This is a genomic window from Streptomyces uncialis (genome assembly GCF_036250755.1).
GTDB lineage: Bacteria > Actinomycetota > Actinomycetes > Streptomycetales > Streptomycetaceae > Streptomyces > Streptomyces uncialis.
In genome coordinates, this window is record NZ_CP109583.1 from 6,096,136 (window position 1) to 6,153,032 (window position 56,897).

Genomic DNA, 56,897 nt, shown 5'->3' on the forward strand with positions numbered 1-56,897 from the left:
TCCGGGAGTGCCGCAGCCGGGCCTGCAACTCGCGGTGCGCGCTGACGTCGGACACCGACAGCAGGACGGCCCCGGGCCCGCTCCGGTCGGCCAGCGGGGTCACGGTGATCTGCGCCCACATCGTGCGGCCGTCGGGCCGCGCCAGCCTGCGCCCGCACCGCAGCCGCGCCTGCCGTCCGCGCAGCACCTCCTGGTACGTGTGCCAGGTCCGGTCGTCCGCCACCAGGTCCACCAGCTCGGCCGCGACCCGTCCGACGGGCCCGGGCCCGGGCCCGTCGGACGGCCGGGTGAAGAGCGCGTGGAAGGCGTCGTTCGCGGCGATCACGACCCCGTCCCGGCCGACCGCGGCCATCGCGAGCGGCGCGACGGCGAACACGGCGCGATACAGCTCGGCCTGGTCCGGGTCCGTGGTGCGGGGGTCCGGCGTCGCGTGGCGGTCCGGCGGTCGTGGGTCCGTCGCCCGGGTCCCGGCGGGTACGGGCGCGGGGACCGGTGGGGGAGTGGGCGCCTGGGTAGGTGGCGGTGCGGGTGCCCGGGCCGGGCCGGCCGCCTGCGCGGGGGGCTGTGCGGCCGACGGCGGACAGGCGGTCCGGACGGTGCGATCACCGGGGTCGGCGCGACTCTCCGTGACGGCCGGGGGGACGAGGTCCGCCGTGGGGGCGGGCCCTTCGGACGTTCCGCTCACCGCTCACTCCCGCAGTGCGTCGTTGCGTTCGTGCTCTGGTCGTGCTCCGCACAAGTCCCGGACGGTGACCGGCCGGACGCACGAACGGGCCGCTCCGGCCGCAGATACGCGGGAAATCAGGCCGATCATAGAGCCTGCTCCGGCGGGTGAGCCAGCCACACACCGGTGTCACCCCGTTGTGCGCCCCCTTTGGCGGACCGTTTCCGCTTGGTCGGGCGCCGAGGTCGGCCAGAAGCGATCACACCCGACCGCGAGTGACTTTCTGTGATCATCCGCCCGGTTGGGCCGACCGGGTGCGGCCGGATGTCCGGAACCGGCGCATGACAGCGGGATCTCCCCTGGAAGATCCCGCCAAACCCGGGTGCTCCGGCGGATTCCCCTCACCCGGCCGGTCCACTCAAACAAGGCAAAGCGGGGCGATCCACAGCAGGGTGGGTGCGGTGTGTACCGCTGTCCGTCCCCGGAGGTCGCCGTGCCCGGTCGGTTCCGCCCCGGCGTGCCGGGGCTGCGGCGCGAGCGCTCCTGGCTGCGCGGGACCGCCGCGCTGACCTCGCTGGCCGCCCTGGTGGCGACCTCCCTGGTCGCGGGACCCGCCATCGCCGAGCCGTTCACCGGTCCCTGCGCGCTGGAACGCACCACCGCCCACCACTCGGAGGGCCTGGACACCTGGAACGGCGCGTATCCGCGTCCGGTGCGCGCCCTCGACGCGGTGATGGTCTTCCTCGCCTTCCCGGACGCCCGCCCGCTGACCACCCCCGGTGAGCTGGCCGCCGACTACTTCCCGGCCACGGACCGGTTCTACGAGCGTGCCTCGTACGGCCGGTTCGCCCTGCGCCCCCATCCGCGGGACGACTGGATCAGGATGCCCAAGCCGTCGACCGCGTACGCGATAGAGCGGGACTGGGACGCCGAGCACCGCTCCGCCTATCTGCGGGACGCGGTCGCGGCGGCCGATCCGCATGTCGACTTCGCCGACTTCGACGTCGTGTACTTCGTGGCCGACCCGGACGCGCCGGGTGTCGACTCCGACGCCACGAAGGTCGTCAACTTCGAGCGTCCCGTGGAGGCGGACGGCACGGCCATCCGCCGGATCGTCACCGTCTTCGAACGGCACCCCCCGGACCGCAACGTCCTCGCACACGAGACCGGACATGTGTTCGACCTGCCCGACCTCTATCACCGCCCCGCCGACGGCAAGGGCGACTGGGACACGCATGTCGGCGACTGGGACGTCATGGGCAGCCAGTTCGGGCTGGCCCCGGACCTCTTCGGCTGGCACAAGTGGAAGCTGGGCTGGCTGGACCCCGGGCAGGTGGTGTGCGTCCAGGGCCGGGGTGACACCCGGCTCACCCTGGAGACGCTGTCGGCGACCCGGGGGCGGGACACGGCGACCGGCGACGGTCCTCGGGTGCCGGGGGGCCCGCGGCCCGGCGCGTCCACGGTGGCCGAGGCGCGGGACGCGGCGAAGGAGTCGGCCCGTGCTATGGCGGGCGCGGTGGCGCAGCTGGTCGGCCCCTTCAGGCCGGCGCGGCACTCCGGCACCGACGGCGGTACGAAGCTCGCGGTGGTCCGTACGGGCCGGACCACCGCCGTCGCCATCGAGGCCCGCGGCGCCGTCGGCAACGACACCTCGACCTGTACGGAGGGGGTGCTGGTCTACCGGATCCGCAGCGAGGCCGCCTCGGGCGCCGGTCCGGTCGAGGTGGTCGACGCGCATCCGGCGACGGACGCGTGCGGGGACCGTTCGGTGTACCCGCCGCTCGCGGACGCCCCGGTACTCCCGGGCGAGACCTTCACGGTCCCCGGCGAGCGCCTCAAGGTCCACATCACGGTGGAACCCCGAACCCCCACAGGCACCTGGCCCCTGACCATCTCCACAAGCTGACCCCCCCGCCGAGGTCGACCGGCCGGCCGGTCGACCGAAGGGGCGCGAGAATCTGCGCACCCACGGACGACCCGCACCCGGCGAAGGTGCGCTCACCTGGTGCGACCTGAGGGGCGCGGGGAACTGCGCAACCCACGGGCGACCCGCACCGGACGAAGGTGCGTCCACCTGGAGCGGCCGAAGGGGCGCGGGGAACCGCGCAGAACGCGAGGGCGCACCCGCACCCGAGAACCGGCCGAGTGGGGCAGCACCCAGGGGCGCGAGGAACCGCGCACCCACGTACGACCCGCACCGGACGAAGGTGCGTCCACCTGGAGCGGCCGAAGGGGCGCGGGGAACCGCGCAGAACGCGAGGGCGCACCCGCACCCGAGAACCGGCCGAGTGGGGCAGCACCCAGGGGCGCGAGGAACCGCGCAACCCACGAACGACCCGCACAGGAACAAGTGCGCCCGCAAGGGCAGACCCAGCGGCGCAAGCGAAGGCGACCCAGCGGAACCCGGACCCCGGACCCCCAGGGCCGTACGCGACACGCGAAAGGCCCCCCGTTCTCACGAGGGGCCTTCGCCGTCTGTGCGCCGCCAGGGACTCGAACCCCGGACCCGCTGATTAAGAGTCAGCTGCTCTAACCAACTGAGCTAGCGGCGCCTGCTGACGTCGTAGACCTTAGCACCCTGATCCGGGCCAGGAAAAATCGATACCTTGACGGCCGCCCCGGCCACCGCGCGGGCGGCCCGGACGCTCGCCCACAGCAGGATCTCCGGCCCCGGCAGCCAGGGACGGCGGGTGTCGGGCGCGACGACCCAGCGCGAACAGCTCCCCTCCGGGCCGCCCGGGTCGGGCGTGCTCCCGGCGAGCGGCGGTACGGTCACCGCGTCCCCCGTGCCGTGGCACAGCAGCGGGGGCACCCCGGCCCGCCCAGGACCCCACTCCTCCCACCGCAGCAACGCGGGCAACCGGTGCGCGGTGCCGGGCGCGGCGAACAGCAGCATCCGGCCCCGGTGGCTCGCCACGGGACCGGAGCCGGGGCCCTCGCCCCACAGCCGGTCGAGCATCGCGCGGCCGAACAGCGCGGGGGTGTTCACCACGTCGAACGCCGTGCCGCAGGGCAGCACGTGGGGGGTGGCGGGGCGGGCGGCCCACTGGTCGAGGGTGTCCTGCGGATACGTTCCTGCGGAGGCGAGCCAAGCGGCTCCCTCGGCGGAGACCTCATGGACCTCGGGCCGGTCGTCCTGCTCGTGCCGGTCACCGGAACCAGGGCGTTCCCGGTCCCGGCGGGGATGCGGATCGTTGCTCATGACACCTAGGTTTACCCGGGGTAAGGGGGCCGTTTCGGTGAGTTGCCGAAATTCGGGACACGAGGGGGCGGGGTGGAGTATCTTGCCCGCCCGGCATATGCCAAGAAATCTTGTGCCGCCGCCCCCGGACGACGCGAACCTTCTTCCGGTGGCCCGTGACTCGTGCCCGTGGCCCCTGACCCGTGACCGGGTGACGGACGTGGGCCGGCCCGTTTCCTGGCCGGGTCAGCCCTCGTCGGGGTGGGCCGCGCTCAGCAGGTCACGGCCGAACTCGACCATCTTCCGGGCGTAGTCCTCCGTCCACTCCGCGCGTTCGGCGATGTCCGCCGTGGTCAGCCGGTCGAAGCGGCGCGGGTCCGCGAGCCGGGCGGCGGCGATCGCCTGGAACTCGACCGAGCGGTCGGTGGCCGCGCGGAACGCGTGGGTCAGCTCGGTGGCGCGGCTCAGCAGATCACGGGGGTCGTCGATCGACTCCAGGTCGAAGAAGTGCTCCGCGTCCGCCGTGATCTCGGTGGGCTCGAAGAGGAGCGCGGCGGGGCGCCGCGGGGGCCGTGAAGGGGTGACCCGCTCGGGCTCCGACATGTGGTGTGTCCTCCTCGGTGTCTGCGGCCAGGGCCGTGTTCCATTGTCGCCCGCGAGGGGCCGCCTCCGCTCGCGCCCGTATGTCCCTACCCTCCGGGTGCACACGTACCCGCGGACGGTCGCCCAGAGGCGCGCGGGACCCGTCACGGGTGCGGAATCCGGTGGTGGGAGAGGTGGTCCCAGGTGGTCATCATGGCGTCCCAGCCGTCGGGGAACTTCAGGGTGACGCCGAGCTGGACCGGCTCGGTCGACGGATGGTCGTCCAGGAGCTCGGTGACGCCACCGCGGCAGACCACGATGCACGCGTGCCGGTGCCGGGACGCGAGCACGCACAGCCGGCCCGTCTCCAGATGGAACGCCGTCGCGTCGGGACGCCCGGACAGCGGGTGCAGCACCACCGTGACGTCGTACTCACGCCCCTGGAGCCGGTTCGCCGTGTCGACGGTGACCCCGCCCACGCCCAGCTCCGTGAGCGCCGCCCGGACCGCCGCCGCCTGGTCGCGGTGCGCCGTCCCCACCGCGATCCGCCCGGCGGTCAGCGGCGCCGGATCGGGACCCCGCTCCGAGACGGTCGACCCGCCCCGGTCCAGCAGTCTGCGCACCACGAGCGCCACGGCCTGTACCGCCTCGGGGTCCGTACGGGGGGTGTGCCGGGGCGGCAGCTCCAGCAGGCCCCAGCCCGACGCGGCGGCCTCGTCGATCACCCGGTCCGGCGCGGAGCCGTCCGACGCCACCCCGAACCGCAGCGCGCGTACGCCGTGGTCCGTGCCGCTGCGGAACGGCGTGTACGGGTAGAACGCGGCCGACACCAGCGGCGCCGCCGACGCGGGCAGCCGCCAGGACACCGGCAGCCGGTGCTGCGGCAGTTCGGGGTTGTGCGCGAGCAGCGTGCTCACCGCGCTCGCCGACGGGTCGTAACTCAGCCCCGCCCACTGCTCCGCGCCGACGATCGAGAACGGGTCGAGCTGCCCGGGGTCGCCCACGAACAGCGCGCGCTCGAAGAGGTTCGCCACCGCGAGCAGCCCGTCCGAGCGCATCTGGTACGCCTCGTCGACGATCGCGTGCCCCCACGGCTCCACGTCCTTCACATGCGCCCACTTCGCGGCGGTGGAGATCACCACGTCCAGACCCGCGAGGTCCCCCGCCTTGGTCGACTTGCGCACCTGGGGCAGTCCGTCCAGCGCCTTGTCGTAGGCGTCCGGGTCGCTGCTGTGCAGCCGTCCGACGGGGACGTCCGGGGCCTTCTCCGCGAGCCGCAGCACCAGATCGTCCACCTGGGCGTTGGTCTGCGCGACGACCATCAGCGGGCGTCCGGCGGCGACCAGTTCGAGTGCGGCGTTGACCACGAGGGTCGACTTCCCGGCGCCGGGCGGGGAATCCACGACGACGCCCCGGTGGGTGCCGTGCAGGGTGTCGCGGAGGATCGCCTCGGTGGCGCGGGCGGCGGCGGCGCCCGGGTCGGCGGGGGCGCCGGTCCGGCCGGGGCCGGTCGTCGGGGTCACAGGATGTCCTCTCCGGTCACCTGGTCGGGCTGCTCGGGCCGGTCGGCGGCGTCACCGGGCGGACCCCCGTGGGTCCACGGGGTGTTCTCCGGGTCCGGCAGTTTCGGCCCGCCGCGCTGATCGTGCTCGAAGAGCGTCCAGCAGAGCATGTCCCCCTTCTCGGGCACCGAACCGGCCTCCGGCTCCTTGCCCCGGCCCATCCGGTCGGTGATCCGCAGCACCAGCGCCGGAGTACCGTCCCCGCCGCCGTCCGGGCGGGTGTCCATGAGGGCGTCCGCGCGGGTGTCCGGGTCGCGCGGATCCGGGACACCGGGGGAGACCTCCTCCGGGAGCTCCGCGTACCCCACGAACTGGGCGGTCTGCGGTTTGCCGCCCAGCGAGCGGTACACCTTCGTGCCCACCGCGAGATGCGGCCGGTCCTCGGTACGCACCGTGACCAGCGGCCGGGGGCTCGGCCGCTTGCCCTCGCTGTACGCCATCACCGACTCGGTCACCTCACCCGCGAACGCCTCACCGGCCAGCCGCCGCCCCGCCATCACCAGCGGATCGTCCAGCGCCTCCTGGGCGTCCAGCCGGGCCTGCTCGCGCTCCCGCGCGGCGAGCTTGTTCGCCGCGGTCACCGCGTCGTCCCGGCGCGGCTGCGGGGGCTCGCCCGACAGCACCCGGTCCCGGTGCCCGGTGAACGACCAGCGGTCCCGGGTCCACCGCTCCTCGACCCGCGCGCCCACGGGCAGCTTGCACAGCAGGTCCAGACCCCGCCACACCGCGTCCCAGGTCGGCCGGGTCCGGCTCACCACCAGCGCGCGGATCGCGTGCTCCGCCTCCGTGAGCGCCCCCAGCCGGTCGTCGGCCTCGATCCCGTCCTCCGCCGCCGCCAGCTCGACCCGGGCCCGGTCGTAACGCTCGATCGCCGGGGCCAGCAGCTTGTTGTCGAACGCCGGGTCCGTCGCCGGACCCGCCGGAGGGCACAGCAACTGGCCGTCCGCGTCCCGCGCCCGCTCGGCCCGCAGCGCCGCGTCCGCCCCGGAGGTCCCCTCGGGCGCCTCCAGCCACGCCAGCAGCGCGCCCAGATGCTGGTCCTCCAGCGAGGACTGACCGGTCGCCCAGTGCCGCGCCAGCAGATCCGTCATCGCGGGCAGCAGCGACGAACCGGGCACCCGGGCCCGCTCCCCGTAGTGGGTGAGCCAGCGGCCCAGCAGCGGGACCCGCGGCGGAGCCGGGTACGGCGCCTCGGGGTCCTGCTCGGCCGTCCGGCGAAAGCGCATCGAGCGGCCCAGCAGCCGCACGAAGTCGACACCGCCCCGGCTCGGGACGACGATCTGCGGCGCGTCCGCGCACAGCTCGACCTCGACCTTCACCCGCTTACCGGTCTCCGGGTCCGTCTCGGTGCGCTCGGCGGCCTCGACCGTGCCCGCGTGGTCGTCGATGTACGGCAGGATCTCGTCCGCCAGCGCGGCGAGGAACGCGAACCGCAGCTCCCGGTCCCTCGGCTGCGCCACGAACAGCACCCGGGGGGCCGTCCGCTCCGTCCCCACCAGCGCGCCCAGCGGGGCGCCCGCCTCACCGGCGGTCGTCAGCGGTACGAGGACCAGCGGCCGCTGCGACAGATGCCGGTGCCGCACCGTCGCCACCGGCCGCGCCCGTCCACCGGCCACGGCCTCCAGCCGCGCCAGATGCCCGATCAGCGACATCCCGCACCTCCCGCGCGCGTGGCGGACCCGGGCGACGGCGTCAGCACAGGACCGACCCGCGCGCCGGGCCGGGCACCGCGCCCAGCGCCTCGTCCCGCAGGGCCGCCGCGCGGCGCAGCGCCGCGACGGTCGGGTCCGCCGGGTCACCGGCCTGGCCCGCCGCCGCTGCGAGCACCGCGTCCACCGTGGTCAGCCCGCCCAGCTCACCGCGGACCGACCGGCCGATGGCGGTCACCGCGCCCTGCTCCCGGGCCCGTGCCCGGCAGTGGAACGCCAGCTCGCACGCCGACAGGCACTCGGGCGCGTACGCCGCGGGCACCGCCTCCACGGCCGCGCCCAGCGAGCCGGGGGACTGCTCCGCGTCGAAGGTCGCGCCCTCGGGCAGCACGGCGGCGATCTCCTCGACCCGGGTGAGCCGGGCCAGCTGACGCCGGGTCACCGACAACTGCTTGCGCAGATCGACGGGCGCCGCCGCCGGGAGGTTGGAGAAGTCCTTCGGACACACCAGCAGCGCCCGGTGGTCCACCTCGGGTGCCGGGTCCAGCCGGGCGGCCACCCGCTCCAGCGCCAGGACGTACACGGCGGCCTGCCGGGCGGCGGCGCCCACCTTCGCGGGCTCGGCCGAACCGTCGATCATCGGGAACGACTTGATCTCCACCACGCTCCACCGCCCGTCGGGGTGGACGACCACCGCGTCGGGCTCCAGGAACGCGGGGGTCCCCGCCACGTCCAGCGACAGCATCGGATGGTCCAGCAGCGTCCACACACCCGGGGACGCGGCGGCCTCCCGCAGCGCCAGCGCCGTCCGCGCGACCCGGGCCTCCTGGCCGCCGGCCGCCGACAGCGGGGGCATCCGGGCCGTGTCCGGCCCCGGGGCCGGGGCCGACGGGTCGAGCCGCTCATGGGCCAGCCGCAGCAGCTCCGCGCCGCCGTCACGCTTCACCCGGGCCTCGAACGCGTGTCCCCGCACGATCGCGAACTGCGACTGCCCCGACACCGCGGGCGCCCCGAGCCGCTCCGCCACCGCGCCCTTGTCGACCCCCGCGCCGTCCAGCAGGGCCCGGCGCCCGCACCCCGGGTTCACCGCGAGCGCCGCCAGCGAGCGGGCGTCCATGGCCTTCGCCGGTACGGGGCCGCGCAGCTCAGCGAGCCGGTGCCGGAGAGCCGTCCCCCGCTTCGGAGGAACGGGGACCGTGCTCGGCGGACTGCTTGCGCTGTCGGGGAATTCGCTCACCCGCCGCAGTCTGGCACCCACCACCGACAACCGGGGAACTTCCGCCCGTCCCGGCCCGTACCGCGACACCCGCCGGCGCCCTCACCGGGTCCGCCCCGGCCGCGCGGCCGTGCCCCGCCACGGCACCCGCGCCGGCACCCGCCGTGGCACCCGGCACGACGCCGGTCATGGCCTCGGCGCGGGCCGTCGCGTAGCGCGCCCGCAGCCGGTCCACGAACCGCAGCCCCGGTGCCGTCAGCAGCAGTCCCGCGCCCATCACGGCCGCGCCCGCGACCGCGTCGAGGAAGTAGTGGTTCGCCGTCCCCATCACCACGACGGTGGTGATCAGCGGGTACGCCACGGCCGCCGTCCGCATGAGCGGCCCCCGGCCGCCGTGCCGCCACAGGACGACCCCGCACCACAGGGCCCAGCCCACATGCAGGCTCGGCATCGCCGCGTACTGGTTGGTCATCCCGCCGAGCCCGCGCGGGGCGCTGGCCTCGGTGCCCCACCAGCCGTACGCGCTGTACTGCGCCATGGTGTCGACGAAGCCGTGCGTCGCGTCCAGCAGCCTGGGCGGGCACGTCGGGACCAGGGTGAATCCGATGAGTCCGATGAACGTGGAGAGCAGCAGCCAGGTGCGGGCCGCGCGGTAGTGGACCCGGCGCGAGCGGAACATCCAGATCAGCACGGCCGGTGTCACCAGGTAGTGCAGCGAGGCGTACCAGAAGTCCGCCGGGACGCCTATCCACGCGTGCTCGGTGAACAGGCGGTTCAGCGGGTGCTCGGCGTTCAGCCACAGTGCCTTCTCGGCCCGGAGTATCGCCAGTCCGTGGTCGACGGCGGTGCTCACGTCACCCCGGGCGAGGAGCCGTCCGGCGGAGTACGCGAGGTACACGAGCAGGAGCAACGGGAGTTCGGTCCACCAGCGGAGCCGGTGCCTGTGCCCTGTCCCTGGTACCGGCTCGGCTCCCGCCCCGGTGTCGGACGGTCCGCGATTCGGCATCCAAGGTCTCCTCACTCCGTGCGGCAGCCGTGGCCGCGCGCCCACTTTACGGTGTATGTGAACGCCGTGAAGGCGGGCGCCCCCGTTTCCGCAAGACGCCACTGTTCCCCTGGGGGGTTGCCTCCCGTCAACCTCACGGGGCGCCTTCGCTGTGCGCTTCCGAGGTCTGTCCGGGTGTGCGTACTTCGTTCCTGTGCCGTCGTTCGTGGGGTGCGCAGTTCCCCGCGCCCCTGGATGCTGCCTCCTGCGGTCGCTCTTCGGGTGCGGGCCGGTTCTCGTCTTCGCGCAGTTCCCCGCGCCCCTTTGGGGCGCATCCGGCTTGTTCTTCGGGTCGGTGCCGGTCGGGATTCTCCGTCCTCGATCCGACACGCTCGGTAACACGTCCAGTTGCTCCACTGAAGAGCATCGGAGTCTGCGAGCAGAGATTCCCGCCCACCCCCTCCCGTAGACGTGCGAGTCCGCGAGGAGGGGGGTTTGAACCCCGACCCCGCTCGCTCAGAGTCCGCAGCCGGACGACAGCCCCAGCCGGGCGCCCCCAAAGGGGCGCGGGGAACTGCGCAAACGCACCGAGCGACGGCACAGGAACGAAGTACGCCCAGCACAGGTAACCCAGGGGCGCGAGGAACTGCGCACCCACGAACGACCCGCACAGGGACAGGTGCGTCCAGCCGGACGGACCTCGGAGGCGCAAGCGAAGGCGGAAGGCGTTACGCCGGGCGGGGCAGCGCCGCATAGCGGTCGAGGAAGCCGCCGACACCTCCCGCCCGCCGGTGAGGCAACAGCACCCGTACCGTCTCCGCCAGCATCGACCGCACCCGCGAGGACTGCACCTCGTCCAGCAGCGACACGACCCGCTCCCCGGCCGCCGCCGCCTCGTCCGGCCGCCCCGCCCGCGCGAGATCGTCCGCCAGCTCGGCGGTGTACAGCGCGGTGTTCCGCACGAAGTGCGGTTCCTGGAGCTCCGCGGCCCGCCGCGCGAACCGCGCGGCCCGCGCCCACTCCCCGAGCGCGGACCAGCACTGCGCCTCCAGCCCCGCCAGCTCCGCCTCCCCGTAGAAGGACATCCACTCGGGGTCCGCGTCCGTCACCCCCCGGTCGAAGAGGTCCCGCGCCCGCGCCAGCGCCCGCTCGCACCCCGGGCGGTCCCCGAGCCCGGCCCAGCCCCCGGCCTCCCGCAGCGCCAGCAGCGACAGCAGCCGGGGCGAGCCGAGCTCCAGGGCCGCCCGCTGGGCCGCCTGCGCGGCCCGTACGGCCTCCCGGGGGCGTCCCGCGTCCCGGGCGAGGAACGCCGTGTTGCAGAACGCGTGCGCCTCCACCCCCGCGTTCCCGCACATCCGGGCCGTCGCCAGCGCCTCGGCGTAGTGCGAACGGGCGTCCGCGAAGCGGCCCGAGTCATGGGCGAGCCAGCCCACCGAGATGGCGAGCTCCCCGGCCCCCGCGTGCAGCCGGTCGGCGGTCGCCCGGCGCCCGGTCGCCGCGTCGAGCAGCTCGAAGGCGGTCCGCAGCGGGACCGCGGCCCGCCGGTAGAGCCCGTCCGCGCCGTGCCGGTCGTCCAGCACCCGGATACGGCGTACCGCGTCCTCGACGGCGAGCGCCTCGGCCTCACCGGCCCGCCGGGCCCCGCCGGGGTCCGCCGCGCGGGGGGCCGGGACCGGCAGGGCCGCGGCCGTGGCGGGCGTCAGCGAGACGGCCACCGTGGCCGGACCGCCGGTCATGAATGCGCGACGCCGCACGTCGCTCTCCTCGTGGTTCTGGATCTCGTACTGCTCGATCGGATGGACGGGGCCGTGGACGGCGGCCGGTTCGGGCGGTACGGACGCCCCCGCACGCGCCCCCCGGCCCCGTACCGCCGACCGCGGCGCGAAGCCCAGGTCCGCGAGGGTGCGGCCGGGGAACATATGCAGGAACACCCGCTCGTACGCGTAGTTGGGGCAGCGGATCTCACCCGCCTCCACCCGTCCGATGTAGCGGGCGTCACAGCTCACCCGCTCCCCGATGTCCCGGGCCGCCCGCCGCACCACCGCCGCGAACTCCCCGGGCGACCTCGCCCCGCGCAGTTCCCGGAAGACGGTGTTCGTCCGGGGTGCCGGGGGCAGCGGACCGCGGCCCGGCGGTGGTGCCGGAGCCGGGCCGCCCGCCGGGGCGGGCGTTCTGGAGGGCCTCGCTGACGACGCCATGGCCGGAACCTCTCGTGCGCGTCCTGCCGGACCCCAGCGGGGCGTCACGGCCCGGACCGACATGTCCGGTGCGCCCGTGGTCCCCGCTCCGGTCCGGCGGGGCACGAACGTACCGGCTGTGATCGGACCGCCACACAGGGTTTGCCAATAAAACGGATATCTCACCCACGATCTGCCATGAAGTGCCATCCTTTGCGGCGGCGTGGCGCCGTAGCCGTTGACGCCCTCCGGCGTTGAACCACGAGGACGGGGAGCCATCAGTCACATCCACCCGCTCGACCGAGGAGCGGGTTCCGTGTTGGAGGCCGGGATGAAACCCAGCACACCTGCTACGCCGGGCGCGCCGACGGGCGTGCCCCTGCCATCCACCGCGAGCGGCGGGGCCCCGCCGTCCCCGCCGGGGAGCGTGTCCGCCGGGGAGTGCGACCTGGTGACCGTGTCCGCCCGGCAGGGCCTGGAGGCGGTGGACATCCTGCGCCGGGGCGACGCCGCGGGCCCCGTCCTGCACGACAACCGCTGCCGCACCCTCGGCTTCCTGGTGCCGCCCGGCACCGCCGACGGCTGGGACGTACCGGGCAGCGCCTGCACCCGCACCTTCGGCCGGGGCGTGCCCCTCGCCGCGCTCGCGGGCGCGGTGCCCGAACCGCCCGTCGCGGGCACCGGCTGGCTGCTGCCCCCGGGCCAGGACGACCGGGTCACCGACCCGGCGGTGCTGCGGGAGGCGCTGGGGCAGGCGGCCCGGCTCATCGAGGCGGCCGACAACTGCTGCTGAGCCCGCCGCCGCCCGGGGAGGGGGCGGCGGCGCTGCCGGGCCGCCGGGACGCGCCGATAATGGCCCGATGGCACGGGAACGGGCTCCGCGGGCGAAGCAGCAGAAGCAAGCCAAGCAGAAGCAGCAGAAGCAGGCCGAGCAGCAGCGGAGCAAGCGGGGGAAGGGGTCGCTCCCCGGCGGTACGGGCACGGGCACGGGTACGGGTGCCGGTGCGGGTACGGACGGCGGGGGCGGGCCGGAGGACGGTGCCGTCGGGCGGGGGCGGTCCCGGCGGCGGGGCGACCGGGAGTCCGTCGTCGCGGACGTCGGCGGCGGACGTGCCGAACTGGTGCCCGACCCCGACCGGCCCCGCGCCTGGACGCTGCTCATCGACGGCGCCCCCCAGTCGCACGTCGACCTCGACGACCCGGAGCACCTCGGCTTCGAGTACCAGCGCCGGATCGGGCACGCCATCGATCTGCTGGCCCCGCCCGGCCGGCCGCTGCGGGTGCTGCACCTCGGCGGCGGCGCCTTCACCCTCGCCCGCTACGTCGCCGCCACCCGCCCCCGCTCCACCCAGCAGATCGCGGAACGGGACGAGGCCCTCGTCCGTCTCGTCCGCGCGGAACTTCCCCTGGCGTCCGGGGTACGGGTCCGGGTGCGGTCGATGGACGCGCGCGAGGCGCTCGGCGCGGTGCCCGACGGATGGGCCGACCTCGTCATCGCGGATGTGTTCAGCGGGGCCCGCACCCCGGCCCATCTCACCAGCGTCGAGTACGTCGCCGAGGTCCGCCGGGTACTGACCCCCGGGGGCTGGTACACGGCGAACATCGCGGACGGACCGCCGCTCACCTATCTGCGCGGGCAGATCGCCACGGTGCGGAACGTGTTCCCCGAGACGGCGCTGATCGCGGAGCCCGGGGTGCTGCGCGGGCGCCGGTTCGGCAACGCGGTGCTGATCGCCGCGGCACTCCCGCTGCCCGTCCCGGAACTCGGCCGCCGGGCCGCCACCGACCCGCAGGGCGCCCGGATCGAACACGGCACGGCCCTGCGTGACTTCACCGCGGGGGCGCTCCCCGTCCGGGACGCCACGGCCAGGGACTCGCCCCGGCCCCCGGTCAACGCGTTCCCCGGCTGACCGCCCGGCCCGCCGCCGGGTCCCCCGGATCTACCCGCGTCCGGCCGGTCAAGGCCGGGTCAGTACGTGTTGACGCTCACCTTGGGCTCGACCTCGTGCCAGGTGGCGATCACGGACACCCGTTTCTCACCCGATTGGAAGTCCACCCGGATCCAACCCAGCCCCGCCTGCTTCCACACCTGCATCGACCAGCCCGCCGCGGGTGTCGCCGACACCAGCTCCACGGAGTCCGCCCCGATGTCGAAGACGGCCCGGCCCCCGTCCGTCGCGTAGCTCTTGACGGAACCCGGCGCGGAACCGGTCGCCCCCATCGGCTCATCTGCGCCCGGGGTGCCCGAGGACGGGGCCGACGAGGGCTTGGGCGAGGGCGGGGGAGCGGTCACCGGCGCGGTCGACGGCACCCGGGCCGGCGTCCGGGCCACGCCCTGCGAACCCCCGTCGCCCGTACGGGTCCTGGGCGTCGGGTCGGCGGACTTCCGGGGCTCCGGACGGTCGGTCGAGGACAGCTCCGGTGTGGCGTCCTGCCCGGTGATCGGCAGCGCCCGCGGGGGATCGTAGGCCGTACCGGACATCACCGAATGAACGCCCCACCACGACAGCGTGACCGCCGCGCCCGTGGAGAGCGTCCAAGCCGAGAAATGAAGAAGTCCCCTGCGCATCGTCGGTCATCCTGCCGCACCCCACCCCGCTCTGTCGCCCCCTGGGACAGCACCGTCCCCCGGCGACCGGCCTGACCCGCATGGCGTACGGTGCCGCTCATGGCACGTGTGCTCGTCGTCGAGGACGACCAGTTCGTACGCTCGGCCCTCATCCGGCATCTGACCGACGCGTCCCACACCGTACGCAGCGTCGGGACCGCCCTGGAGGCTCTCCGTGAGGTGGCTCATTTCCCGTTCGACCTGGTCATCCTGGACCTCGGACTGCCCGATCTCGACGGGGCGGAGGCGCTGAAGATGCTGCGCGGCCTCACCGACGTACCCGTGATCGTGGCGACCGCGCGCGATGACGAGAACGAGATCGTCCGGCTGCTCAACGACGGGGCCGACGACTATCTGACGAAACCATTCTCCGTGGAGCACCTCTCCGCGCGGATGGCGGCGGTATTGCGCCGCTCGCGCGGCAACACGGCAGAGGCGCCGCCGAGTCGGGTCATCCAGGTCGGCGGACTGTCGATCGATCCGCTGCGCCGCCAGGCCGAACTGGACGGCGCGACGCTCGACCTGACCCGGCGTGAGTTCGATCTCCTGGCGTTCCTCGCCGGACGGCCCGGGGTGGTCGTCGCCCGCAAGGAACTCCTCGCCGAGGTGTGGCAGCAGTCCTACGGGGACGACCAGACCATCGACGTCCATCTGTCCTGGCTGCGCCGGAAACTGGGGGAGACCGCGGCCCGCCCGCGCTACCTCCACACCCTGCGCGGGGTCGGTGTGAAGCTGGAGCCGCCGCGGTGAGATGGGCACTCGTCAAGGTATGCCTGGCGGTGACCACCATGGTCGTGGTGGCCTTCGCCGTCCCCCTCGGGCTGGTGATCAAGGAGATGGCCCGGGACCGCGCCATGTCCGACGCGGAACGGCAGGCCGCGTCGATCGTGCCTGCCCTCACCATCACCACCGACCGGGACAAGCTCGAACGCGCCATCATGACCGCCGGGTCGGAGCAGCGGACCACCGTGCATCTCCCGCCCATCGGGCAGGACGCGGCGACCGGGATCGGACAGCAGCGGGTCGCCGACCGGGCCCTCGACGCGGCGCGGATGCACGGCAGGGCCTCCATCACGGAGGTGCCCGGCGGTTTCGCGCTGCTCCAGCCCAGCGCGCTCCCCACCGGGAAGAACGCCGTGGTGGAGATCTTCGTGCCCGACTCGGAGGTCGGCAAGGGCGTCAGCACCGCGTGGCTGGTGCTCGCCGGGGTCGGGGTCGGTCTCGTCATCGGCTCCGTCGCGGTGGCCGACCGGCTCGGCGGGCGGATGGTGCAGCCCGCGCAGCGGCTCGTCGGGGCGGCCGGGGAACTCGGTGAGGGCAAACTGGGGGCCCGGGTGCCCGAGGAGGGCCCCAAGGAACTGCGGCTCGCCGCGGTCGCGTTCAACTCGATGGCCGACCAGGTCGTCCAGCTCCTCGCCAACGAACGCGAGCTGGCCGCGGATCTGTCGCACCGGCTGCGGACCCCGCTGACCGTGCTGCGGCTGAACGCCGCGTCCCTCGGTGACGGGCCCGCCGCCGACCAGACCCGCGCCGCGGTGCACCAGCTCGAACGCGAGGTCGACACCATCATCCGCACCGCCCGCGAGGCCAAGCCGCAGACCGCGGCGGTCGGGCCCGGGGCCGGCAGCGATGTGGCGGAGGTCGTCCGGGAGCGGATGGACTTCTGGTCGGCGCTCGCGGAGGACGAGGGACGCAAGGTGCGGGTCGCGGGGGTGGAGCGGCCGGTACGGATACCCGTGGCGCGCGCCGATCTCGTGGCCGCGCTCGACGCGTTGCTCGGGAACGTGTTCCGGCACACCCCGGAGGGGACCGCGTTCGCGGTGGACGTCCACAACGGGGACGACGCGGTGATCGTGCTGGTGTCCGACGCGGGGCCCGGCATCGGGGACCCCGCCGCCGCGATGGCCCGGGGCGGCGGGTCCGGGAAGGCGGGCTCCACCGGACTGGGGCTGGACATCGTGCGGCGGATGGCCGAGGCGACCGGGGGCGATGTGCGGATCGGGCACTCGGTGCTCGGGGGCGCGGAGATACGGGTGTGGATACAGGTGGGCGCGGCGCGGGTCGCGGGACGGGGCCACCGGGGCGGCGTCCGCAAGCGGCGCAGGTTCGCTCTCCGCTGAGTCGCCTTCGCTCGCGCTTTTGAGGTCTGTCCGGCGGGACGTACTTGCCCCTGCGCGGGTCGCCTTCGCTTGCGCTTGCGAGGTCTGTCCGGCGGGACGTACTCCGTTCCTGTGCCGTCGCTCGGTGGCTTCGCGCAGTTCCCCGCGCCCCTGGATGCTGCCCCCTTGCGGTCGCTCTTCGGGTGCGGGGCCGTCCTCGTCTTCGCGCAGTTCCCCGCGCCCCTTTGGGGCGCGTTCTGTTTGTTCTTCGGGTCGGTGCCGGTCGGGATTCTCCGTCCTCGCTCCAACGCGCTCGGTACACCGTCCAGTGACCCGACTGAAGAGCATCGGAGTCTGCGGGCAGAGATTCCCGCCCACCCCCTCCCGTAGCCGGGCGAGTCCGCGAGGAGGGGTGTGAACCCCGGCCCGGTTGATGCCAGCCCTCAGCCGGACGACAGCCCCAGGTGGCACCCCCAAAGGGGCGCGGGGAACTGCGCGAGCAACCAAGGCCCATCCGCAGCCGAATGGGCGACCGCAAGGGGCGCCCCCAAAGGGGCGCGGGGAACTGCGCACCCGACGAGCGACGGCACAGGAACAAGCGCGCCCAGCACAGGAAACCCAGGGGCGCGGGGAACTGCGCGAGCAACCAAGCCCCATCCGCAGCCGAACGGCAACCGCAAGGGGCGCAACCTCAGGGGCGCGGGGAACTGCGCACCCGACGAGCGACGGCACAGGAACAAGCGCGCCCAGCACAGGAAACCCAGGGGCGCGGGGAACTGCGCACCCCCGGACGTACCCGCACGGGAAGAGGTACGCGCAGGTGTGGAACCCCAGAGGCGCAAGCGAAGGCGACCCGCGGGGAACTGCGCACCCCCGGACGTACCCGCACGGGAAGAGGTGCGCCCAGGTGGGGAACCGCAGGGGCACGGGGAACCGCGTGAGTACTACTGGGACCCGCCAGGGATACCGGAAACCACCCCCGCGACCTTTCCGTTCCCCGATGTGGTCCTTAAGGGCGGCATAAGAAGCCCCCCAACCCCCCGAGCGGGAGCGATTTGTCGCGATGCAACCCGCTAACGTGCTGCTCCGCGGCCCACCCCCAGAACGGGGCCGCCCCCACCCCCGTACAAGGAGACGAAGGCACCCCCATGACCAGGACGCACCGACGTGAAGTCCGTGCCCGGCACAGGACGGCGGACGCGACCGTAGCCGCGCCCGCCGTCGCCGGGGGTGCGTCCGCCTTCGCCCCGTACCTACGGGACACCCCCACCGCGAGCGGCTCCCCCAGGCCCTCGCACACCCCCGCGAGTGCTACCCCCCACCACTCGCGGCTCTCGCCGAGGACGTCGTACCCGCCCCCCACGGGCGGCGTCCCCTCCGAGGGCACGGAACGGCCCCGGGGCAAGCCATGTCCCGGTGGTCCGGCCGTCCACCGACCTCGCGTCGTCACCCAGGTGTTCACCGCCTACGGGTAGCCGACCGCCGGTCCCGGGCGCTTCCCCCACGGCGCCCCGCCTCATGGACCGGGCCGGCCCGGGTCCCCTTCCTCCACGCCCCGGCCGGCCCGCCCCCCACACCACGAACCCCCACACCCGAAGAACGCGACCCGGCCGAGGCTTCCCCCATGCGGCCGGGGCGCGACGGGCCCGGTCCCCGGGTCCGGGTCCGGACCTGGCCCCCGGACCCGGGCCCGGTACCGGACGGACACCCCCGGCAGGCCGTCCCGCGGAACGCGGTGACCCGCGACCGGGGACAGCGGCATCACCGCCGACCCCTCGGCAGGTCCGGGCGTCGATCGACCACCGGACCGCCGCCAGGAGCGCGTCCCGCGAGTGACCGCCCACGTCCCGGCCCGGCCATGTCCGCCGGGCGTCGTCCGTGCTGGACGAGCACGCCAACACGGCTGCGGCACGGCCCTGTTCAGGGCTCGCGGTGATCAGGGAGGTGGATTCCGGGTGGGAGGCTGTTACATTCCTCGCCCGGCGCGGGACGTACGGGTTCCCCCGGCGTCCGACGGCGGGTCAGGGACCGCGGGCCCGGGGCAGGTGCCCGGCGGGACGGGCGGAGCGGCCGGGAACACACAAGGACCGGCTGAGCACACACACGGGCCGGCCGGGAAGACATACGGACCGCTCGGGAACGCGTACGGGCCGTCGGGGTCGTGCGCTCGCGGGTGGCGGGGCGGAAGCCGGGCCGGGCCATCAGAGGCCGGGTGACCGGCGTACTACGGAGGTGGCGGGCGATGACGGGTCAGGCGACACGCGGTCGTGGCGGAGGACGGCCGACCCTGGAGGAGGTGGCCGCCCGCGCGGGGGTGGGCCGGGGCACGGTGTCGAGGGTGATCAACGGCTCGCCCCGGGTCAGCGACCGCACCCGCGCCGCCGTGGAGGCGGCCGTGGCCGACCTGGGGTACGTCCCCAACACCGCGGCCCGCGCCCTCGCGGCGAACCGGACGGACGCGATCGCGCTGGTCGTCCCCGAGCCGGAGGCGCGGTTCTTCGCGGAGCCGTACTTCTCCGACATCCTGCGCGGGGTGGGGGCGGAACTGGCCGATCTGGAGATGCAGTTGCTGCTGATCTTCGCGGGCAGCGACCGGGAACGGCACCGGCTCTCCCGCTATCTGGCGGCGCACCGGGTGGACGGCGTCCTGCTGGTCTCCGTCCACGCGGACGACCCGCTGCCGGATCTGCTGACCCAGCTCGCGATCCCCACGGTGATCAGCGGCCGCCGCAGCGGCGACGAGCAGGTCCCGGCGGTCGACTCCGACAACTTCGGCGGTGGCCGGGCGGCGGTGGAGCATCTGATTTCCCGGGGCCGCCGCACGATCGCGACGATCACCGGTCTGCTGGACGTGTACGGGGCGCGGCGCCGGGTCGACGGCTACCGGGCGGCCCTGGAGGACGCGGGCCTGACGGTGGACGAGGAACTGATCGCCCCCGGTGACTTCACCGAGGAGGGCGGACGGCGCGCGATGGCCGAACTGCTGGACCGCCGCCCCGATGTGGACGCGGTCTTCGCCGGGTCCGACGTGATGGCGGCGGGCGCCCGCAGGACACTGCGGGACCGGGGCCGCCGGGTGCCCGACGACGTGGCGCTGGTCGGTTTCGACGACTCCGCGATGGCCCGCCACATGGACCCGCCCCTGACGAGCGTCCGGCAGCCCGTCGAGGACATGGGCCGGGCGATGATCGGTGTCCTCCTGGCGGAGATCGCCCGGACCCCAGGAGGCCCCCGCCCCGCCCGCGGCCAACACCGCCCACCGGCCCGCCCGGTGGTACTCCCGACAGAACTGGTCCCCCGCGCGTCGACCTGACCGGCCACCGGTACCGGAACATCAGCCGTCCCCGCCTGCGCACGCACGGCACGACGCTCCACAACTCGCTCCACCGGGCTGACGATCAGACGCTCGTCAACGCGTATACCTGGGGGGGCGACGCCTACGGAGCCCCGCTGTGGCATCTCCTAGGGCCCGCCCGGCATATCCGCGGCCCTGCGGTGGCACGCCCGCGGGTCACCGGGAGCGGAACCTCTCCAGCGGTGTGCGGGCGCCGGCGCGGAAGTCGGTCAGGGCCGTTCCGATGTCGTGGGCCGAGCCGGAGAAGAGGACAGAGCGGTCGGCCGCGACGAGGATCGTGCCGCCGCCCCGGACGCGGTGCACGACGGCCACCGCGTCGTCCTCGGGCAGCAGGACGTGACCGAGGTCGGCGTCCGGGGTGATGCCGCGGTACAGGGACTCGCCGAAGTCGATGAGGCGCCGCTGTTCCGGGGTGGGGAGCGCCGGTTCCTTCCCGCTCATCCCGGCGTCCCGTCCGCCGCGAGTTCAGCACTCAGGTCCGCGTCGCGCATCCCCGGCAACGCGTAGCCCTCCGTCTCGTCCCAGGGGACGTCGAGGTCGTCCATGTGTACGCGCCACTCGGCGTCCGGGACGGTCCTGCGCAACTCCGTCACGGAGTCCAGCACATGGACGATCACCGGCATCAGACGGGCGGGGTCGAACGGCATCTTGGTGGAGCCGTCGACGATCTCCCGCAGGTCCGCCGGGTCCTGGTCGTACAGGTACAGGCCCTCCTCGTCCTCGTAGGGGAACGACGCGGTGCGCGCGGCGACCACGCGGGCCATCGCGGCCGACTCGGGCCCGGTCAGCGGTGTGGCGCGGTGCGCGCTGTAGTAGAGGGAGACGCTCATGGCGGAAGCGTACGAGGGGGGTGCGACAGCGCGGGGCGGACGGGCGCGGGAGAGAGCCGGGTGCCGGGTGCCGGCGGGCTGTTGCCGCCTTGGCGGCTGTTGTCGCCGTTGTGGGGTGCCGCCTGTGGTGTGCGCGGCGGGAGGCGACGGGGAGGGCGGCGGGAAGCCGGCGGTCCCGGGACGGGCGCCCGCCCCTCGCGTTCCCGGGGGCGGGAACGATCAAGGGGCTGACCTGTTCTACCAGGTCAGCCCCTTGATCTATCAGGGTGAGTGACGGGACTTGAACCCGCGGCATCCTGGACCACAACCAGGTGCTCTACCAGCTGAGCTACACCCACCACGATCGGAAGGTTCCCCGTGAGGTTCACCGACCGGCCGAGAAAAAGTGTACAGGGTCCGGGAGGGTGCTCGCGCACACGTTTCACGGAGCTGTGGGCGCCGTGGGGTCGGAGGCGGGCAGGACGTGCTTGGCGGCGATCTTGCGGGCGGTGTCGGAGTCCGGTCCGGGCTGCGGGACGAAGATCGCCTCGCGGTAGTAGCGCAGCTCGGCGATGGACTCGCGGATGTCCGCCAGCGCTCGGTGGTTGCCGTTCTTGTCGGGGCTGTTGAAGTAGGCCCGGGGGTACCAGCGGCGGGCCAGTTCCTTGACGGAGGACACGTCCACGATCCGGTAGTGGAGGTAGGACTCCAGGTCCGGCATGTCCCGGGAGAGGAAACCGCGGTCGGTGCCGACGGAGTTCCCGCACAGGGGAGCCTTGCCCGGTTCCTTGACGTGTTCGCGGAGGTACGCGAGGACGCGTTCCTCCGCGTCGGCCAGGGTGGTGCCGCCCGCCAGCTCGGCGAGGAGACCCGAGGTGGTGTGCATCTGCCGCACCACCTCGGGCATGGTCTCCAGCGCCTCGTCCGGCGGGCGGATCACGATGTCCACCCCGTCACCGAGGATGTTCAGCTCGGAGTCGGTGACCAGTGCGGCCACCTCGATGAGTGCGTCGTTCGCCAGCGAGAGTCCGGTCATCTCGCAGTCGATCCACACCATGCGATCGTTCATGCGCCTTACCCTACGGCGCGCTCCGCTGCCCCGGCAGGCTCGGGCGCCCCATTAGCCCTGACGCGTACACGTCCGAGCCATGTCCGTGCCGCCCCGGGTCGGGGGACAGGGACGGGTGCGGACCGTGCGAGCCGGCCACAGGAGTGCGCCTGGTCTGCGCCGGGACCGGGGAGTCCGGCCCCGTGAGCGGCCCGGCGTCGACCAGTTTCTCCCCCTGCGGACGGCGGGCCCGGTAGGCGGCCCGGTACGCGGCGGGAGAGGAGCCGAGCTGGCGCCGGAAGTGGCCGCGCAGCGCGACAGGGGAGCGGAAGCCGCAACGGCCCGCCACCTCGTCGACCGAGTAGTCGGAGGTCTCCAGGAGACGCTGCGCCTGGAGGACCCGCTGGGTGATCAGCCACTGGAGCGGCGCGCTGCCCGTGAGCGAACGGAACCTGCGGTCGAAGGTCCGGCGGCTCATATAGGCACGGGCCGCGAGCGTCTCCACGTCGAACTGCTCGTGCAGATGCTCCAGCGCCCAGGCGACGACCTCCGCGAGGGGGTCGGCGCCGATCTCCTCCGGTAAAGACCTGTCGAGGTAGCGCTCCTGGCCGCCGCTGCGCCGGGGTGGCACCACGAGCCTGCGGGCGAGCGCGCCCGCCGCCTCGTTGCCATGGTCGGTGCGCACGATGTGCAGGCACAGATCGATGCCCGCGGCCGTGCCCGCGCTGGTGAGTACGTCCCCGTCGTCGACGAAGAGTTCCCTGGGGTCCACATGGACCGACGGGTACCGCTTCGCCAGGGTCGGCGCGTACATCCAGTGGGTGGTGGCCGGCCGGCCGTCGAGCAGTCCGGCGGCGGCGAGCACGAAGGCTCCCGTGCACAGCCCGACGATCCGCGCGCCCTCCTCATGGGCGCGGCGCAGCGCGTCGAGCGCGTCCTCCGGCGGCGGCGCGGTGATCGAGCGCCAGGCCGGGACGACGACGGTGCCCGCGCGGGCGATCGCCTCCAGGCCGTGCGGCGCGGTGAGTTCGAGTCCGCCGGTCGTCCTGAGCGGTCCGTCCTCGCCGGCGCTCACCAGCAAGCGGTAGCGCGGCACTCCGGCGTCCTGGCGGTCGATACCGAACACCGAGAGCGGGATCGAACTCTCGAAGATGGGGCCGCCGCTGAACAGCAGCACCGCGACTATTTCCCGTCGGCGTCGCCCGGATAGCTTCCGGGCGACCGCCTCGGGTGCGGCAGTGGAGTCGTGGCTCATGGCGCTAAGCCCCCCTCGGTGGTCGCGGCGCCCCTAACGTCTCGGGCTTGTCGCTCCAGCACATTTCCCCTCGGTCCTGCACGAGTCCCCCGCCGTAAGACAGTCATGATCGAATCTACTGTGTTCCGTGGTGCCCGCGTGACCACTTTTGCACCCCAGCACATTGTCGACATGGCAACTTGGCGTAAAGCATTCGATCACGAAGCGTGGCACTCCGGGAGCGCTTCGGGAAGTACGCATTCGGTGCGTGGCCGGTCCGCGTAGGGTGCGAATCCGGCCGTCGACCCTTTCTTCCCTGGTGGGAACGGGGATGGACGGGGTCTGGACCAAAGGAAGCCGCCCTTGGCCAAGTTGGCTGAAATCTTACGGGGGCGTGCGACGAAACCGGTCAGCTCTCCGGCGTGCGCCTGTAAGAGGCGCGTATAGGGGACGGACGGCGGGCGGGGCCGGCTCCCGCCGGGCGGCGGGTGGTCCGCCGCAGGAGTATCCGGCACCCGGCCGCCACCGCCATCAGACCGAGCGCCGCACCGGTTGCTCCTGCGAGTGCGGCCGTGCCCGTGAGGAGCGCGATCGGGACGGCGAGGGTGGTGAAGACGGCCCAGCGCATGCCCGCTGCGGCGGGACCGGGGGCGGGTACGGGGGGAGGGGGTCCTGGCATGTTTGCACTTCCATGGGAGAGGGTTCGCAATGCCCAACGCGCCGGTGCTCCCACGGTCACCTCGCGGCTCGCCCGCCGGGCCCCGCCGACGGCTCCCCGCTCCACGGCGCACGCCGGTCCGCACCGCCCCCGCGGGCTCCCGCACACCCGTCTCCAGAGGTCGCCGCCGGACGGCCGACGGACTCCCTTACGGCGTATACCACCCGTAAAGGACCCGGCCAGGTCGTCTCAGATTGAACGAACTGTTGTCCGAGAGATGTGGTCATCCGGCCCCCGAAGCGGCTGTAAGTGGCAGCCACCATTGCCAGCGGGCCCGGCGCTCATGCATGCTCCCGGGGTACGCCCCCGGGGTGTGCCGCGCCCCGGCGCGGCACTGAGCGGTACGCGCCGGGACAGTGGGCATGAGGGGAGTGTCGCCGTACCCTTGGGGGTAGGGGGTTGGGAAGATGATTCCCGGACACAGCTCCGGGGTACCGACCCAGCAGCCCCGACGCAGCTCCCGACCCGGACCTCCTTGACAGCCGCATCCTCCGACAGCTCCGCAGCCCGCAGCCCCGCTCGGGCCCTCCAGCCGCCCCTCCTCAGAGGATCTTCTTCGCCGAGACACCCATGGCCGGTCACGAATCCTTCGAACCCGCGGACCGCAAGCGTCAGGTCGCCGATCCGACGGCCGACCCGCTGGCGGCCGAAGAAGCACGCCACCCCTGCGATCCCGCCTTCAAGCACGGAGTCGTCGTCGGTTTCGACGGGTCCATGTCCAGCGAGCGGGCCCTCGCCTACGCCATCGGCATGGCCCACCGCTCCAGCGCCGGTCTGATCATCGTGCATGTCGCCAACCGGCTGCCCACGACCGTCTGGGCGGGCTGCGAACCCCCCGTCTTCGTCGACGTCCCCGACCACCGCACCGAGGTCCTCGGGCTCGAACTCGCCTGCGCGGAATACCTCGCCGAGGTCCCCTGGGTCCTGGTCGAACGCGGCGGCGACATCTGCCATGAGCTGGAGGAGGTCGGCCGGGAGTACGAGGCCGACGCCATCGTCGTGGGCTCGACGCACGGGATCGTCGGCCGCATCTTCGGCTCCGTCGCCGGACGGCTCGCCCGCCGCGCCCAGCGCCCCGTCGTCGTCATCCCCTGACGACCCGCCCCGGGCCGCCCTGTCCCACCGGCTGACGTCCGCCCCCCCCGGCCCGGTCCTGCCCCTTGGTGAGGCCCCGTCCCCCGGCCCGGCGCCCGCCCCGTCGGCCGGTATCCGACCTCCGGCCCGGCGCCCACCCGTCGGCCGGTACCTCTGAGCCCGGCCCGACCCGACCCCGCCCCCGCTCCGCGCCCCGCGCGCGCCCCACCACCCCACCCCGCACGACCGTGCGGGCAACAGCCCCCGGGCCGGGGCCCGATGGGCGGGCCGACGGCGTCAACGGGTCGACAAATCTACTCATGCGTAGGGGTGAATCCGGCCCGCGCGCCGGGTACATAGCGGTCGCGGGCCGCAATCCAGCGGCCGACACCACGCGGCACGACCGCATTTGAAGGGAGCCCGCCGTGGACAGCGAAGTCTCTGCGGGAAGCAGCACCTCCACCCTCGGCCATCTCGCCCTCGGCCTCACCCTGCTGGCCTTCGGTATCGGCCATACCCAGGTCATCGACGGGGTGACGGCGGCCGACGCCGTCTCCGTGGCCACCTATCTCGGCGGGATAGCGCTGTTCCTCGCCGGGCTGCTGGCACTGCGCGACCATGACGCCCTCAACGGCACGGCGTTCGCCGGACTGGGAGCCCTCTGGTTCATCTGGGGCGCCGGCGCCGGCAGTCAGGTCTCGGCCAACGCGGCAGGGCTGTTCCTGCTGCTGTTCGCGCTGCTCGCGCTCAGTCTGACCCTGGCCTCCGCGGGAACGGTGCCGCTCGTCCGGGTCTCCTACGGTCTGCTGTCCCTCTCCCTGCTGCTGCTCGCCCTGGGGCAGTTCGGGGAATCGGGCGGGCTCGCCAAGGCCGGTGGCTGGTTCGCCGCCGCCGGAGGTCTCGCCGCGTGGTACGCGGCCACCGCGGCCCTCGCCCACTGGCCGACCGCCCTCCCCAAGCGCGCTGCCGGCCGTGGAGTGACGGCCACCGGCTGAGGCAGCCCGCGCCGGGGCTCGGGCGGCCCCGGCGCACCCAAGGAGTGATCCCTGTGCGCCGTCGTGGCTCGCACAGGGATCACTCGTGTCCGGGGTCGGGCGGGACCGGGGTGAGGCGGGTCCGTCCGAGGCCCGGCCGGGTGACTACTCCACGGTCACGGACTTCGCGAGGTTGCGGGGCTTGTCGATGTCCCGGCCCAGCGCCAACGCCGTGTGGTAGGCGAGCAGTTGCAGCGGGATGCCCATGAGGATCGGGTCCAGCTCGTCCTCGTTCTTCGGGACGACGATCGTCCGGTCGGCCTTCTCCTGCTCCTGGTGGGCCACCGCGAGGATGCGTCCGCTGCGGGCCTTGATCTCCTCCAGCGCCGCCCGGTTCTTCTCCAGCAGATCGTCGTCGGGCACGATCGCGACCGTCGGCAGCGCGGGCTCGATCAGCGCGAGCGGACCGTGCTTCAGCTCCGAGGCGGGATACGCCTCGGCGTGGATGTACGAGACCTCCTTGAGCTTCAGCGACGCCTCACGGGCCACCGGGTAGCCGCGCACCCGGCCGATGAACATCATCGAGCGGGCGTCCGCGTACTCACGGGCCAGCGCCTTGATGTCGTCCTCCTGCTTGAGGATCTCGTCGATCTGGCCGGGCAGCTTGCGCAGGCCCTCGATCATCCGCTTGCCGTCGGCCACCGACAGATCGCGGGTGCGGCCCAGGTGCAGGGCGAGCAGCGCGAAGGCGACGGTGGTGTTGGTGAAGCACTTGGTGGAGACGACGCACACCTCGGGACCGGCGTGCACGTACACCCCGCCGTCGGCCTCCCGGGCGATCGCCGAGCCGACGACGTTGACCACACCGAGCACCCGGGCGCCCTTGCGCTTCAGCTCCTGCACGGCGGCCAGCACGTCGTACGTCTCACCGGACTGCGAGACCGCGATGTAGAGGGTGTCCGGGTCCACCACCGGGTTGCGGTAGCGGAACTCGGAAGCGGGCTCGGCGTCGGCGGGGACCCGGGCCAGCTCCTCGATCATCTGGGCGCCGATCATGCCCGCGTGGTACGAGGTGCCGCAGCCGAGGATCTTCACCCGGCGTACCGCGCGCGCCTCCCGGGCGTCGAGGTTCAGCCCGCCGAGGCGGACCGTGGAGAACCGGTCGTCGATCCGGCCGCGCAGCACCCGGTCCACGGCCTCGGCCTGCTCGTGGATCTCCTTGTGCATGTACGTGTCGTGGCCGCCCATGTCGTACGACTCGGCCGCCCACTCCACGGTGGTCGGGGAGGCCGTCGTACGGGTGCCCTCGGTGGTGTAGGTGCGGAAGTCGTCGGCCTTCAGGGTCGCCATCTCGCCGTCGTCGAGGGTGACGACCTGACGGGTGTGGGTGACCAGCGCGGCGACGTCGGAGGCGACGAACATCTCCTTCTCACCGATGCCGAGGACGACGGGGGAGCCGTTGCGGGCGACGACGATCCGGTCCGCGAAGTCGGCGTGCAGCACGGCGATGCCGTAGGTGCCCTCGACCATCCGCAGGACCGCGCGGACCTTCTCCTCCAGGGTCGGGGCGTCCGAGCGGGCGATGAGGTGGGTCAGTACCTCGGTGTCCGTCTCGGAGCGGAACTCGATGCCCTCGGCGGTGAGCTTGGTCCGCAGGTCGGAGGCGTTGTCGATGATGCCGTTGTGGACGACGGCGACCCGGCCGGAGCCGTCCAGGTGCGGGTGGGCGTTCTCGTCGGAGGGGGCGCCGTGGGTGGCCCAGCGGGTGTGGGCGATCCCGGTGGTGCCGGTGAAGCGGGCGGGGACCTTGGCCTCCAGGTCACGGACCCGGCCCTTGGCCTTGACCATCTTCAGTCCGGTGGCCTTGGGGCCCGTGATCACCACACCGGCCGAGTCGTAGCCGCGGTACTCCAGCCGCTGGAGCCCTTCCAGGAGCAGCGGGGCCACATCGCGCCTGCCGATGTATCCGACGATTCCGCACATGGAACGTGTCCTCTGTTTCTGTGTTCTCGGACGGCCGTGACGGCTCCCCGGGTCGCCCCCGGGGCCCGGGGGTCTCCCGGATGCCGTCGCTAGCCGTAGACGATGCGGCGCAGCTGCCTCAGTGAGAGGGTCGGCGGCGCGACCGCGCGGTAGCTCAGTTCCGCCTCGATCCGTTCGAAGATCTCCGCGTTCACCAGGCCCTGACCCTGGAGTTCGCGGTGGCGGCGACGGACGAAGTCCTCCGTCGTCTCGTCGAAGTACGCGAGGACGTCCTGGACCACCCGCAGGGCCTCGCCGCGGCTCAGCGGCGTACTGCGCGTCAGATGATCGACAAGGTCGTCGTGCACCCGTTGATCCTGGGACAACCGAGGCGCTTACGCAAGAATCCTGCCCGATTTCGGGCAGAGCGGCCCCCGATTGCGGGTCGGGGGCCGCCCAGGGCGAAGTGAGGGACGTTCAGAAAAGCCGTGTGAGATTACATAAGGCGCGAATAGTGTGCCAATGGTGTGCGAAGGGGAAGAATGCGCCCAAACCGCACCTCCCGGGTCACATCCGGCTGAGGACCGCCTGCTTGGCCGCGGTGAACTCCTCCTGGGTGAGCACCCCCGCCTCCCGCAGCTCGCCCAGCTCCCGCAGCCTCCGCAGCAGCGCGTCGTGATCGTCCGCGAGAGGCGCGGGCGCGGGGGCCGGGGGCGCGGCGGGGGCCGCGGTGAGCGCCTTCGGCGGGGTGTCCCGGGTGAGCGCGGCCGGGTGCGGCAGCCGGGCCTGCACGGCCGCGGCGATCAACGCCATCAGCGGGTCCTTGCGGAACCCCCACAGGACCACCGCGTGCGGATCGTACTTCGGCGGTGCCTTCGTCGGCGGGACATTGCGCACGGTGAAACGGATGAAGCCGTTCTCCAGCCCCGCCGACGGCTGCCACTCGACGCCCTGGAGGGAGTCGACGGCCAGCGACCGGGTCCCGGCGGCGGCCTTCGCCTCCTCCGTCTTCCAGTTCCACTCCAGCCGTACATGCTCCCCGTCGAAGCTCGCCGTCCCGTCGCCCGCCTGCACCGACAGCGGCACCGAGGGGCCCGCCATCAGATAGCGGTCGGCCGGGCCGGACGGCACCTCGTCCAGCAGCAGGGCGTTGCGGACCTCGTCCACGAAGTACTCCGCGACCCCGCCCCGGTCCGGCTCCACCGACAGCTGGTACGGGTCCGTGCCGTCCGTCAGATGCCCGCCCGCGGCCTGGAGCAGCGGATCGGCCCCCTCCCGCAGCCGCAGCCGCAGCCGCCCGGCCTTGCGGCCCTGCTCGAAGGAGACACCCGCGACCGCCGTGAGCGGCACGGTCAGTTCACCCAGGGTCCTGCGGAGCAGACTCACCGCCTTGTCCCGGCCCGGTACGAGCCGCAGGGTCCCACCGTCGAAGGTCCAGGTTCCGTCGCGCTGGATGATTTCCGCCATACGGGGATTCTCCCATCCCCGGCCAGGGTGGATGCTGGGTCCATGGACCGCGGGGGCGCGTACGAGGCACGCCCGCGGACCGCCGGCGCCAGGGGTCCCCGGCTCCCGTCCGCCGCCCACGACGAACCCCCTGCTGGATCCTGTGCTGGACCCCCAACGAACCCCGGAAGGAACGCCGGTGAACCCGCGTCACAGAACACCCCGGCTGGTCGGCTCGCTGCTGCTCCTCGCCACCACCGCCATCTCCTGCGCGGGCACCGCCGAGGACGGGGGCAAGAGCGGCTCACCGGCCGCCGCCGTGCCCGCGCTCGGCCGGGTGATCCCCGCGCCCGCCTCCGTCGAGCCCGGCGGGTCCGCGTTCCGGCTCACGGCCGCGACCCCGCTGCGGGTCGACGGCTCCCGCGCGGCCCAGGACGTCGCCGGATACCTCGCCGGGGTGCTGCGGCCCTCGACCGGCTACCGGCTGCCCGTCACCGGGGACGCCGGGGACGACGGCATCCGGCTGCTGCTCAGCGACGGGGAGCGGGAGCTCGGCGCCGAGGGATACCGGCTGGAGAGCACGGAACGGGCGGTGACGATCACCGCCCGGAAGGCCGCCGGACTCTTCCACGGGGTGCAGACGCTGCGCCAGCTGCTGCCCGCCGCCGTCGAGCGCGACAGCGAGCAGCGCGGGCCCTGGACGGTGCCGGGCGGCACGGTCGAGGACACCCCCCGGTACGCCTACCGGGGCGCGATGCTGGACGTGGCGCGGCACTTCTTCACCGTCGAGGAGGTGAAGCGGTACATCGACCAGCTGGCCCTGTACAAGCTGAACAAGCTGCATCTGCATCTCACCGACGACCAGGGCTGGCGGCTCGCCGTCGACTCCTGGCCGAGGCTCACCGGCGTCGGCGGCGCCATCGAGGTCGGCGGCGGCGAAGGCGGCTTCTGGACCAAGGCGCAGTACCGGGAGCTGGTGGAGTACGCGGCCTCGCGGCATCTGGAGGTGGTGCCCGAGATCGACATGCCGGGCCACACCGGTGCCGCCCTCAGCGCATACGCGAAGCTGAACTGCGACGGCAAGGCGCTCGACCCGTACACCGGCATCGAGGTCGGGCTGACCTCGCTGTGCGTGCCGAAGGAGGTCACGTACGACTTCGTGGACGATGTGATCCGGGAGCTGGCGGAGCTGACGCCCGGCCCGGTCATCCACATCGGCGGCGACGAGGCGCATGTGACGCCGCACGACGAGTACGCCGCCTTCATGGACCGGGCGCAGGCCGTCGTCGGCAAGTACGGCAAGCGGGTCATGGCCTGGCACCAGCTCGCCGGGGCCCGTCCGGTGGACGGCGCGATCATCCAGTACTGGGGGTACGACAAGACGAAGGACGCCGAACGCGAGGGCGTGGCCGACGCGGCCCGCGCGGGCGCGAAGGTGGTGCTGTCCCCGGCCGACCGGTCGTACCTGGACATGAAGTACACCGAGGAGACCGAGCTGGGTCTCAAGTGGGCGGGCCTGGTGGAGGTACGGCGCTCCTACGACTGGGACCCGGCCGCGTATCTGGAGGGGCTGCCCGAGGACGCGGTGCTCGGGGTCGAGGCGCCGCTGTGGACGGAGACGCTCGGGACGACGGAGGAACTGGACGTCATGGCGTTCCCCCGGCTGCCCGGGATCGCGGAGCTGGGCTGGTCGCCGCGGGCCACCCATGACTGGGACACCTACAAGCACCGGCTGGTGGCACAGGCGCCCCGCTGGGACGCGCTGGGCATCCGCTACCACCGCTCCCCGCAGGTGCCCTGGCCGAAGGACTGACCCGGCGGGCCGGAGCCGGGGAAGCGGACGGCCCCGGCCCGCCCCGTCCCCGGGGCCGGCCGGACAGCGGTCGACCGCCCCCCTGTGACGGGTGGTCAGCCGATGGGGCCGAGGCGCTCCGCGAGATACCGCTCGGCGTGCCGGGAGATCAGGTCCAGCACGGCGCCGAGGTCGGCGGGTGTCGTCGCGGGGTCGAGCAGGGTCAGCTTGAGGTAGCGGCGGGCGCCCACCTTGGTGTCCGCGAGCACGGCGTCGCCCGAGTCGAACAGGGCTTTCCTGGCGTGGAGGTTGGCGCGGTCGATGTCCGCGGGGCCGGTCACGACCGGCGGCAGGTAGCGGAACACCAGGGTGGACAGCGCCGGTTCCATCAGGACCTCGAAGCGGGGGTCGGCGTCGAGGAGCCGCCAGCCCTCGGTGGCCAGGTCGCACACCTCGTCGAAGAGGTCCCCGACCGCGTCGGCGCCCATCACCCGCAGGGTCATCCACAGGGTGAGCGCGTCGAAACGGCGGGCCGTCCGCGCCTCCCGTCCCGCGCCGCGCGGTGCGGGGCGCAGGACCGAGCCGTCCCGGACCAGGACCGCCCTCGAACCCACCGGCTGGAAGAAGGACTTGTGGTAGTCGACGGTGACGGAGTCGGCGTGCTCGATGCCCGCGAGGCGGTGGCGGTTGCGGCGGGAGGCGAGCAGTCCGCAGCTGTACGAGGCGTCGACGTGCAGCCACACGCCGTACCGCGCGCACAGTGCGGCGATCTCCGGCAGCGGGTCGATGGAGCCGAAGTCGGTACTTCCGGCGGTGGCGACGACCGCCATGGGGAGCAGTCCGGCGCGCTCGCAGCGGGCGAGTTCACGGGCGAGGGCGAGCACCCGCATCCGCCCGTCCGGGTCGCCGGGCACGGTGATGACGGCGTCCGGTCCGAGTCCTAGCTGTCCGGCGGCCGTCCGGACGCCGAAGTGACCGGCTTCCGAGGTGAGGACGCGCAGCCGCGCCGGGTCGCTGTCCCCGGTCCTGGCCAGCGCGAGCGTCAGCGCCTGGACGGTGGAGCGGGTGCCGCCGCCGGTGAAGACACCGTCGGCGGCGGGGCCGAGGCCGAGGCGGCCGGCGGTCCAGTCGATGAGCCGGCGCTCGATCAGGGCGCCGCCGGCCGACGGATCACGCGTGGCGAGCGGGGAGTCGACGGCGGCGAGCACGGCTTCGCCGACGGCCGCGGGGATGACGACGGGGCAGTGCAGATGCGCGAGGTAGCGGGGGCGGCGGAAGGAGAGGGTGTCGCGCAGGTAGATCCCGTCCAGCTCGTCGAGGGCGAGACCCGTGTCGCCCAACGGGCGGTCGAGGTCGATCGCGGCGAGGCGCGGGGCGGGGGGTTCGGGGGTCCGGGCGGGGGACTGCCGTCCGGTGGTGGCGGCTCTTGTCGCCACCCGCTCGATTCCCTCGGTCACGGAGCGGCGGTACCGCTCCGTGGTCGTGTCATGGAGCAGGTGCGAACGCATGGGTCCTCCCGGACGGGGCGGTGGCGTGGGGGATGCCGGCGTTGAATTTAGGTAAGCCTAACCTAATGTCTCCGTCGGTGTCCGGGCGGGCCGCCTCCGCGGGTCGCCTTCGCTTGCGCTTCCCAGGTCTGTCCGGCGGGACGTATTTGTCCCTGCGCGGGTCGCCTTCGCTTGCGCCTCCAGGGTTCCCCACCTGGCCGTACTTGTCCCTGCGCGGGCCGTCCGTGGGTGCGCAGTTCCCCGCGCCCCTTCGGTCGCGCCCCTGCGGTTCCCGTTCGGGTGCGGATGGCTCTTGGTTGCTCGCGCAGTTCCCCGCGCCCCCGGATGCTGCCCCTTCGGGCTGTTCGTCGGGTGCGGGTCGGCCCTCGTTTTTGCGCAGTTCCCCGCGCCCCTTTGGGGGCGCCCCATCATGTTGTCCGTCGTCTGCGGAACCACCCTCCTCGCGGACTCGCACGTCTACGGGAGGGGGTGGGCGGGAATCTCTGCTCGCAGACTCCGATGCTCTTCAGTCGGGTCAGGGGCGTCGTACCGAGCGTGTCGGATCGAGGACGGAGAATCCCGACCGGCACCGACCCGAAGAACAAGCCGGACGCGCCCCAAAGGGGCGCGGGGAACTGCGCAAAAGACGAGAACCGCCCCGCACCCGAAGAGCGACGAACAGGGGCAGCACCCAGGGGCGCGGGGAACTGCGCGAAACCACCGAGCGACGGCACAGGAACGAAGTGCGTCCCGCCGGACAGACCTCACAAGCGCAAGCGAAGGCGACCCGCGGGGAACTGCGCACCCACCGAGCGACGGCACAGGAACGAAGTGCGTCCCGCCGGACAGACCTGGGAAGCGCAAGCGAAGGCGACCCGCGGGGAACTGCGCACCCACCGAGCGACGGCACAGGAACGGAGTACGTCCCGCCGGACAGACCTCACAAGCGCAAGCGAAGGCGACCCGCAGGGGAAACCCCGTTACCCCGTAAGGCCAAGCTCGCGAGCGATCAGCATGCGCTGGACCTCGCTCGTCCCCTCCCCGATCTCCAGGATCTTGGAGTCCCGCCACATCCGCGCCACGGGGTACTCGTTCATGAACCCGTACCCCCCATGCACCTGCGTGGCCTCCCGCGCGTTGTCCACCGCGATCGTCGAGGAGTACAGCTTCGCCAGCGCGGCCTCCTTCTTGAAGGGCTCACCGGCGACCAGCCGGCTCGCCGCGTCCCGCCACGCCAACCGCGAGGTGTACGCCTTCATCTCCATGTCCGCGATCTTGAACTGGATCGCCTGGTACGACCCGATGTTCCGCCCGAACGCGTGCCGTTCCTTCGCGTACTTCACCGACTCGTCGACACACCCCTGCGCGAGCCCCGTGGCCAGCGCCGCGATGGCGATCCGGCCCTCGTCCAGGATGCGCAGGAACTGCGCGTACCCGCGTCCCAGCTCCCCGAGCAGGTTCGCCGCCGGGACCCGTACGTCCACGAAGGACAGCTCCCGGGTGTCGGAGGCGTTCCAGCCGACCTTGGAGTAGGGGGCGGCGACGGTGAACCCGGGCGTGCCCGACGGGACGATGATCGAGGAGATCAGCGGACCGCCGTCCGGCTTGCGGCCCGTGACCGCGGTGACGGTGACCAGCCCGGTGATGTCCGTACCGGAGTTGGTGATGAAGCACTTCGTGCCGTTGATGACCCACTCGCCGGTCGCCTCGTCCAGCCGGGCGGTCGTCCGGGTGGCACCCGCGTCGGAACCGCCGTCCGGCTCGGTCAGCCCGAACGCGCCGAGGGTCTCGCCCGCGCACAGCGCGGGCAGCCACGTCCGCTTCTGCTCCTCCGTGCCGAACAGATGCAGCGGCATCGCGCCCAGCGACACCCCCGCCTCCAGGGTGATCGCCACCGACGAGTCGACCCGCGCCAGTTCCTCCAGCGCGATCCCGAGCGCGAGGTAGTCGCCGCCCATCCCGCCGTACTCCTCCGGGAACGGCAGCCCGAACAGGCCCATCCGGCCCATCTCCCGGACGATCTCGTACGGGAACTCATGACGCTCGTAGAGCTCGCCGATCTTCGGCGCGACCACGTCGTGGGCGAACGCCTCGACGGTGCGCCGCAGTTCTTCGTGCTCGGGGGAGAGGCGGTGGTCGAGCGTCATGACTGCTGCTCCTCGGGGGACTGGTCCGCGGTGGCCCCGGTCAGGGCGCGGACGGTACGGGACGGGCTGGGGCGGCCCAGCCGGCCGGCCATCCACCCGCTCGTGGCGGTGAGACGGCCGAGGTCGACACCGGTCTCGACACCGAGACCGGTCAGCATCCAGACGAGGTCCTCGGTGGCGAGGTTGCCGGTGGCGGACTTCGCGAACGGGCAGCCGCCCAGTCCGCCCGCGGACGCGTCGACCGTGGTGACACCGTGCTGGAGGGCCGCGAGGGTGTTCGCGAGCGCCTGCCCGTAGGTGTCGTGGAAGTGCACCCCGATCCGGTCGGTGGGGACACCCTCCGCGTTCAGCGCGGTGAGCAGCGCGAGGACATGGCCGGGGGTGGCGACGCCGATGGTGTCGCCGAGGCTCAGTTCGTCGCAGCCCATGTCCAGCAGGGCCCGGGCGACCCGGACGACCTGGGCGAGGGGCACGGGCCCCTCCCACGGGTCGCCGAAGCACATCGACAGATAGCCGCGGACCCGGACCCCGCCGTGCTCACCGCCCTTGGCGCGGGTGACGACCGGCTCGAACATCGCGAGGGACTCGTCGACCGTGCGGTTCAGATTGGCCTTGGCGAACGACTCCGTGGCGCTGGCGAAGACGGCGACGCTCCGGGCGCCCAGCGCGAGGGCGCGGTCCAGACCGCGGGCGTTGGGCACCAGTACGGGCAGGGCCACGCCCCGCTCGCCCAGCTCGCGCACCAGCGGGTACAGCCGCTCCGCGTCGGCGAGCTGCGGCACCCACTTGGGGTGGACGAAGCTGGTGGCCTCGACGGTGGTGAGGCCCGCGTCGGCCAGCCGGTGGACGAACTCGGCCTTCACCTCGGTGGGGACGACCGCCTTCTCGTTCTGGAGTCCGTCGCGGGCGCCCACCTCGTGGATACGGACCCGGGGCGGGAGTCCGGGCACGGGCACGGGCATCGGCAGTCCGGCGGCGGTCATGAGACACCCTCCGCGCCGGTGCCGTCCCCGCTGCCGTCCTTGTCGCCGCCGCCGTTCCCGCCGCCGGTGTCCGGGGCGGTCGCGGGTTCGACGACCGCGAGGACCTGGTCCATCGCGACGGTGGTCCCGGGGCGTACGTCCAGCTCGGTGACCGTACCGGCGTGCGGGGCGGACACCATGTGCTCCATCTTCATCGCCTCGACCACCAGCAGGCTCTGCCCGGCGGTGACCTGGTCACCGACGGCGACCTTGACGACCGTGACCGTCCCGGGCATCGGGGCGGTGAGGGACCCGGCACCCGCGCCCGCGCCGCCGGTGAGGGACGCGGCCACCGGGTCGTGGTCCCGGACCTGCCAGGAGTCGCCGTCCCGCCCGAGCCAGTCGGCGGCCCGGTCGAAGGTGTGCCGGACGCCGTCGAGGGTGACGGTGACCCGGTCGGCGGTGACCGCCGCCGTGCCGCGCGGGACATGGGTGACGGGGTCCAGTCCCGGGACGCGCAGCGGGAACGCGACGGGGGCCGGGGTCCCGCCGAGGCGCCAGCCGGTCGGCGCGTCGAACGGGTCGCTCCAGCCGTCCGCCCGGGGGGCGGGGTGGAGCGCCGCGAGCCGGACCGCGGCGGCGGCCTCGTACACCTCCTCCGGCACCTCGCGGGGGACCAGTCCGTCGGCCTCCCGCTCGACCAGCCCGGTGTCCAGCCCGCCCGCGACCACCGCCGGGTGGGCGAGGAGGCGGCGCAGGAAGCCCGCGTTGGTGGGGACGCCGAGGGTGACCGTGTCCGCGAGCGCGGCCCGCAGCCGGCGCAGGGCGGTCGGCCGGTCGGGCCCGTACGCGATGACCTTGGACAGCATCGGGTCGTAGAGGCTGCCGACCTCCGTCCCGGCGCTGAGCCCCGAGTCGGTGCGGACCCCGTCACCGTCCGGTTCGCGCAGCAGGAGGACCGTGCCGCCGGAGGGCAGAAAGCCCCGGGCGCCCTCCTTGACGGAGACGGTCTCGGCGCAGATCCGGGCCTCCACGGCGTGCCCGGTCAGCGCGATGTCGTCCTGGCCGAACGGCAGCGGTTCACCGGCGGCGATCCGCAGCTGCCATTCGACGAGGTCGATCCCGGGGCGTCCGGCGACGGACACGGCCAGTTCGGTGACGGGGTGCTCGACCTGGAGGCGGGTGTTCATCTCCATGAACGAGAACCGGGACGGGTCCGCGCCGGGGACGATGAACTCGACGGTGCCCGCGCCCCGGTAGCCGCAGGAGCGGGCCGCCTGCACGGCCGCCTCGCCCATCGCGGCCCGGGTAGCCGGGTCCAGCAGGACGCTCGGCGCCTCCTCGATGACCTTCTGGTGGCGGCGCTGGAGCGAGCACTCGCGCTCCCCGAGATGGACGACCCCGCCATGGGCGTCCGCGAGGACCTGGATCTCGATATGGCGGGGCCGCTCGATCCAGCGCTCCACCAGAAGGGTGTCGTCACCGAAGGAGGCACGGGCCTCGCGCCGGGCGGCGGCGATCTCGTCACCGAGCGTGTCCGCGTCCCGGACCAGCCGCATGCCCTTGCCGCCGCCGCCCGCCGAGGGCTTCAGCAGTACGGGCATACCGATCGCGTGGGCGGCGGCGGTGAGCGCGGAGTCGTCCAGGGCCGATCCCGACGAGCCGGGGACCACCGGGACCCCGGCCGCGCGGACCGTCTCCTTGGCGCGGATCTTGTCGCCCATGAGGGCGATGGCCTCGGCGGACGGGCCGATGAAGGCGAGTCCGGCGTCGGCGCAGGCACGGGCGAATCCGGCGTTCTCCGCGAGGAAGCCGTACCCGGGGTGGACCGCCTGGGCGCCCGAACGGCGGGCCGCGTCCAGGATGCGGTCCACGGCGAGATAGCTCTCGGCGGACGGCGCCGGGCCGAGACGTACGGCGGTGTCCGCCTCCCGTACATGGCGGGCGTCGGCGTCCGCGTCGCTGAACACGGCGACCGAGCGGACGCCGAGGGCGCGCAGGGTACGGATCACCCGGACGGCGATCTCGCCGCGGTTGGCGACGAGGACGGTGTCGAACATCCGGGGGGCGGCGGCCGGGACGGCCCCGGCCGGGCCGGTGCCGATCGTGCCGGTGCCGGCGTCGGCGTGGGTCGTGGTGTCTGTCATGGCGTGGCCCTCACATCCGGAAGACGCCGAAGCCGTCGCCCCGGGGCGGCAGCGGGGCGTTGGCACAGGCGGTCAGGGCGAGGCCGAGGACCTGGCGGGTCTCCAGCGGGTCGATGACCCCGTCGTCCCAGAGCCGGGCGGTGGCGTAGTACGCGCTGCCCTGGGTGTCGTACTGGGCGCGGATCGGGTCCTTGAACGCCTCCTCGTCCCCGGCGGGCCACTCCTCGCCGCGCGCCGCGAGCTGGTCGCGCTTGACGGTGGCGAGCACGGACGCGGCCTGCTCGCCGCCCATCACGGAGATCTTCGCGCCGGGCCACATCCACAGGAAACGCGGCGAGTAGGCCCGGCCGCACATCGAGTAGTTGCCCGCGCCGTACGACCCGCCGATCACGACGGTCAGCTTCGGGACCCGGGCGCAGGCGACGGCCGTCACCATCTTCGCGCCGTGCTTGGCGATACCGCCCGCCTCGTACGCGCGGCCGACCATGAAACCGGAGATGTTCTGGAGGAACAGCAGCGGGATGCCGCGCTGGTCGCACAGCTCGATGAAGTGGGCGCCCTTCTGCGCCGACTCCGAGAAGAGGATGCCGTTGTTCGCGACGATGCCCACCGGGTGGCCGTGGACCCGGGCGAAGCCCGTCACCAGGGTCTGCCCGAACTCCGCCTTGAACTCCGCGAACCGGGAGCCGTCCACCACCCGCGCGATGACCTCACGCACGTCGTACGGGGTGCGGGAGTCGACCGGGACCGCGCCGTACAGCCCGTACGGGTCGGCCTTCGGCTCCTCGACCGGGGTCACCGTCCAGGGCGGGGCGCCGCGCGCGGGGAGCGTCGAGACGATGGTGCGGACGATCCGCAGGGCGTGCGCGTCGTCCTCCGCGAGATGGTCGGTGACGCCCGAGGTCCGGGAGTGGACCTCGCCGCCGCCCAGCTCCTCGGCGGTGACGACCTCGCCCGTCGCCGCCTTCACCAGCGGCGGGCCGCCCAGGAAGATCGTGCCCTGGCCCCGGACGATCACCGCTTCGTCGCTCATCGCCGGGACGTACGCGCCGCCCGCCGTGCAGGAACCGAGCACCGCCGCGATCTGCGGGATGCCCGCGCCGGACATCCGGGCCTGGTTGAAGAAGATCCGCCCGAAGTGGTCCCGGTCGGGGAAGACCTCGTCCTGCATCGGCAGGAACGCGCCGCCCGAGTCCACCAGGTACAGACACGGCAGCCGGTTCTCCAGGGCCACCTCCTGCGCCCGGAGGTGCTTCTTCACCGTCATCGGGTAGTAGGTGCCGCCCTTGACCGTGGCGTCGTTGGCGACGATCACGCACTCACGGCCCGAGACCCGGCCCACCCCCGCGATCACCCCGGCCGCCGGGGCGTCCCCGCCGTACAGGCCCTCGGCCGCGAGCGGGGCCAGCTCCAGGAACGGGGAGCCCGGGTCCAGCAGGGTGTCCACCCGGTCCCGGGGCAGCAGCTTGCCGCGCGCGGTGTGCCGGGCACGGGCGCGTTCGCCGCCGCCGAGGCGGACCCGGGCGAGCCGGGTACGCAGCTCCTCGCCGAGGGCCTGGTGCGCCGCCTCGTTGGTCCGGAACGCGGTGGAGGCGGGATCGGCCGCGCTCTCCAGCACCGGTGCCTCTTGCATCGTGTCGAGCCCCCTCGGCCGTACGGCGCCCTGTCCGGCCGTCCAGCGTTGTTAGTGAGCGTTAACGTCCGCTCTTCAGGTTAACGACCGCTAACGCCCCTGTCTAGAATTGACGGCATGGTCACCAGAACCGATGCCCTGACCCGCCGCGAGCAGATCCTCAAGGAAGCCGCGCGGCTCTTCGCCGAGCGCGGGTTCCACGGGGTGGGGGTGGACGAGATAGGGGCCGCCGTCGGCATCAGCGGCCCCGGGCTCTACCGCCACTTCGCGGGCAAGGACGCGATGCTGGCCGAGCTGCTCGTCGGGATCAGCGGACAGCTGCTCACCGGCGGCAGGCGGCGCGTCGAGGAGTCCGCCGCCGCCGACGACCCGGCCGCCCTCCTCGACTCCCTCATCGAGGGCCATATCGACTTCGCCCTCGACGACCGGCCGCTGATCACCCTCCACGACCGGGAACTGGACCGGCTCCGGGAGAGCGACCGCAAGCTGGTACGCCAGCTCCAGCGGCAGTACGTCGAACTGTGGGTCGACGCCGTACGCGCGCAGTACACGGCGCTGACCGAGACGGAGGCACGGGCCACCGTCCACGCCGTGTTCGGGCTGCTCAACTCCACCCCGCGGCTGAGCCGGCCCGGGGCGTTGCCCTCGCGGGCGGCCACGGCGGATCTGCTGCACCGGCTCGCGCGGGGGGCGTTCGCCGCGGCCTCGGGGTGACGGGACGCGGTGCGGTGCGGTGGTCCGGGGTGCGGGTCCGCCCGCTGCGCGGCCGTCCGGTGGGCCCGCTGCGCGGCCGTTCGGTGGGCTCGCTGCGCGGTCCCCTCCCGTGACCGTCAAGTCAAAGTCACCGTCACCACCGCCGCGGTCCCCGTACCCTCGTGCGTCAGGATGCCGGACACCACGGTGTCCACGGCGAGAGGAGGCGCTGGTGGCCGGACCGGTGGCCGGAAGGGGCACCCGGTCGCTCGCGGGCGCCGGGATCGGAGCCCCGGCATGACCGTGGAGATCATCTACGAGGCGCACTCCACCACGACGGACAACGAGGCCGGCATCTCCACCGGCGGGCTCCCGGGCCTTCTCTCGGCGCAGGGCCGCCGCGAGGCCCGTGAACTCGGCGAACGGCGCCGCGGTCAGGACATCGCGGCCGTGTTCAGCTCCGATCTGCGCCGCTCCGTCGACACCGCCCGGATCGCCTTCCCCGACGGCCGGCCCCCGATCCACGAGGACGCCCGGCTGCGGGAGTGCGACTACGGCGAGTTCAACGGCCGCCCGTCCCGGCTCGTCGCCGCCCGGCGCACCCGGCACCTCGACATCCCCTTCCCCGGGGGCCGGAGCTACCGCCAGGTCCTGGCCGCCACCGACTCCCTCCTCCAGGACCTGGCCCGGGACTGGGACGGCCGGCGCGTCCTCCTGATCGCCCATACGGCCAACCAGTGGGCGCTGGACTGTCTGCTCACCGGGGCTTCGCCCGAGGACGCGCTCGAAGTCCCGTTCACCTGGCAGCCGGGCTGGACCTACACACTGCCCTCAGGCTGGAACGGCCACCCCGGCGGGACCTCCCGCCCGCCGCACTGATGGACCGCGATCGACCGCGGCAAGCCCGTCCCGCTCACCCTGCGGACCCTGGACCCCGCCGACGCGGAACGGCTCGCGGAGATGACCGAAGCACTGCTGGACGCGACGCGGCACGGCTGAACATCGCACGGGGCGCGCCCGCCTGCCGCACGGCCCGATGCCGGAGTGCCCACAGGGAAACGGGGGAACGGTGCCGGTGGCGAGGGGGCCGATCCTGTTTGAGTCACACCGGTCCACACCGGCCATTGTCCGTCCGCCGCGCATACCGGGGGAGACAATCGGATAACTTTCCCTCCTGTTCCACGGAAATTGCCACGACAGCTGTCCGTCGTGGCCGTCAGTCATGTTCGGGGAAGTGCCGGATGGCGGTTCTCCGAAAGGCAATGGGATGCGGGAGGGATTTTCCATGCGCGCGCAGATTTCCATGGACCTGGAGAACGATCTTCTGGAGAAATTCCGTACCGACGGATACGTCGTACTCCCGGGCTTCCTTCCCCCGGATCTCCTCGCCCGGCTCCGGCCGGAGGTCGACCACTGGGTGGACAGCGGACTCCGCCGCCGCTCCATCGACGCCTGCCGGTACCCCGTTCCGGTCCCTGGCGGCCTCCCGCCCTTCGTGGAGATAGAGCTCCCCGCCCACGGCGAACTGGCCGCCCACCCCCCGCTGCTGCGGGTCCTGTGCCATCTGATCGGCCCGGACTTCGTCTTCCACCATCTGCACAGCGACCGCAGGGGCGCCGCCGCGCCCGGCAAGGCCTGGCACCACGACTACGAGCAGCATCCGCAGCGGGACCGGCGCCTGCCCATGGCCCACGCCCTGCACTACATCGGCGGACTCGACCCCTCGATGGACCCCCTCGCCGTACTGCCCGGCTCCCACCGGGAGGTCGTCGGCAAGACCGCCCGCGCGCATCTGGGCACCGGTGAGCTGCCCGGCGAGGTGGTGATCGACGACCTGCCGCCCGGTTCGACCGTCCTGCTGCACTCCGCGCTCTTCCACGCCCGGCGCGCCGCCCGCGAACCGGCCGGTGGGTTCCGCTACATGATCGACGGTTCCTACTGCCGGACCGGCGCGAAGTGGCCGCCGGTCAAACCGTACTGGCGGCATGTGCTGGCCACCGCGCGGCGGCTGGGCCTGGACCGGGGCGAGTGGCCGGAGCTGTTCAACGAAGCCCACTTCACCGAGTACGAGTCCACCGGGTACGGGTCCACCGAGTACGGGTCCACCGGGTAGGGGGGGACAGCCGCGCTGAGCCGTCCGGCGCGCGCGTCGTCACCTCCCGCCCCCGCCCCCGCCCCCGCTCCCGTTCGCCCCGAGCCCGTCCCGAGCCCGTCCCCGAAAGGCAGCACCCCGTATGAGAGTGATCGCCTCCGTCCCGTTCGGCCGTGTGCTGCGCGACCTCGCGGACGAGCACCCCTACGCGCCCGGTGACGAGGCCAACTCGAACGACGAGGCGGAGGAGCATCTGCACAGCGCCGACGCCGCGCTGGGCCACTGGCACCGTGTCCTGCTCGACCGCCGCGACATCCTCGGCATCGTGCTGCCCTGGCATCTCGGCGAGGGCGGCGCGGTCGAACTCGTCCCGCCCACCGGTATGACGGTCGCCGCGGCGGCCGTCCGGCTGCGCGCCCTGGGCGCGGAGTACGCCTCGGGCAATCCGCTGTGCGCGCACAAGCTCGACCGGCAGAGCGCCGCGCCGCCGCGCCCGCTCTACCTCAGCTCCCGCCCGGTCCCCGGCGCCGACTACGAACGTATGACGGCGGGGGAGGGACTGATCCATCTGGACGGGCTGCACCGCGTCCTGTCCTGGGAGCGGGCGGGCCGCCTCCCCGAGGTCCCGCTGATCGAGGCGTTCGTCGCGGCCGACGCCGCCTGGGCGCCGGCCCAGGACGCCGGTGCCCGGCCGCCCTCAGCCGCGCCCGACGTACGGCATGGAGCTGGGCATCACCGTCACGGACTGGATGTTGACCCCGACCGGAAGATCAGCCATGGCGCACACCATGTCGACGACATGCCGGATGTCCATGGTGGGCTCCACGCGCAGTGAGCCGTCGGCCTGGCGCACGGCGGGCTGCCCGCGGTCCTCGGGCGTCACATTGCCGATGTCGATCTGGCCGGCGGAGATGTCGTGGCGGCGGCCGTCCAGCGACAGCGAGCGCGTCAGCCCGGCGACCGCGTGCTTCGCTGCGGTGAACGCGATCGAGTCCGGCCGGGGCACCTGGGCGGAGGGAGCCCCGTTGTTGATGATCCGCCCGCCGCGCGGCGACTGCCGCTTCATCAGCCGGAACGCGGCACGCGAACAGAGGAACGTACCGGTGGCGACGGAGTCCATGACCCGGTGCCAGTCGGCGGCGGACACGTCCTCCGTCGGGGTGTACGGCATGACGTCGGCCGCGTTGTTGAAGAGGAGGTCGAGCCGCCCGAACCGGGCGTCGATCTCGGCGAACAGGTCGTCGACCGCGTCCGGGTCGGTCACGTCCGAGGTCACCGGCACGGCCCGGTCCCCGGCCGCCCCGGCCAGCCGTGCGGTCTCCTTCAGCGGCGCCTCGCGGCGGCCGGTCAGCACCACCGTCCAGCCGGCGGCCAGCAGACCGAGCGCGCAGGCCCGCCCGATGCCGCTGCCCGCACCCGTGACCACGGAAATTCTCCCGGCTGTCATACAGGAATTCCTTTCGTCATATGCCATCGGCCCGCCCGGCCTGAATTCTCCGGAAATCAGCTCCGGTGATCCCCCCCCGGCGGAGCCGCACCGAGTTTTGGGCAATACCTCCGGACCCGTCAAGGCCGCGTATTCCGGCCATCAGGACAGCGGTAAGCGACAGGAGAGACAGATGGGCATCGGAAACTCCGCGGACCACACCGCCGGGGCAGCGGCTTCTTCCCTCGGATCGACGGAACTCAGCGCTTCCTGGTTCGAACGGGCCAAGAGGTCCCTCGCGGGCGGGATCAGCTCCTCCTCCCGGCTCACCTCGACCGGGCCCGACCCCTATCCGCTGTACATGCGGAGCGGTTCGGGCGCGCGTATCCGGGATGTCGACGGCAACGAGTACCTGGACTATCTGCTGTCGTACGGCAGCGCCGTGCTCGGCCACGCGCCCCCCGAACTGACCGGGGAGCTCACGAAGGTGCTGGCCACCGGGACCATGTTCGGTACGTGCAACGTCCCCGAGGTCGAACTGGCCGAGCGGATACAGGAGATGGTGCCGTGCGCGGAGCTGGTCCGGTTCGCGAACTCCGGCTCCGAGGCCGTCCAGGGCGCGATCCGGACGGCCCGGGGCATCACCGGCCGGTCCCGTGTCCTGAAGTTCGAGGGGCACTACCACGGCTGGACCGACACCCTCGCGATCTCCAACCGCCCCGCGCCGGAGGAGACCGGACCGCACGACGCGCCGCACTCCGTGCCGCACTCGCCCGGTATCCCGGCCGGGGTGGTGGCCGATGTGGTGGTCTGCCCGTGGAACGACCCCGAGTCCCTGCGGGCGGTCTTCGCCGCCCACCCCGCCGAGTTCGCCGCCGCGATCTGCGAGCCGATCGTCGCCAACAACGCCTGTACGATGCCCGATCCCGGCTTCCTGGACCTGCTGCGCGACCTGTGCACGGCCCACGGGACCGCGCTGGTCTTCGACGAGGTCTGCACCGGCTTCCGTACGGGGCCCGGCGGGGCGCAGACGCTGTTCGGGGTGCGGCCGGATCTCGCCGTCTTCTCCAAGGCGCTGGGCGGCGGCCTGCCGATCGCGGCGTTCGCGGGCGTACGGGAGCTGATGGAACCGCTGGCGACCGGGTACGTCAAGCACGGCGGTACGTACAACTCCTCACCCCTGTGCGCCACCGCCGCGTCCCTCACCCTGGCCCGGCTCGCGGACCCGGCGGTCACGGGACGTATCGAAGCGACCGGGCAGCGGATCATGGAGGCGATCCGCCGGGCCGCGAAGGACCACGGGGTGCCGTGCGCGGTCCAGGGCGTCGGCGCGATGTTCCAGGTGGTCTTCACCCCGGACGGCACCCCGACCCGCGCGTACCGCGACACGTTCCGCCTCGACCGCCACCGCTACGACGCGTTCCGCCACCATCTGCTGCTCCAGGGCGTACACACCAACGCGTACGGCCTGGCCTGCTGGTTCGTCTCCTCGGCGGTCACCCCCGACGAGCTGGACCGCACCTGCGAGGCGATCGACGTGGCGTTCGCGGGGCTGGCGGGGGATTCGTGACGGGCCGGCCGGCGAGGTGACGCCGGGGCCCCGGGACACGGCCCCGGGTCCCGGCTCCGATCAGTGGACCGTGCCCCGCGGATGGCCCCGCTTCCTGTGCAGGTCCATCATCTCCACGACGACCATGAGGGCGCCCGTGTCGCTCCGGTCGAGCGTGGACCGCATGGCGTTGCGGAGCGACGCGCACTGCGGGCAGGTGTCCGGGTTCACCGGACCGTCCCGGGGGACGATCAGCTCCTGGTACGAGAGCATCGCGGGGGCCTTGTCCTCGGCGTGCCGTCGGTGGGGGTCGCCCGGTCCAGGGGCGGGAAGGGTGCGCAGGGTGTGACGGTCACGGGGGCCGCCTGACGCGTTCTTCTTCAGGACGCAGCCCGGGTCGGGGCACCGGCACGGTCCGAAGTCGAGGGGATTGTCGAGGAGCGGGCCATCGTTCACCGCGCGTCCTTCCAGGCCAAGTGTGTCCAGGTTGCAGAATCGATGCTGGGGTACTTGTGCTGGCCCGTTGCATGAGATAGATCCCCGTGCGGTGCCCACATGAGGCGAGGGCCCTGTGCAGTCGGTGCTGGCTCCGCAACGTCGGATCGGGGTTTGTTTGGTTGCATGGGGCTCCCTTGATTCAACAATCGCATGCGTGTCCGCACGGGCACTCTGAGCGATGACCGGACGAGCCTTGCAACCGCAGCGTTACGGTTCTACCCCCATTCCCTACTCGGTCTTCGGTTGGGAGAACGCGCGGGTGGCTCGGACCTCCCTCGGTGATCCCTCGTTTGGCTCAAGGGCCGTCCAAACCAGCCGAATTGGCGTGGAGCGAGGGCTACCTTCGCTATGGCATGCCGGGGAGTCAGCCGGAAGGGGATCACGATGCGGACATTGTTCCGGTGTCTGCTGGACGAGCGCGAATGGCGCACACATAAGGCGTTCCTGGACCAGTTCAGTCCGGTAGCCGCGAGGCTCGGCGTAAGTGACATCGAACCCGCCTTGACCACGTTTGAAGCGTGGTACTACGGAAAGCGCCGCCCGCAGCGAGACGCCCGCCGGGTCCTTGTCGCGATGCTCGGCTACAGCATCGACCAACTGTGGAGCGAGGTGCCCGACGGGGCCGAGCCTGTACCAGCTCCCCCTCGTAAGCCGGTTGTGTTGCATACCGACCACACCGACCTCGGCATGGATCTGACCGATATGAAAAGGGTAGGTGCCATGGCAGCACGACGTGCACGTGATTTCGTCCTCGGGGCTGAGCGAGACCGAGTGGGAGACGAAGCTATAGGGTTCCTTGACGACGAAGTGGGCCGTCTTGTGGCCGCCTTCCCTCGGGTGCCGTTGTCTGACATCTGGGAAGACCTCGCATCAGCCCAGGATGATTCCTTCAGGCTGTTGGAGAGCGGGCGACTGCGACCCACGCAGCTCCGGGACCTGAACTTCAAGGCAACAGTGTTGTCCTTCCTGATGGCCAAGGGCAGCAACGATATGGGTGATCCGAAGACGGCGATGGTTCAGGCCCGAGTGGCGCTTGCCTGCGCCAACGATGCTGAGCATCCTGGTTTGATCGCCTTGGTGAACGGCCTCAAGTCCCTCATCGCCTACTGGGCTGACCAACCCGAGGACGCACTCCACTTCGCCCGTCAAGGGCAAGCCCACGCATCGGCCCTCCACGGCACGGTCGGCCTGTGGGCGTTGGGGCTGGAGGCCCGCGCGGCGGCACTTCTGGGTGACTCCGAATCCGTACTTGCCGCCAATCGCGCGGCTGAAGAGCGGCGAGCACAGGTCGTCCCTGACGATCTCGACACTCTTGGTGGACTTCTCACGTACCCGCTTTCCAAACAGCTCTACTACACGGTGGAGTCGCAGGTACTTCTGGGAAATGGTGGAGAGCGCCTCAGCGCACAAGCTGCCCACGCGGTAAGAGGATTCAGCGACCCCGATGCTCCTGACTGGGCTTTCGGTGATCTGGCCGGAGCACAGTGCAATCACGCCCTGACCTATCTGTACGCAGGTGACCTGGATGGCGCTGCCGCAGTCATCCGCCCCGTACTCGACCTGCCCTCTCCACTTCGCAACAACGGCATTGTCCTCTCGGCGGCGCGCGTACGTCAGGCCTTGTCCATCGGCCCGGCGCGTGACGCGATCCTGGCCAGAGAGCTGCGTGAGGAGATCGCACTGTACGAGCCGCGACGCCCCGCCCTCCCGCGCTGAGGGCACGGGTAAGGTCCCCCAGCATGCACCCGATCAGTCGTGATGCTCAGCGCTTGAAACTGCGAGAACTCACCGCCGACGACACGGCGGCGGTGTTCGCGATCTACGGCAGCCCCCAGGCCACGGAGCATCTGTCGTTCGAGCCTCGGAGCCCTGCGGACGTACAGCACATCGTCGCGAGGTCGATCGCGTCAGCGGTCGATACGCCACGTACCGAGTACGCGCTGGCCGTCGTCGAGCGCGGCAGCGGCGAGTTGATCGGGTTCGGACGCCTCGCCGCGGACCCGCACCAACCGAAGGCCGTCACCATGGGATTCGCGTTGCGTCCGGCGGCGTGGGGCGTGGGCTACGGAGTCGAGACCGTACGGCTTCTGCTCGGTCTCGCCTTCGACGGGCTCGATCTGCACCGGGTCTGGGGCGCGCGCTCTCCGCTCAACGAGGCATCCGCGCGCACCATGGCCAGGGCAGGCATGGTGGAGGAGGGCGTCATCCGCGAGCACATCCATAAGGGCGGCCGGTGGCGGGACTCCGTCGTCCACTCGATCCTCGACCGTGAATGGGCCGCTGTCCGTCCCTGACGAAGCACGCGAGAACGACCCCGTCTCACACGATCACAGCCCGTTCGAGATCCGCATTTGGAGGCGTTCCATGCATGAGCCTGCCGGGCTCAGGCCCTTGGCGACGTTCTTCCGGGGGAATCAGGTGGAGTTGCCCAGCACCGTGGAGGACATCCGTGCGGCGCTCCCCGCCGGAAGGCGGGAGGAGTTCGAGGGCGAGCTGGCCCGCTTCATCGGGCACTGGGCGCTGGAGTGCCGTCCTGATATCCGGGACGCGGACCGGGCGACGTTCGAGCGGCTTGAGCAGGGCGACTCCTCGGGGTTCACGGTGGCCGAGGACCTGGATTCGTGAGCGGACGCCGTGGCCGAGACCCGGGCCCAGGGCGTGTCCTGGCGGTCCGGTCGGCTGAGGAAAACCAGGTGCGGCCGGGCGCCGGGCTGGTGTGAGATCCGGGACATGACGATCGTTCTGAACGAGCCCGGCGTCGACGGGCTGACCGGGGCCGTGGACGCCCTCCGCGCATGGCAGGACGACCGCACGCCGCTGCAACTCCATCCGGGAGACCTCGGCTGGGCGCTGGGCGCTGGGCGCTGGGTGCGGAGAGGCTGGCCGCGGCCGTCCGCACCTGGAGCGTGGGCGGACGGATCATCGCCGTCGGATACCTGGACGCCCCTGATCTGCTGCGCCTGACGACCGCGCCGGACCTGCGACAGGACGGTGATCTGGCGCGCCGACTGCTGGCGGACCTCGGTGATCCGGAGCGCGGGGTCCTGCCGCCCGGGAAGGCCGCACTCGAAATCCCCGACGGCGCCCTGCTCCGCGAGGTCCTCCTGGAGGCGGGCTGGCATCCGGACGAGCCGTGGACGCCGCTGCGTCACGACCTCACCGGGCCGGTGAAGGACTCCGGCCTGCGGATCGAGGTGGCCGGTCCGGACACGGCAGGGGTGCGGACCGCGGTGCACCGCTCTGCGTTCGGCAGCCCGGCGTTCACCGAGGAGGTCTGGCACGTCCTCGCGGCCGGGCCGGTCTACGCCGACGCGCGCTGCCTGATCGGCTACGACGACCAGGACAACGCGGTGGCCGCGGCGACGGTCTGGTCGGCCGGGCACGGCAAGCCCGGCCTGCTGGAGCCGGTGGGCGTGCACGCCGACCATCGCGGTCGCGGCTACGGGACGGCGATGAGCGTCGCCGCCGCGGCGGCGCTGCGTGAACTGGGTGCGTCAAGCGCACTCGTCGCCGCCCCGAGCTCGAACGCCGCCGCCGTCGCCACCTACAGGGCGGCTGGATTCGAGCCGTCGCCCGAACGGCTGGACGTCGGCCGATCCGCCTGAGAACGATCAGGCGGCGGTACCGGACAGCCCGCGCCGCTGCCCCTGGCCGGGGCCGAACGCCTGCGGCGGCCCCCCTTCCTCCTCCGCCGCCGGACTATGGCGCGCCCCGGTTCTCGTCCTCGTCGCCTTGGTCCCACCGTCCAGGCTAGGTGGACGACCTCCGTCACGGATGAGGGCGCCAAGGTCGCACGGCGGCGCGTCGGCGCCCGCGCGTCCGATCCCGCGCTCCCCGCGCCTCGCATCGGACCCCGTCCGGGGAAGAATCCCCGGGACGTGAATCCTTTGGTGGCCGGGGTGCCTCTCATACCTGTGCGGGCGAACGGCGTCGGCACGGGAACGGAGGAAACCATGGACATGGTCATCGGTGGGGTCGTGGCGGCAGTGGCCGTCTGCGCGTGTGTGGTCTACGTGCTGCGCCGGTGGGGGCGTTCGCGTGGCTGACGTCAAGTGGCCCGGGGAGCGGCTGATCGCCGCCGCGCGGGAAGGGGACGCCGAGGCCACCGCAGCCCTGGTGTCGGGCTCGCATCCGCATGTCCAGCGCTTCGCGTACTCGCTGTGCGCCTCGCCCCAGGACGCCGAGGACGCCGCGCAGGAAGCGCTGATCATCCTGTACCGCAAGATCGGGATGCTGCGGGCCTCCGGGGCCCTGGCCTCGTGGATGTTCCGGATCGTCCGCAACGAGTGCCTGCGACGCTCGAAGTCGCTGCTGCGCGGACACGGCCCGCTCCCCGACACCGTCGTCCCGTCGTTCGAGGACGACGTGCTGCGGCGGCTGGAGGCGGACCGGGTGGCGGAGGCGATCGCCGCGTTGCCCGCCGACCAGCGGCGGGTGCTGATCATGCGGGACATCCAGGGGTACAGCGGGCGGACGACCGCCGACACCCTCGGCCTCAGCACCGCCGCGATGAAGTCCCGGCTGCACCGCGCCCGCGCCACGGTCCGCGAGACGTTGCGGCGCACGTCCCTCGACCCGGCGTGGGGAGGCGGCCATGACTGACCGGAAGGGCGGTACGTCCACGGCGGATCACGTACACCGGCAGGCCGTGACGACGGCATCGACGGCCCCGGGGAACTTCGCCAGTGCCTCGCTGCCCCGGCATCTGCTGCGGGGCGGGGCCGGGTTCGGCGCGCTGGCCGGGTCCGTGCTGCTGATCCCGGCCGTGGGACCGTTCAGTCTGGTGCTGGCCCCGCTGGGACTGCTCGCGCTGCGGGGGTGCCCGATGTGCTGGATGATCGGGCTGGTGCAGACCGTGTCGAGGGGCAGGCTGCGGCGTTCGTGCGCCGACGGCCGCTGCGAGCTGACCCGCCGGGAGCCGTCCGACGTACGCGGCGCCCACGAGGTACCCGGTGCACCCGATGCACGACCCCATGTACGCGGTGCGCCCGGCGTACGCAGCGCACATCACGTACCCGGCGTACCCGGCGTACCCGGGGTCGGCGTCAAGTCCGGCTGACCTGCCGTCACGGAGCCGCGCCCCCGCCCGGTAAGCCCCTCGGCGTCCGCCCCGGAGCCGGTCGCGGGGCGGTGTCGGGCGGGGCCCGTCAGGAGGCCAGGTCGGCCGGGGACCCCGTACGGTCGGCCGGGGACCCCGTACGGTCGGCCGGGGAATCCGTACGCGCCGCGGGGACCCGGGGCGCGGGGCGTACCGGGGTGACGCGCCGTCCGGCCAGTGCGCATCCGAGGCAGTCCGGGTGCCCCGCGCGGGCCGCGCGGTCGCGGACCCGTAAACCCCGCTCCGCGACGGGCCGCAGGCCGGGGGGTTTGCCCCAGCCCGTGAGATGCATGGCCCAGGTGGTCAGGACGGCCGCCGCCGTGACCGCGAGGCCGAGCCAGATCCCCGGCCGCCAGGAGATGACGCCCAGTCCGGTGACCGTGCCTCCGACCGTGGCGACGGCGACGCCCACCCAGCCCGCGAGGGTGTGGCCATGGTCGTAGGTATGTCCGCTCATGTGTCCGCCTTCCGGGCGCGCCGGACCGCGCCCACGGCATGCCGCGGCCACGCCACCTGCGCCGATCTATGATGGCTTAGCAAGTGAGAAATTTATCTTACGTACTAAGGAAAGTTCAATGGAGGGCAAGCCCCGCCCCGCAGCCTCCGCCTCGGACGTGCTCGCCGCGCTGGACGGCCTCGTCGCGACGAACATCGTGGGCAATCAGGAGTTCGCCCGGAACCTGGGCCTGAGCATCACGGACCTGACCTGCTTCGCGTATGTCCTGGAGGCGGGGGACACCCCGGTCACCGCCGGCGACCTGGCCGGCCGGGCGAACGTCACCACGGGGGCGGTGACCGGCATCCTCAACCGCCTGGAGCGCGGCGGATTCGTGACCCGGAGTCCGGACCCCGACGACCGGCGCCGGGTGCGCGTCGAGGCCGTCCCGGCCGCCGCCGAGCGTGTGCGGGCGGTCTACGACCCCTATCAGGCGCGCCTCGCGTCGCTGTTCGCCGACTACACCCCGGACGAGATCGCCGTACTCGCCGACTGGCTCACCCGCGCGTCCACGCTCGCCCGCGAGTACCTGGACGACTCCTGCTAGGCGCGCCGACCGCGAGCACGGCAGAACCCCCCTGCGTGTCTCGATCCGACCTGACCCGCCCCTGACCCGCCTTCGCCCCGCGCCCCGCTCTTCGGTCCCCGCCCCGCGCCCCCGGGTAGACCCTGAGCCGTCCCTGACCGGACCCGGAGATGCTCCCGACACGGGCGCCGCAGGGGCGGCGGCGCGCCTAACGTGACGACGTGCCCCGGCCGGGCCCGCACGTCTGACCACACCACCGCTCTCCTCAGGAGGAGGATCAGCCATGCCGTTAAGCGGCAGATCATCACCGCGGCGTATCGCCGCGCGGGGCACGGCCGTGGCCGGGGGAGTCGCCATGGTCCTCGTCGCCGGGCTCGCCACCGTCCCCGCTGTCCACGCGTCTCCGCCCGCCGCCGGGGCCCTGCGATGGGTGCCGTGCGGCGATCCGGCGAAGCCGGGAGCCGAGTGCGCCACTCTCCCGGTGCCGGTCGACTGGGCCCGCCCGGACGGGCCGCGGCTCGATCTGGCCGTGGCCCGCCGCCAGGCCACCGACCCCGGCGCACGCGTCGGCTCGATGGTGTTCGGGCCCGGCGGGCCGGGCGACTCGGGTGTGGAGATGGTGGCCGGCCGTATCGGCCGGTTCAGCCCCGAGGTCCGGCGCAGGTTCGACATCGTCAGCTTCGACCCGCGCGGTGTGGGCGCCAGCGGTGCGGTGACCTGCTCCGGCGACCTGCTCGCCGCGCGGCCGTCACCGGAGCTGACGAGCCAGGCGGACTTCGAGGCCACCGTGGCGTACAACGAACGGCTCCGTGCCGACTGCCGGGCCCGTACCGGTCCGGTGTTCGGGCATCTCGGCACCGCGCAGACGGTCCGGGACCTGGACGCTCTGCGGGCCGCCCTCGGTGAGCGGAAACTGACCTTCCACGGCAGCTCCTACGGCACGCTGCTCGGGGCGCGGTACGCCGAGACCTATCCGCGCCGGGTGCGCGCGACGGTGCTGGAGAGCGTCATGGACCACAGCGTCCCGACCGCCCGCGAGTTCCTGCGGGCCCAGGCGGTCGCGGCGGAGGATTCGTTCCGGGAGTTCGTGAAGTGGTGCGGCGGCAACGCGGACTGCGCGCTGCACGGCCGCGATGTCCGCGCCGTCTGGCGGGACCTGCTGGCCCGGGCCGGGCGCGGTGAGCTGGAGGACCCGTCGCGGCCGGGCAGCCCGGTGTCGCCCTCGGACCTGGTCAACAGGACCGCGTTCCGCAAGTTCTACGGGGCCGACCACGCCAGCCTGGCCACGGCGGTCGCGAAGATGGACGCGAGCGAGCCGCTGCCCGCCTCACCCACCTCGGTGGCGCCGCTGCATCCGGCGACCCCCGTCTTCTGCTCGGACTGGCACCTGCCCGTGCGCGACCACCGGGAGTACGCCTCGCTCGTCGCCATGATGAACAGGACCGCGCCCGACCTGCCCCATCTGCTGCCGATCCATATGGTGGCGGCGTGCCTGGGCGCGCCGACCGCCGACCCGCAGCGCCGCCTCGACGTGCGCGGCGCTCCGCCGATCCTGCTGTCCCACGCGCGGCACGACCCGGCCACCGGCTACCCGTGGGCGGTCTCCGTGGCCCGGCAGCTCGGCCGCGGCGGTGTGCTCCTCACCTACGAGGGCCACGGGCACGGCAGCGTCACCCGTGGCCCGTGCATGCGGGACGCCGTGGACCGCTATCTGACCGATCTGGTGGTGCCGCCCCGGGGCACCCGCTGCCCCGCCGTGCCGTAGGCCATCCCGGTGACCGGGGTGACCCCGGTCGCCGCGGCCACCCCGGTCACCGTCGTCACGCGGGGCCGAGGTCGGCTTCGAGGGTGGTGACGGTGATCAGGGGGCGGTTCCAGAGGGCGAGGAGTTCGTTGGCGAGGGTCACGACCGGGAACGGGTGCTCGCTGTTGCGTACCTCGATCGCGGCGGCGGACAGACCACGGGGAACGGCGCCGGCGTCGAGGAGGGCCCGCCAGTCGTCCGGTCCCAGCTCCAGGAACTCCAGTCCGGTCAGCCCGGCGATCTCCAGCGGGTCGGCGAGCGTACCGGGGTAGGCGGTGAGGGTCCGCAGCCGGGGGAGGCCGACGACCGGGGCGAGGCTGAGGGGTTCGCCCTCCCATACGCCGATGGACAGCACCTCCAGGCCGGGGTGGGCCGCGGCCTCGACGCTCTTCAGTGCCCCGGTGTTGACCCGGGCCACGACCGGCGGCCCGTCCTCCCGGAGACCGCGGTGGCCCTCGCCGTACCCCTTCAGCACCAGGTCGGTGAGGGAGTCGGCGAGCAGTCCGGCGCCCATGTCCTCCTCATGGCTGATCATGATGATCTGCCCGGTGTGTCCCTGGGGGCCGGGTGTCAGGTCGACGGCGATCCGGTCGCCCCCGCCGTTGTCGCCGAACACGATCCAGCCGGGTGAGCCGGCCAGCCCCTGCACCGCGGCGTCGGGCGGGGTGACGGCCGCCTCCATGGCCCCGGTCGGCCAGTCGAAGTGACGGGACGCCGCGTCGGCGACGTACGCCTCCGTCAGCGGGAGCAGTTCGCAGCCGACCGCCTCGGACTCCCGCTCCGCCGCCTCGTGGTCGTCGCCGTAGTCCTCCCAGCGGGCCCGCGTCACCCGGTAGAGCGCGCGGAGCTCGTCGGGCAGCGTGACGCCGAGCCGCGCCTCCGCCGCGGCGAGCTCCGCCTCGGACGCGCCGGTGGCCCCGGGAATCCGCTCGCGCAGCGTCCGCTCCAGCAGCGCGGGGTCCGCCGTCGGGGCCACGGTCGCCCCGGGCGCCGGGTCCGGGAGGCGGCGCCAGGGCTCGGGGACGGAACCGTCGACCAGGAGGAGCGCACCCGGGTGCGCCCCGCCGAAGCCGGGCTCCGCGGCCGGAGCGGGCCCGAAGAGACGCAGCAGCGTCCGCCCGGACGGCGCGATCTCCGCCACGAACGCGATGTCGTCGAATCCGGCGTCCCTGAGCGCGCCCTGCACCCGCTCCACCGCGTCCGTCTCGTCCCGCATGTCCTCGATCTGGTACGCCCTCCCGGGCGGCGGCTGCCGCCGGTTCAGGGGCAGGCTCCAGCTCCCCCGGCTGACGCGTCCGGCGATATGGCCGCCCGGGGCGGCGAAGCCCCTGGTGTCGCCGGCCCGCAGGAGCCGTACCACGGGTTCCCAGGTGGCGAAGTCGTGAATCGCGGACAACGGGGGCCTCCGGTGGTTCTGTTGGACGTGGTGGGACCGAGTATCGCGGAGGGCCGCCGTCCCGGACGCGCCCCGGACCGCCCTGCCCCGACTCCTCCGCCCCGGGACGCATCCTCCGGGGCCGTGTCCGCGTCCTGGGGGATGAGGCTGCCCCGGGATGAGACTGCCCTGGGATGAAGGCGTCCTGTCGGTCGGGCGGTCCTGTCGGTCGGGGCGGTCCTGTGGAACGGGGTCGTCCTGCCGGTCGAGGTGGGTTCTGCCGTTGAGGCGGGTCCTGTGGAACGGGGCCTCCCGTCGGCCGGGGCGGCCCTGTGGGATGGGTCGCAGCGCCGCCGCCGCTCTGGACGGTCCAGGTGACCGGCGGGTAATGTAGACCTGAGCAAGCGCTTAGTCCATTGTCGTGCCCGCAGCCGGTGTCGTACCCGCGGCCGGGCCGTTCGCCGCAGACGAAGGAGACCCGTGCGCCGCACCATCTACAACGAGGACCACGAGGCGTTCCGGGACACCGTCCGGGCCTTCATCGAGGCCGAGGTCGTCCCCGTCTACGACGAGTGGTACGCCGCCGGCCAGCCCCCGCGCGAGTTCTACGACAAGCTCGGTGAGCTGGGCGTCTTCGGGATCGAGGTGCCGGAGGAGTACGGCGGCGCCGGGCTGTCGACGTTCAAGTTCGAGGCCGTCATGGCCGAGGAGACCGCCCGCGCGGGGGTCTCGTTCGGCGGCAGCGGTGTCCATGTCCTGCTGTGTCTGCCGTACCTCAAGGCGTACGGCACCGAGGACCAGAAGAAGCGCTGGCTGCCGGACTTCGCCACCGGCCGGACCATGTACGCGATCGCCATGACCGAGCCGGGCACCGGCTCCGACCTCGCGGGGATGCAGACCACCGCGAAGCTCTCCGAGGACGGCACGCACTACGTCCTCAACGGCGCCAAGACCTTCATCACCGGCGGTGTGCACGCCGACCGGGTCATCGTCTGCGCCCGTACCGCGTCGTCCACCCCCGAGGACCGCCGCCACGGCATATCCCTCTTCGTGGTCGACACGAAGTCCGAGGGGTACGCGGTCGGCCGCAAGCTCGACAAGCTGGGCCTGAAGGTCTCCGACACCGCGGAACTGTCCTTCTCGGACGTCAAGGTGCCCGTGGAGGACCTGCTCGGCGAGGAGAACAAGGGCTTCTCGTACCTCGGGCAGAACCTCCCCCAGGAGCGGCTCGGTATCGCGGTCGGCGCGTACGCGCAGTCCAAGGCCGCCATCCGCTTCGCCCAGAACTACGTCGAGGAGCGCACGGTCTTCGGCAAGACGGTCGCGTCCTTCCAGAACACCAAGTTCGAACTGGCCGCGTGCAAGGCCGAGGTCGACGCGGCCGAGGCCGTCGTGGACCGGGCGATCGAGGCGCTCGACGCGGGTGAGCTGACCGCCGCGGAGGCCGCGTCCGCGAAGCTGTTCTGCACCGAGGTGGCGCACCGGGTGATCGACCGCTGTCTCCAGCTGCACGGCGGCTACGGCTTCATGAACGAGTACCCGATCGCCCGCCTGTACGCGGACAACCGCGTCAACCGCATCTACGGCGGCACGAGCGAGGTCATGAAGATGATCATCGCGAAGGACATGGGGCTGTAACCCCCTATGGGGCTGTAACCCCCTATGGGGCTGTAACCCCCTCCGGTACGGTCCGCCGTCCGCCGCTGTCCGTCCGGGCGGTCGGTGATCCCGGACGGACGGCGGCGGACGGGCCCTTGCTCCCCAGGTGAGTTCCGGACACCTGGGGAATGCCCGGGAAATGAACCGCCGGAGGTTCTCTTTCCTTGTGC

Annotated in this window: 47 protein-coding genes, 2 tRNA genes and 3 pseudogenes (1 of these 52 running past the window's edge); 24 read left to right on the plus strand and 28 right to left on the minus strand. The window is 72.9% G+C overall.

Annotated elements, in window-relative coordinates; all coding sequences use genetic code 11:
• A protein-coding gene (locus OG711_RS25480) for a putative bifunctional diguanylate cyclase/phosphodiesterase (protein ID WP_329560629.1) crosses the window boundary here: on the minus strand, positions 1-685 show its beginning. The gene continues 1,346 nt to the left of window position 1, outside the view; the window shows 685 of its 2,031 coding nt (coding positions 1-685); the start codon lies at positions 683-685; the stop codon falls past the left edge of the window.
• Positions 686-1,157: 472 nt separating this feature from the next.
• Between OG711_RS25480 and OG711_RS25485 the strand changes: the two genes are divergently transcribed.
• A complete protein-coding gene (locus OG711_RS25485; RefSeq protein ID WP_329560631.1) occupies positions 1,158-2,570 on the plus strand; it encodes a M6 family metalloprotease domain-containing protein in 1,413 nt (470 codons plus the stop codon).
• A gap of 572 nt (positions 2,571-3,142) precedes the next feature.
• Here OG711_RS25485 and OG711_RS25490 read toward each other — a convergent pair.
• The 8 genes from OG711_RS25490 to OG711_RS25525 form a co-directional block, all read right to left on the minus strand.
• Positions 3,143-3,216 (minus strand) — tRNA-Lys (locus tag OG711_RS25490).
• Positions 3,207-3,866, minus strand: coding sequence for a hypothetical protein (locus tag OG711_RS25495; protein WP_266515897.1), 660 nt, complete (start codon positions 3,864-3,866; stop codon positions 3,207-3,209). The genes OG711_RS25490 and OG711_RS25495 overlap by 10 nt, the downstream gene beginning before the upstream one ends.
• 225 nt (positions 3,867-4,091) lie before the next feature.
• Complete coding sequence (locus tag OG711_RS25500) at positions 4,092-4,448, minus strand: hypothetical protein (protein ID WP_073793852.1); 357 nt, start codon at positions 4,446-4,448, stop codon at positions 4,092-4,094.
• A 143-nt stretch (positions 4,449-4,591) separates the two neighbouring features.
• On the minus strand, positions 4,592-5,950 hold the full coding sequence (locus OG711_RS25505) for an AAA family ATPase (protein WP_073793851.1): 1,359 nt from the start codon (positions 5,948-5,950) through the stop codon (positions 4,592-4,594).
• Complete coding sequence (locus OG711_RS25510; protein WP_329560633.1) at positions 5,947-7,641, minus strand: hypothetical protein; 1,695 nt, start codon at positions 7,639-7,641, stop codon at positions 5,947-5,949. Before OG711_RS25510 ends, OG711_RS25505 begins: the two co-directional genes overlap by 4 nt.
• Before the next feature lie 40 nt (positions 7,642-7,681).
• A complete protein-coding gene (locus OG711_RS25515) occupies positions 7,682-8,875 on the minus strand; it encodes a hypothetical protein (RefSeq protein WP_329560635.1) in 1,194 nt (397 codons plus the stop codon).
• On the minus strand, positions 8,784-9,860 hold the full coding sequence (locus OG711_RS25520; protein WP_329560637.1) for a phosphatase PAP2 family protein: 1,077 nt from the start codon (positions 9,858-9,860) through the stop codon (positions 8,784-8,786). The genes OG711_RS25515 and OG711_RS25520 overlap by 92 nt, the downstream gene beginning before the upstream one ends.
• A 707-nt stretch (positions 9,861-10,567) precedes the next feature.
• Positions 10,568-12,037, minus strand: coding sequence for a hypothetical protein (locus OG711_RS25525; protein WP_329560639.1), 1,470 nt, complete (start codon positions 12,035-12,037; stop codon positions 10,568-10,570).
• A 310-nt stretch (positions 12,038-12,347) separates the two neighbouring features.
• Between OG711_RS25525 and OG711_RS25530 the strand changes: the two genes are divergently transcribed.
• Positions 12,348-12,809 (plus strand): hypothetical protein, encoded by a 462-nt coding sequence (locus OG711_RS25530; protein ID WP_073794390.1) that lies wholly within the window; start codon positions 12,348-12,350, stop codon positions 12,807-12,809.
• A 67-nt stretch (positions 12,810-12,876) separates the two neighbouring features.
• On the plus strand, positions 12,877-13,926 hold the full coding sequence (locus tag OG711_RS25535) for a spermidine synthase (RefSeq protein WP_329560641.1): 1,050 nt from the start codon (positions 12,877-12,879) through the stop codon (positions 13,924-13,926).
• Between the two features lie 59 nt (positions 13,927-13,985).
• Here OG711_RS25535 and OG711_RS25540 read toward each other — a convergent pair whose 3' ends face one another.
• On the minus strand, positions 13,986-14,585 hold the full coding sequence (locus OG711_RS25540; protein WP_073793847.1) for a hypothetical protein: 600 nt from the start codon (positions 14,583-14,585) through the stop codon (positions 13,986-13,988).
• A 99-nt stretch (positions 14,586-14,684) separates the two neighbouring features.
• Between OG711_RS25540 and OG711_RS25545 the strand changes: the two genes are divergently transcribed.
• From OG711_RS25545 to OG711_RS25560, 4 genes and pseudogenes are all read left to right on the plus strand, one after another.
• On the plus strand, positions 14,685-15,374 hold the full coding sequence (locus OG711_RS25545) for a response regulator transcription factor (protein WP_178391174.1): 690 nt from the start codon (positions 14,685-14,687) through the stop codon (positions 15,372-15,374).
• Positions 15,371-16,744, plus strand: coding sequence for a HAMP domain-containing sensor histidine kinase (locus OG711_RS25550; RefSeq protein WP_073793846.1), 1,374 nt, complete (start codon positions 15,371-15,373; stop codon positions 16,742-16,744). Before OG711_RS25545 ends, OG711_RS25550 begins: the two co-directional genes overlap by 4 nt.
• A gap of 2,221 nt (positions 16,745-18,965) precedes the next feature.
• The gene (locus tag OG711_RS25555; RefSeq protein WP_329560645.1) at positions 18,966-20,036 is read left to right on the plus strand and encodes a LacI family DNA-binding transcriptional regulator; all 1,071 of its coding nucleotides are present in this window, start codon (positions 18,966-18,968) and stop codon (positions 20,034-20,036) included.
• Between the two features lie 35 nt (positions 20,037-20,071).
• Positions 20,072-20,185, plus strand: a pseudogene (locus OG711_RS25560) (transcriptional regulator); the annotation flags it as partial.
• Positions 20,186-20,234: 49 nt separating this feature from the next.
• Here the strand turns inward: OG711_RS25560 and OG711_RS25565 are convergent.
• The 6 genes from OG711_RS25565 to OG711_RS25590 all read right to left on the minus strand — a co-directional run bounded on the left by OG711_RS25565 (position 20,235) and on the right by OG711_RS25590 (position 23,848).
• Positions 20,235-20,519 (minus strand): hypothetical protein, encoded by a 285-nt coding sequence (locus OG711_RS25565; protein ID WP_073793842.1) that lies wholly within the window; start codon positions 20,517-20,519, stop codon positions 20,235-20,237.
• The gene (locus OG711_RS25570; RefSeq protein WP_073793841.1) at positions 20,516-20,908 is read right to left on the minus strand and encodes a hypothetical protein; all 393 of its coding nucleotides are present in this window, start codon (positions 20,906-20,908) and stop codon (positions 20,516-20,518) included. The genes OG711_RS25565 and OG711_RS25570 overlap by 4 nt, the downstream gene beginning before the upstream one ends.
• A 265-nt stretch (positions 20,909-21,173) precedes the next feature.
• Positions 21,174-21,246: transfer RNA gene (locus OG711_RS25575), tRNA-His, on the minus strand.
• Between the two features lie 83 nt (positions 21,247-21,329).
• Complete coding sequence (gene orn / locus OG711_RS25580; RefSeq protein ID WP_073793840.1) at positions 21,330-21,956, minus strand: oligoribonuclease; 627 nt, start codon at positions 21,954-21,956, stop codon at positions 21,330-21,332.
• Between the two features lie 10 nt (positions 21,957-21,966).
• Positions 21,967-23,190: a helix-turn-helix domain-containing protein gene (locus OG711_RS25585; protein ID WP_073793839.1), complete on the minus strand. Its 1,224-nt coding sequence runs from the start codon at positions 23,188-23,190 to the stop codon at positions 21,967-21,969.
• Positions 23,191-23,578: 388 nt separating this feature from the next.
• Positions 23,579-23,848 (minus strand): hypothetical protein, encoded by a 270-nt coding sequence (locus OG711_RS25590; RefSeq protein WP_329560648.1) that lies wholly within the window; start codon positions 23,846-23,848, stop codon positions 23,579-23,581.
• A 609-nt stretch (positions 23,849-24,457) separates the two neighbouring features.
• Between OG711_RS25590 and OG711_RS25595 the strand changes: the two genes are divergently transcribed.
• Together OG711_RS25595 and OG711_RS25600 are read left to right on the plus strand one after the other, a co-directional pair.
• A complete protein-coding gene (locus OG711_RS25595; RefSeq protein WP_329560650.1) occupies positions 24,458-24,982 on the plus strand; it encodes a universal stress protein in 525 nt (174 codons plus the stop codon).
• Positions 24,983-25,386: 404 nt separating this feature from the next.
• On the plus strand, positions 25,387-25,956 hold the full coding sequence (locus OG711_RS25600; protein ID WP_073793837.1) for a GPR1/FUN34/YaaH family transporter: 570 nt from the start codon (positions 25,387-25,389) through the stop codon (positions 25,954-25,956).
• 144 nt (positions 25,957-26,100) lie between these two features.
• On the opposite strand, the gene glmS is transcribed toward OG711_RS25600, so the two are convergent.
• The 3 genes from glmS to OG711_RS25615 form a co-directional block, all read right to left on the minus strand.
• Positions 26,101-27,918, minus strand: coding sequence for a glutamine--fructose-6-phosphate transaminase (isomerizing) (gene glmS, locus OG711_RS25605; RefSeq protein ID WP_073793836.1), 1,818 nt, complete (start codon positions 27,916-27,918; stop codon positions 26,101-26,103).
• An 89-nt stretch (positions 27,919-28,007) separates the two neighbouring features.
• A complete protein-coding gene (locus OG711_RS25610; RefSeq protein ID WP_073793835.1) occupies positions 28,008-28,265 on the minus strand; it encodes a hypothetical protein in 258 nt (85 codons plus the stop codon).
• A 199-nt stretch (positions 28,266-28,464) separates the two neighbouring features.
• Entirely contained in the window at positions 28,465-29,364 is a 900-nt protein-coding gene (locus tag OG711_RS25615) for a DUF4429 domain-containing protein (protein WP_073793834.1), read from the minus strand.
• Positions 29,365-29,542: 178 nt separating this feature from the next.
• Here OG711_RS25615 and OG711_RS25620 point away from each other — a divergent pair, with 178 nt between their 5' ends.
• A complete protein-coding gene (locus OG711_RS25620) occupies positions 29,543-31,156 on the plus strand; it encodes a beta-N-acetylhexosaminidase (RefSeq protein WP_073793833.1) in 1,614 nt (537 codons plus the stop codon).
• Positions 31,157-31,251: 95 nt separating this feature from the next.
• Here OG711_RS25620 and OG711_RS25625 read toward each other — a convergent pair whose 3' ends face one another.
• The 5 genes from OG711_RS25625 to OG711_RS25645 form a co-directional block, all read right to left on the minus strand.
• The gene (locus OG711_RS25625) at positions 31,252-32,643 is read right to left on the minus strand and encodes a pyridoxal phosphate-dependent decarboxylase family protein (RefSeq protein ID WP_329560655.1); all 1,392 of its coding nucleotides are present in this window, start codon (positions 32,641-32,643) and stop codon (positions 31,252-31,254) included.
• A gap of 959 nt (positions 32,644-33,602) precedes the next feature.
• Positions 33,603-34,769 carry an acyl-CoA dehydrogenase family protein gene (locus tag OG711_RS25630; protein WP_073793831.1) on the minus strand — a complete coding sequence of 389 codons (1,167 nt, stop codon included), beginning with the start codon at positions 34,767-34,769 and terminating at the stop codon, positions 33,603-33,605.
• On the minus strand, positions 34,766-35,752 hold the full coding sequence (locus OG711_RS25635) for a hydroxymethylglutaryl-CoA lyase (protein WP_329560657.1): 987 nt from the start codon (positions 35,750-35,752) through the stop codon (positions 34,766-34,768). The genes OG711_RS25630 and OG711_RS25635 overlap by 4 nt, the downstream gene beginning before the upstream one ends.
• On the minus strand, positions 35,749-37,791 hold the full coding sequence (locus OG711_RS25640) for an acetyl/propionyl/methylcrotonyl-CoA carboxylase subunit alpha (RefSeq protein ID WP_329564018.1): 2,043 nt from the start codon (positions 37,789-37,791) through the stop codon (positions 35,749-35,751). The genes OG711_RS25635 and OG711_RS25640 overlap by 4 nt, the downstream gene beginning before the upstream one ends.
• Positions 37,792-37,888: 97 nt before the next feature.
• On the minus strand, positions 37,889-39,511 hold the full coding sequence (locus OG711_RS25645) for a carboxyl transferase domain-containing protein (RefSeq protein WP_073793830.1): 1,623 nt from the start codon (positions 39,509-39,511) through the stop codon (positions 37,889-37,891).
• A gap of 117 nt (positions 39,512-39,628) precedes the next feature.
• Here OG711_RS25645 and OG711_RS25650 point away from each other — a divergent pair, with 117 nt between their 5' ends.
• From OG711_RS25650 to OG711_RS25665, 4 genes and pseudogenes are all read left to right on the plus strand, one after another.
• A complete protein-coding gene (locus OG711_RS25650; protein WP_329560659.1) occupies positions 39,629-40,225 on the plus strand; it encodes an SACE_7040 family transcriptional regulator in 597 nt (198 codons plus the stop codon).
• Positions 40,226-40,501: 276 nt separating this feature from the next.
• Positions 40,502-41,083 carry a histidine phosphatase family protein gene (locus tag OG711_RS25655; RefSeq protein WP_329560661.1) on the plus strand — a complete coding sequence of 194 codons (582 nt, stop codon included), beginning with the start codon at positions 40,502-40,504 and terminating at the stop codon, positions 41,081-41,083.
• Positions 41,084-41,489: 406 nt separating this feature from the next.
• A complete protein-coding gene (locus OG711_RS25660; RefSeq protein WP_329560663.1) occupies positions 41,490-42,317 on the plus strand; it encodes a phytanoyl-CoA dioxygenase family protein in 828 nt (275 codons plus the stop codon).
• Positions 42,318-42,438: 121 nt separating this feature from the next.
• Positions 42,439-42,963 (plus strand): annotated as a pseudogene (locus OG711_RS25665) (DUF6309 family protein); the annotation flags it as partial.
• A 30-nt stretch (positions 42,964-42,993) separates the two neighbouring features.
• On the opposite strand, the gene OG711_RS25670 reads toward OG711_RS25665, so the two are convergent.
• A complete protein-coding gene (locus OG711_RS25670) occupies positions 42,994-43,743 on the minus strand; it encodes an SDR family oxidoreductase (protein WP_329560665.1) in 750 nt (249 codons plus the stop codon).
• A 172-nt stretch (positions 43,744-43,915) separates the two neighbouring features.
• Between OG711_RS25670 and OG711_RS25675 the strand changes: the two genes are divergently transcribed.
• Complete coding sequence (locus OG711_RS25675) at positions 43,916-45,292, plus strand: aspartate aminotransferase family protein (RefSeq protein ID WP_329560667.1); 1,377 nt, start codon at positions 43,916-43,918, stop codon at positions 45,290-45,292.
• Between the two features lie 60 nt (positions 45,293-45,352).
• Here OG711_RS25675 and OG711_RS25680 read toward each other — a convergent pair whose 3' ends face one another.
• Positions 45,353-45,727 carry a hypothetical protein gene (locus OG711_RS25680; RefSeq protein WP_329560669.1) on the minus strand — a complete coding sequence of 125 codons (375 nt, stop codon included), beginning with the start codon at positions 45,725-45,727 and terminating at the stop codon, positions 45,353-45,355.
• A 426-nt stretch (positions 45,728-46,153) separates the two neighbouring features.
• Between OG711_RS25680 and OG711_RS25685 the strand changes: the two genes are divergently transcribed.
• The 6 genes and pseudogenes from OG711_RS25685 to OG711_RS25710 all read left to right on the plus strand — a co-directional run bounded on the left by OG711_RS25685 (position 46,154) and on the right by OG711_RS25710 (position 50,828).
• Positions 46,154-47,485, plus strand: a complete 1,332-nt coding sequence (locus tag OG711_RS25685) for a hypothetical protein (protein WP_329560671.1) — start codon at positions 46,154-46,156, stop codon at positions 47,483-47,485.
• A 23-nt stretch (positions 47,486-47,508) separates the two neighbouring features.
• Positions 47,509-48,063, plus strand: coding sequence for a GNAT family N-acetyltransferase (locus OG711_RS25690; protein ID WP_329560673.1), 555 nt, complete (start codon positions 47,509-47,511; stop codon positions 48,061-48,063).
• A gap of 70 nt (positions 48,064-48,133) precedes the next feature.
• Positions 48,134-48,394 carry a hypothetical protein gene (locus OG711_RS25695; RefSeq protein ID WP_329560675.1) on the plus strand — a complete coding sequence of 87 codons (261 nt, stop codon included), beginning with the start codon at positions 48,134-48,136 and terminating at the stop codon, positions 48,392-48,394.
• A 105-nt stretch (positions 48,395-48,499) separates the two neighbouring features.
• Positions 48,500-49,374 (plus strand): annotated as a pseudogene (locus OG711_RS25700) (GNAT family N-acetyltransferase).
• 433 nt (positions 49,375-49,807) lie between these two features.
• Positions 49,808-50,371: an RNA polymerase sigma factor gene (locus tag OG711_RS25705; RefSeq protein WP_329560677.1), complete on the plus strand. Its 564-nt coding sequence runs from the start codon at positions 49,808-49,810 to the stop codon at positions 50,369-50,371.
• On the plus strand, positions 50,364-50,828 hold the full coding sequence (locus OG711_RS25710) for a hypothetical protein (protein ID WP_329560679.1): 465 nt from the start codon (positions 50,364-50,366) through the stop codon (positions 50,826-50,828). Before OG711_RS25705 ends, OG711_RS25710 begins: the two co-directional genes overlap by 8 nt.
• A gap of 88 nt (positions 50,829-50,916) precedes the next feature.
• Here OG711_RS25710 and OG711_RS25715 read toward each other — a convergent pair whose 3' ends face one another.
• Positions 50,917-51,324: an HGxxPAAW family protein gene (locus OG711_RS25715; protein WP_329560681.1), complete on the minus strand. Its 408-nt coding sequence runs from the start codon at positions 51,322-51,324 to the stop codon at positions 50,917-50,919.
• Between the two features lie 118 nt (positions 51,325-51,442).
• Here OG711_RS25715 and OG711_RS25720 point away from each other — a divergent pair, with 118 nt between their 5' ends.
• Both OG711_RS25720 and OG711_RS25725 read left to right on the plus strand, forming a co-directional pair.
• Positions 51,443-51,910 (plus strand): MarR family winged helix-turn-helix transcriptional regulator, encoded by a 468-nt coding sequence (locus tag OG711_RS25720; RefSeq protein WP_099284268.1) that lies wholly within the window; start codon positions 51,443-51,445, stop codon positions 51,908-51,910.
• Between the two features lie 262 nt (positions 51,911-52,172).
• Positions 52,173-53,654 carry an alpha/beta hydrolase gene (locus tag OG711_RS25725; RefSeq protein WP_329560685.1) on the plus strand — a complete coding sequence of 494 codons (1,482 nt, stop codon included), beginning with the start codon at positions 52,173-52,175 and terminating at the stop codon, positions 53,652-53,654.
• 55 nt (positions 53,655-53,709) lie between these two features.
• Here OG711_RS25725 and OG711_RS25730 read toward each other — a convergent pair whose 3' ends face one another.
• A complete protein-coding gene (locus OG711_RS25730; RefSeq protein WP_073793814.1) occupies positions 53,710-55,089 on the minus strand; it encodes an SMI1/KNR4 family protein in 1,380 nt (459 codons plus the stop codon).
• 459 nt (positions 55,090-55,548) lie between these two features.
• On the opposite strand from OG711_RS25730, the gene OG711_RS25735 reads away from it, so the two are divergent.
• Positions 55,549-56,706: an acyl-CoA dehydrogenase family protein gene (locus OG711_RS25735; protein ID WP_329560687.1), complete on the plus strand. Its 1,158-nt coding sequence runs from the start codon at positions 55,549-55,551 to the stop codon at positions 56,704-56,706.
• Positions 56,707-56,897 lie beyond the last annotated feature (191 nt).

Excerpts from the sequence above, each read along its gene's own strand:
- OG711_RS25500 (WP_073793852.1), bottom strand. The coding sequence starts at position 4,448 with ATGTCGGAGCCCGAGCGGGTCACCCCTTCACGGCCCCCGCGGCGCCCC.
- OG711_RS25630 (WP_073793831.1), bottom strand. The coding sequence starts at position 34,769 with ATGACGCTCGACCACCGCCTCTCCCCCGAGCACGAAGAACTGCGGCGC.
- OG711_RS25510 (WP_329560633.1), bottom strand. The coding sequence starts at position 7,641 with ATGTCGCTGATCGGGCATCTGGCGCGGCTGGAGGCCGTGGCCGGTGGA.
- OG711_RS25565 (WP_073793842.1), bottom strand. The coding sequence starts at position 20,519 with ATGAGCGGGAAGGAACCGGCGCTCCCCACCCCGGAACAGCGGCGCCTC.
- glmS (WP_073793836.1), bottom strand. The coding sequence starts at position 27,918 with ATGTGCGGAATCGTCGGATACATCGGCAGGCGCGATGTGGCCCCGCTG.
- OG711_RS25640 (WP_329564018.1), bottom strand. The coding sequence starts at position 37,791 with ATGTTCGACACCGTCCTCGTCGCCAACCGCGGCGAGATCGCCGTCCGG.
- OG711_RS25675 (WP_329560667.1), top strand. The coding sequence starts at position 43,916 with ATGGGCATCGGAAACTCCGCGGACCACACCGCCGGGGCAGCGGCTTCT.
- OG711_RS25495 (WP_266515897.1), bottom strand. The coding sequence starts at position 3,866 with ATGAGCAACGATCCGCATCCCCGCCGGGACCGGGAACGCCCTGGTTCC.
- OG711_RS25540 (WP_073793847.1), bottom strand. The coding sequence starts at position 14,585 with ATGCGCAGGGGACTTCTTCATTTCTCGGCTTGGACGCTCTCCACGGGC.
- OG711_RS25670 (WP_329560665.1), bottom strand. The coding sequence starts at position 43,743 with ATGACAGCCGGGAGAATTTCCGTGGTCACGGGTGCGGGCAGCGGCATC.
- OG711_RS25725 (WP_329560685.1), top strand. The coding sequence starts at position 52,173 with ATGCCGTTAAGCGGCAGATCATCACCGCGGCGTATCGCCGCGCGGGGC.
- OG711_RS25585 (WP_073793839.1), bottom strand. The coding sequence starts at position 23,190 with ATGAGCCACGACTCCACTGCCGCACCCGAGGCGGTCGCCCGGAAGCTA.
- orn (WP_073793840.1), bottom strand. The coding sequence starts at position 21,956 with ATGAACGATCGCATGGTGTGGATCGACTGCGAGATGACCGGACTCTCG.
- OG711_RS25595 (WP_329560650.1), top strand. The coding sequence starts at position 24,458 with ATGGCCGGTCACGAATCCTTCGAACCCGCGGACCGCAAGCGTCAGGTC.
- OG711_RS25660 (WP_329560663.1), top strand. The coding sequence starts at position 41,490 with ATGCGCGCGCAGATTTCCATGGACCTGGAGAACGATCTTCTGGAGAAA.
- OG711_RS25715 (WP_329560681.1), bottom strand. The coding sequence starts at position 51,324 with ATGAGCGGACATACCTACGACCATGGCCACACCCTCGCGGGCTGGGTG.
- OG711_RS25545 (WP_178391174.1), top strand. The coding sequence starts at position 14,685 with ATGGCACGTGTGCTCGTCGTCGAGGACGACCAGTTCGTACGCTCGGCC.
- OG711_RS25625 (WP_329560655.1), bottom strand. The coding sequence starts at position 32,643 with ATGCGTTCGCACCTGCTCCATGACACGACCACGGAGCGGTACCGCCGC.
- OG711_RS25615 (WP_073793834.1), bottom strand. The coding sequence starts at position 29,364 with ATGGCGGAAATCATCCAGCGCGACGGAACCTGGACCTTCGACGGTGGG.
- OG711_RS25525 (WP_329560639.1), bottom strand. The coding sequence starts at position 12,037 with ATGGCGTCGTCAGCGAGGCCCTCCAGAACGCCCGCCCCGGCGGGCGGC.
- OG711_RS25590 (WP_329560648.1), bottom strand. The coding sequence starts at position 23,848 with ATGCCAGGACCCCCTCCCCCCGTACCCGCCCCCGGTCCCGCCGCAGCG.
- OG711_RS25555 (WP_329560645.1), top strand. The coding sequence starts at position 18,966 with ATGACGGGTCAGGCGACACGCGGTCGTGGCGGAGGACGGCCGACCCTG.
- OG711_RS25685 (WP_329560671.1), top strand. The coding sequence starts at position 46,154 with ATGCGGACATTGTTCCGGTGTCTGCTGGACGAGCGCGAATGGCGCACA.
- OG711_RS25535 (WP_329560641.1), top strand. The coding sequence starts at position 12,877 with ATGGCACGGGAACGGGCTCCGCGGGCGAAGCAGCAGAAGCAAGCCAAG.
- OG711_RS25635 (WP_329560657.1), bottom strand. The coding sequence starts at position 35,752 with ATGACCGCCGCCGGACTGCCGATGCCCGTGCCCGTGCCCGGACTCCCG.
- OG711_RS25655 (WP_329560661.1), top strand. The coding sequence starts at position 40,502 with ATGACCGTGGAGATCATCTACGAGGCGCACTCCACCACGACGGACAAC.
- OG711_RS25645 (WP_073793830.1), bottom strand. The coding sequence starts at position 39,511 with ATGCAAGAGGCACCGGTGCTGGAGAGCGCGGCCGATCCCGCCTCCACC.
- OG711_RS25520 (WP_329560637.1), bottom strand. The coding sequence starts at position 9,860 with ATGCCGAATCGCGGACCGTCCGACACCGGGGCGGGAGCCGAGCCGGTA.
- OG711_RS25695 (WP_329560675.1), top strand. The coding sequence starts at position 48,134 with ATGCATGAGCCTGCCGGGCTCAGGCCCTTGGCGACGTTCTTCCGGGGG.
- OG711_RS25530 (WP_073794390.1), top strand. The coding sequence starts at position 12,348 with ATGAAACCCAGCACACCTGCTACGCCGGGCGCGCCGACGGGCGTGCCC.
- OG711_RS25570 (WP_073793841.1), bottom strand. The coding sequence starts at position 20,908 with ATGAGCGTCTCCCTCTACTACAGCGCGCACCGCGCCACACCGCTGACC.
- OG711_RS25720 (WP_099284268.1), top strand. The coding sequence starts at position 51,443 with ATGGAGGGCAAGCCCCGCCCCGCAGCCTCCGCCTCGGACGTGCTCGCC.
- OG711_RS25690 (WP_329560673.1), top strand. The coding sequence starts at position 47,509 with ATGCACCCGATCAGTCGTGATGCTCAGCGCTTGAAACTGCGAGAACTC.
- OG711_RS25650 (WP_329560659.1), top strand. The coding sequence starts at position 39,629 with ATGGTCACCAGAACCGATGCCCTGACCCGCCGCGAGCAGATCCTCAAG.
- OG711_RS25710 (WP_329560679.1), top strand. The coding sequence starts at position 50,364 with ATGACTGACCGGAAGGGCGGTACGTCCACGGCGGATCACGTACACCGG.